The 55,763-nt window shown below is 64.4% G+C and carries 52 protein-coding genes (2 of these 52 only partly in view); 27 read left to right on the top strand and 25 right to left on the bottom strand.

Going from position 1 to position 55,763, the window contains the following annotated elements:
* The 4 genes from ACN8M7_RS06215 to ACN8M7_RS06200 all read left to right on the top strand — a co-directional run.
* Positions 1–1,955, top strand: the end of a protein-coding gene (locus ACN8M7_RS06215; RefSeq protein ID WP_490260133.1) for an RHS repeat-associated core domain-containing protein. 2,500 nt of this gene lie to the left of the window's left edge; only the last 1,955 of its 4,455 coding nucleotides appear in the window; its start codon lies off the left edge, out of view; its stop codon occupies positions 1,953–1,955.
* A 16-nt stretch (positions 1,956–1,971) separates the two neighbouring features.
* Entirely contained in the window at positions 1,972–2,442 is a 471-nt protein-coding gene (locus ACN8M7_RS06210; RefSeq protein ID WP_061238843.1) for an SMI1/KNR4 family protein, read from the top strand.
* Between the two features lie 247 nt (positions 2,443–2,689).
* A complete protein-coding gene (locus tag ACN8M7_RS06205) occupies positions 2,690–3,523 on the top strand; it encodes a prohibitin family protein (RefSeq protein ID WP_061238999.1) in 834 nt (277 codons plus the stop codon).
* A gap of 385 nt (positions 3,524–3,908) precedes the next feature.
* Positions 3,909–5,342 (top strand): hypothetical protein, encoded by a 1,434-nt coding sequence (locus tag ACN8M7_RS06200; protein WP_490260132.1) that lies wholly within the window; start codon positions 3,909–3,911, stop codon positions 5,340–5,342.
* A gap of 36 nt (positions 5,343–5,378) precedes the next feature.
* Here ACN8M7_RS06200 and ACN8M7_RS06195 read toward each other — a convergent pair whose 3' ends face one another.
* The 11 genes from ACN8M7_RS06195 to glyQ all read right to left on the bottom strand — a co-directional run bounded on the left by ACN8M7_RS06195 (position 5,379) and on the right by glyQ (position 17,123).
* Positions 5,379–6,530 carry a GGDEF domain-containing protein gene (locus ACN8M7_RS06195; RefSeq protein WP_490260131.1) on the bottom strand — a complete coding sequence of 384 codons (1,152 nt, stop codon included), beginning with the start codon at positions 6,528–6,530 and terminating at the stop codon, positions 5,379–5,381.
* Between the two features lie 68 nt (positions 6,531–6,598).
* On the bottom strand, positions 6,599–7,531 hold the full coding sequence (locus tag ACN8M7_RS06190; protein WP_490260130.1) for a phosphatidate cytidylyltransferase: 933 nt from the start codon (positions 7,529–7,531) through the stop codon (positions 6,599–6,601).
* Position 7,532: 1 nt separating this feature from the next.
* Positions 7,533–8,153: a lysophospholipid acyltransferase family protein gene (locus tag ACN8M7_RS06185; RefSeq protein WP_490260129.1), complete on the bottom strand. Its 621-nt coding sequence runs from the start codon at positions 8,151–8,153 to the stop codon at positions 7,533–7,535.
* Between the two features lie 9 nt (positions 8,154–8,162).
* The gene (locus tag ACN8M7_RS06180; protein ID WP_490260128.1) at positions 8,163–8,597 is read right to left on the bottom strand and encodes a hypothetical protein; all 435 of its coding nucleotides are present in this window, start codon (positions 8,595–8,597) and stop codon (positions 8,163–8,165) included.
* Complete coding sequence (locus ACN8M7_RS06175; RefSeq protein WP_490260127.1) at positions 8,587–10,083, bottom strand: phosphatase PAP2/dual specificity phosphatase family protein; 1,497 nt, start codon at positions 10,081–10,083, stop codon at positions 8,587–8,589. The genes ACN8M7_RS06180 and ACN8M7_RS06175 overlap by 11 nt, the downstream gene beginning before the upstream one ends.
* Positions 10,083–11,837 carry a bifunctional alpha/beta hydrolase/class I SAM-dependent methyltransferase gene (locus ACN8M7_RS06170; protein WP_490260126.1) on the bottom strand — a complete coding sequence of 585 codons (1,755 nt, stop codon included), beginning with the start codon at positions 11,835–11,837 and terminating at the stop codon, positions 10,083–10,085. Before ACN8M7_RS06170 ends, ACN8M7_RS06175 begins: the two co-directional genes overlap by 1 nt.
* 26 nt (positions 11,838–11,863) lie before the next feature.
* Positions 11,864–12,469 (bottom strand): CDP-alcohol phosphatidyltransferase family protein, encoded by a 606-nt coding sequence (locus ACN8M7_RS06165; protein WP_490260297.1) that lies wholly within the window; start codon positions 12,467–12,469, stop codon positions 11,864–11,866.
* Positions 12,470–12,711: 242 nt separating this feature from the next.
* Positions 12,712–13,479: a lysophospholipid acyltransferase family protein gene (locus ACN8M7_RS06160; RefSeq protein ID WP_061238852.1), complete on the bottom strand. Its 768-nt coding sequence runs from the start codon at positions 13,477–13,479 to the stop codon at positions 12,712–12,714.
* A 12-nt stretch (positions 13,480–13,491) separates the two neighbouring features.
* Positions 13,492–14,022, bottom strand: a complete 531-nt coding sequence (gmhB, locus tag ACN8M7_RS06155) for a D-glycero-beta-D-manno-heptose 1,7-bisphosphate 7-phosphatase (protein ID WP_061238853.1) — start codon at positions 14,020–14,022, stop codon at positions 13,492–13,494.
* 57 nt (positions 14,023–14,079) lie between these two features.
* A complete protein-coding gene (gene glyS / locus ACN8M7_RS06150) occupies positions 14,080–16,134 on the bottom strand; it encodes a glycine--tRNA ligase subunit beta (RefSeq protein WP_490260125.1) in 2,055 nt (684 codons plus the stop codon).
* Positions 16,131–17,123 (bottom strand): glycine--tRNA ligase subunit alpha, encoded by a 993-nt coding sequence (gene glyQ, locus ACN8M7_RS06145; RefSeq protein WP_061238855.1) that lies wholly within the window; start codon positions 17,121–17,123, stop codon positions 16,131–16,133. Before glyQ ends, glyS begins: the two co-directional genes overlap by 4 nt.
* 172 nt (positions 17,124–17,295) lie before the next feature.
* On the opposite strand from glyQ, the gene ACN8M7_RS06140 reads away from it, so the two are divergent.
* The 6 genes from ACN8M7_RS06140 to ACN8M7_RS06115 all read left to right on the top strand — a co-directional run bounded on the left by ACN8M7_RS06140 (position 17,296) and on the right by ACN8M7_RS06115 (position 23,790).
* A complete protein-coding gene (locus ACN8M7_RS06140) occupies positions 17,296–17,850 on the top strand; it encodes a DNA-3-methyladenine glycosylase I (RefSeq protein WP_061238856.1) in 555 nt (184 codons plus the stop codon).
* Positions 17,847–18,455 carry a pyridoxamine 5'-phosphate oxidase family protein gene (locus tag ACN8M7_RS06135; protein WP_490260124.1) on the top strand — a complete coding sequence of 203 codons (609 nt, stop codon included), beginning with the start codon at positions 17,847–17,849 and terminating at the stop codon, positions 18,453–18,455. Before ACN8M7_RS06140 ends, ACN8M7_RS06135 begins: the two co-directional genes overlap by 4 nt.
* A 55-nt stretch (positions 18,456–18,510) precedes the next feature.
* A complete protein-coding gene (locus ACN8M7_RS06130; protein ID WP_061238858.1) occupies positions 18,511–19,398 on the top strand; it encodes a lysophospholipid acyltransferase in 888 nt (295 codons plus the stop codon).
* Positions 19,399–19,524: 126 nt separating this feature from the next.
* The gene (locus tag ACN8M7_RS06125; RefSeq protein WP_061238859.1) at positions 19,525–19,791 is read left to right on the top strand and encodes a PilZ domain-containing protein; all 267 of its coding nucleotides are present in this window, start codon (positions 19,525–19,527) and stop codon (positions 19,789–19,791) included.
* A 107-nt stretch (positions 19,792–19,898) separates the two neighbouring features.
* Entirely contained in the window at positions 19,899–22,535 is a 2,637-nt protein-coding gene (gene mprF, locus ACN8M7_RS06120; protein WP_490260123.1) for a bifunctional lysylphosphatidylglycerol flippase/synthetase MprF, read from the top strand.
* A 1-nt stretch (position 22,536) separates the two neighbouring features.
* Positions 22,537–23,790, top strand: coding sequence for a virulence factor family protein (locus tag ACN8M7_RS06115; RefSeq protein WP_490260122.1), 1,254 nt, complete (start codon positions 22,537–22,539; stop codon positions 23,788–23,790).
* A gap of 234 nt (positions 23,791–24,024) precedes the next feature.
* On the opposite strand, the gene ehuA is transcribed toward ACN8M7_RS06115, so the two are convergent.
* The 4 genes from ehuA to ehuB all read right to left on the bottom strand — a co-directional run bounded on the left by ehuA (position 24,025) and on the right by ehuB (position 27,075).
* Positions 24,025–24,804, bottom strand: coding sequence for an ectoine/hydroxyectoine ABC transporter ATP-binding protein EhuA (gene ehuA, locus ACN8M7_RS06110; protein ID WP_061238862.1), 780 nt, complete (start codon positions 24,802–24,804; stop codon positions 24,025–24,027).
* A 41-nt stretch (positions 24,805–24,845) separates the two neighbouring features.
* On the bottom strand, positions 24,846–25,508 hold the full coding sequence (gene ehuD, locus ACN8M7_RS06105; protein ID WP_061238863.1) for an ectoine/hydroxyectoine ABC transporter permease subunit EhuD: 663 nt from the start codon (positions 25,506–25,508) through the stop codon (positions 24,846–24,848).
* Complete coding sequence (ehuC, locus tag ACN8M7_RS06100) at positions 25,505–26,164, bottom strand: ectoine/hydroxyectoine ABC transporter permease subunit EhuC (RefSeq protein ID WP_490260121.1); 660 nt, start codon at positions 26,162–26,164, stop codon at positions 25,505–25,507. The genes ehuD and ehuC overlap by 4 nt, the downstream gene beginning before the upstream one ends.
* A 65-nt stretch (positions 26,165–26,229) precedes the next feature.
* Positions 26,230–27,075 (bottom strand): ectoine/hydroxyectoine ABC transporter substrate-binding protein EhuB, encoded by an 846-nt coding sequence (ehuB, locus tag ACN8M7_RS06095; RefSeq protein ID WP_061238865.1) that lies wholly within the window; start codon positions 27,073–27,075, stop codon positions 26,230–26,232.
* A gap of 246 nt (positions 27,076–27,321) precedes the next feature.
* Here ehuB and ehuR point away from each other — a divergent pair, with 246 nt between their 5' ends.
* The 6 genes from ehuR (at position 27,322) to ACN8M7_RS06065 (ending at position 34,002) form a co-directional block, all read left to right on the top strand.
* Entirely contained in the window at positions 27,322–28,719 is a 1,398-nt protein-coding gene (gene ehuR, locus ACN8M7_RS06090; protein ID WP_490260120.1) for a MocR-like ectoine utilization transcription factor EhuR, read from the top strand.
* Positions 28,720–29,050: 331 nt separating this feature from the next.
* Positions 29,051–30,022, top strand: a complete 972-nt coding sequence (eutB, locus tag ACN8M7_RS06085) for a hydroxyectoine utilization dehydratase EutB (protein ID WP_061238867.1) — start codon at positions 29,051–29,053, stop codon at positions 30,020–30,022.
* A gap of 9 nt (positions 30,023–30,031) precedes the next feature.
* The gene (gene eutC, locus ACN8M7_RS06080; RefSeq protein ID WP_490260119.1) at positions 30,032–31,009 is read left to right on the top strand and encodes an ectoine utilization protein EutC; all 978 of its coding nucleotides are present in this window, start codon (positions 30,032–30,034) and stop codon (positions 31,007–31,009) included.
* Positions 31,010–31,108: 99 nt separating this feature from the next.
* Positions 31,109–32,299 (top strand): ectoine hydrolase DoeA, encoded by a 1,191-nt coding sequence (doeA, locus tag ACN8M7_RS06075; protein WP_490260118.1) that lies wholly within the window; start codon positions 31,109–31,111, stop codon positions 32,297–32,299.
* Between the two features lie 117 nt (positions 32,300–32,416).
* Entirely contained in the window at positions 32,417–33,418 is a 1,002-nt protein-coding gene (doeB, locus tag ACN8M7_RS06070) for a N(2)-acetyl-L-2,4-diaminobutanoate deacetylase DoeB (protein WP_490260117.1), read from the top strand.
* 107 nt (positions 33,419–33,525) lie between these two features.
* Positions 33,526–34,002, top strand: a complete 477-nt coding sequence (locus ACN8M7_RS06065; RefSeq protein ID WP_490260116.1) for an Lrp/AsnC family transcriptional regulator — start codon at positions 33,526–33,528, stop codon at positions 34,000–34,002.
* Here the strand turns inward: ACN8M7_RS06065 and choX (ACN8M7_RS06060) are convergent.
* Entirely contained in the window at positions 33,999–34,925 is a 927-nt protein-coding gene (choX, locus tag ACN8M7_RS06060) for a choline ABC transporter substrate-binding protein (RefSeq protein ID WP_490260115.1), read from the bottom strand. The genes ACN8M7_RS06065 and choX (ACN8M7_RS06060) overlap by 4 nt on opposite strands.
* 204 nt (positions 34,926–35,129) lie before the next feature.
* On the opposite strand from choX (ACN8M7_RS06060), the gene ACN8M7_RS06055 reads away from it, so the two are divergent.
* The 4 genes from ACN8M7_RS06055 (at position 35,130) to ACN8M7_RS06040 (ending at position 39,763) form a co-directional block, all read left to right on the top strand.
* Positions 35,130–35,696: a C40 family peptidase gene (locus tag ACN8M7_RS06055; protein WP_061238873.1), complete on the top strand. Its 567-nt coding sequence runs from the start codon at positions 35,130–35,132 to the stop codon at positions 35,694–35,696.
* 202 nt (positions 35,697–35,898) lie between these two features.
* Positions 35,899–36,549 (top strand): 7-cyano-7-deazaguanine/7-aminomethyl-7-deazaguanine transporter, encoded by a 651-nt coding sequence (locus tag ACN8M7_RS06050; protein WP_061238874.1) that lies wholly within the window; start codon positions 35,899–35,901, stop codon positions 36,547–36,549.
* Positions 36,550–36,829: 280 nt separating this feature from the next.
* Positions 36,830–38,296, top strand: coding sequence for an NAD-dependent succinate-semialdehyde dehydrogenase (locus tag ACN8M7_RS06045; protein WP_490260114.1), 1,467 nt, complete (start codon positions 36,830–36,832; stop codon positions 38,294–38,296).
* A 90-nt stretch (positions 38,297–38,386) separates the two neighbouring features.
* A complete protein-coding gene (locus tag ACN8M7_RS06040; RefSeq protein ID WP_490260113.1) occupies positions 38,387–39,763 on the top strand; it encodes an aspartate aminotransferase family protein in 1,377 nt (458 codons plus the stop codon).
* A gap of 244 nt (positions 39,764–40,007) precedes the next feature.
* Here ACN8M7_RS06040 and ACN8M7_RS06035 read toward each other — a convergent pair whose 3' ends face one another.
* Genes ACN8M7_RS06035 through def form a run of 5 tightly spaced genes read right to left on the bottom strand, consistent with a single transcriptional unit; the run spans position 40,008 to position 44,574 of the window.
* The gene (locus ACN8M7_RS06035) at positions 40,008–40,322 is read right to left on the bottom strand and encodes a tetratricopeptide repeat protein (RefSeq protein WP_490260112.1); all 315 of its coding nucleotides are present in this window, start codon (positions 40,320–40,322) and stop codon (positions 40,008–40,010) included.
* 50 nt (positions 40,323–40,372) lie between these two features.
* Positions 40,373–41,746 (bottom strand): Trk system potassium transporter TrkA, encoded by a 1,374-nt coding sequence (gene trkA / locus ACN8M7_RS06030; protein ID WP_061238878.1) that lies wholly within the window; start codon positions 41,744–41,746, stop codon positions 40,373–40,375.
* Positions 41,747–41,757: 11 nt separating this feature from the next.
* A complete protein-coding gene (gene rsmB, locus ACN8M7_RS06025; protein WP_490260111.1) occupies positions 41,758–43,071 on the bottom strand; it encodes a 16S rRNA (cytosine(967)-C(5))-methyltransferase RsmB in 1,314 nt (437 codons plus the stop codon).
* Positions 43,068–44,012 carry a methionyl-tRNA formyltransferase gene (fmt, locus tag ACN8M7_RS06020; protein ID WP_490260110.1) on the bottom strand — a complete coding sequence of 315 codons (945 nt, stop codon included), beginning with the start codon at positions 44,010–44,012 and terminating at the stop codon, positions 43,068–43,070. Before fmt ends, rsmB begins: the two co-directional genes overlap by 4 nt.
* A 55-nt stretch (positions 44,013–44,067) precedes the next feature.
* A complete protein-coding gene (def, locus tag ACN8M7_RS06015; protein WP_061238881.1) occupies positions 44,068–44,574 on the bottom strand; it encodes a peptide deformylase in 507 nt (168 codons plus the stop codon).
* A 153-nt stretch (positions 44,575–44,727) separates the two neighbouring features.
* Between def and ACN8M7_RS06010 the strand changes: the two genes are divergently transcribed.
* The 3 genes from ACN8M7_RS06010 to tsaC all read left to right on the top strand — a co-directional run bounded on the left by ACN8M7_RS06010 (position 44,728) and on the right by tsaC (position 47,587).
* On the top strand, positions 44,728–45,765 hold the full coding sequence (locus tag ACN8M7_RS06010; protein ID WP_061238882.1) for a LysM peptidoglycan-binding domain-containing protein: 1,038 nt from the start codon (positions 44,728–44,730) through the stop codon (positions 45,763–45,765).
* A gap of 81 nt (positions 45,766–45,846) precedes the next feature.
* Entirely contained in the window at positions 45,847–46,953 is a 1,107-nt protein-coding gene (gene dprA / locus ACN8M7_RS06005) for a DNA-processing protein DprA (protein ID WP_490260109.1), read from the top strand.
* 76 nt (positions 46,954–47,029) lie between these two features.
* The gene (tsaC, locus tag ACN8M7_RS06000) at positions 47,030–47,587 is read left to right on the top strand and encodes an L-threonylcarbamoyladenylate synthase type 1 TsaC (RefSeq protein ID WP_490260108.1); all 558 of its coding nucleotides are present in this window, start codon (positions 47,030–47,032) and stop codon (positions 47,585–47,587) included.
* 96 nt (positions 47,588–47,683) lie between these two features.
* Here tsaC and ACN8M7_RS05995 read toward each other — a convergent pair whose 3' ends face one another.
* Positions 47,684–48,661, bottom strand: coding sequence for an NADPH:quinone reductase (locus ACN8M7_RS05995; protein ID WP_490260107.1), 978 nt, complete (start codon positions 48,659–48,661; stop codon positions 47,684–47,686).
* 147 nt (positions 48,662–48,808) lie between these two features.
* Here ACN8M7_RS05995 and hemF point away from each other — a divergent pair, with 147 nt between their 5' ends.
* The 3 genes from hemF (at position 48,809) to ACN8M7_RS05980 (ending at position 51,063) form a co-directional block, all read left to right on the top strand.
* Positions 48,809–49,723, top strand: a complete 915-nt coding sequence (gene hemF / locus ACN8M7_RS05990) for an oxygen-dependent coproporphyrinogen oxidase (protein WP_490260106.1) — start codon at positions 48,809–48,811, stop codon at positions 49,721–49,723.
* Between the two features lie 162 nt (positions 49,724–49,885).
* On the top strand, positions 49,886–50,707 hold the full coding sequence (gene aroE / locus ACN8M7_RS05985; protein ID WP_061238886.1) for a shikimate dehydrogenase: 822 nt from the start codon (positions 49,886–49,888) through the stop codon (positions 50,705–50,707).
* A gap of 5 nt (positions 50,708–50,712) precedes the next feature.
* Entirely contained in the window at positions 50,713–51,063 is a 351-nt protein-coding gene (locus ACN8M7_RS05980) for a DOPA 4,5-dioxygenase family protein (protein WP_490260105.1), read from the top strand.
* Positions 51,064–51,085: 22 nt separating this feature from the next.
* Here ACN8M7_RS05980 and ACN8M7_RS05975 read toward each other — a convergent pair whose 3' ends face one another.
* The 3 genes from ACN8M7_RS05975 to betC are packed head-to-tail and all read right to left on the bottom strand — an operon-like array spanning position 51,086 to position 55,195.
* Complete coding sequence (locus ACN8M7_RS05975; RefSeq protein ID WP_490260104.1) at positions 51,086–52,657, bottom strand: SulP family inorganic anion transporter; 1,572 nt, start codon at positions 52,655–52,657, stop codon at positions 51,086–51,088.
* Positions 52,658–52,716: 59 nt separating this feature from the next.
* On the bottom strand, positions 52,717–53,637 hold the full coding sequence (gene choX / locus ACN8M7_RS05970; RefSeq protein ID WP_061238889.1) for a choline ABC transporter substrate-binding protein: 921 nt from the start codon (positions 53,635–53,637) through the stop codon (positions 52,717–52,719).
* Between the two features lie 49 nt (positions 53,638–53,686).
* Positions 53,687–55,195: a choline-sulfatase gene (gene betC / locus ACN8M7_RS05965; protein ID WP_490260103.1), complete on the bottom strand. Its 1,509-nt coding sequence runs from the start codon at positions 55,193–55,195 to the stop codon at positions 53,687–53,689.
* Between the two features lie 113 nt (positions 55,196–55,308).
* Here betC and ACN8M7_RS05960 point away from each other — a divergent pair, with 113 nt between their 5' ends.
* Positions 55,309–55,763 carry the 5' portion of a choline sulfate utilization transcriptional regulator gene (locus ACN8M7_RS05960; RefSeq protein WP_490260102.1) on the top strand. Its footprint extends 466 nt past the window's final position, so only the first 455 of its 921 coding nucleotides appear in the window; it begins with the start codon at positions 55,309–55,311; the stop codon falls past the right edge of the window.

Below are 55,763 nucleotides of genomic sequence, written 5' to 3'. Positions count from 1 at the left end.
CATTGAGCAACGAGAACGACGAGCGCTACCGCTTCACCTGGGACGTGCTCGACCGTCTCAGTGCCCAGCACGACCTCGACGACAGCGCCCGGCATTACCGTTACGACGCGCAAGGCAACCTGATCGCCCTGGCCTATACCCCGGCCCCACACGGTACCGGCCTGGGCAGCGTCCCGGAGGCGCCGCCGGCAGCGATCGTCCATCGCTTCGAGCGCGATACCGTGGGCCGGATGATTGCCAAGCACACCGATGACGGTCGCACCGAATACGCCTACGACCCACTCGACCGTCTTACCGCCATTGACTTCACCGCGGCTGACGGCCAGGTGCAGTCGCTGGCCTTCGCCTACGACGCCCTTGGCCAGCTGCTCAGCGAGCAGAGTGCTGCTGGCGCGCTGCAGCATGCCTACGACGAACTCGGCAACCTGCTGGAAACGCAACTACCCGACCAGCGCCGTATCCGCCGCCTGTATTACGGCAGCGGCCACCTGCAACTGCTCAGCCTCGACGATCAACTGGTCAGCCGCTTCGAGCGTGATCGCCTGCACCGCGAGGTGCTGCGCACCCAGGGCCAGCTCGTCACCCGTAGCCAGTACGACCGCAGCGGTCGCCTCATCGCCCGCCAGCGCAGGCGTCAGGACACGCCCGTGCAACTGCCGGCCGAAGCCGAACGGCGCTACGCCTTTGATCCCAGCGACAACCTGATCGGCCGCCTCGACCGCGACCCGACCAACCAGCGCGAACAAAAGCAGCAGCTGCACTACGATGCCAGCGGGCGCATCATCGCCAGCCAGGACCTGATTCGCGGCAATCTGGAAACCTACAGCTACGACGCCGCCGCCAACCTGCTCCACCCGGTCGGCGGTGACGCGGCCAGCAGCGGCTGGGTGCGCCACAACAAACTGCTCACCTACCAGGACAAGCGCTACCGCTATGACGCCTTTGGCCGTCTGGTGGAAAAACGCAGCGGCCGTCACCAGGTGCAACGGCTGAGCTACGACGCCGAACACCGCGTGCGGGAAGTGACCAACAACGACGGCAGCCGCGTGGTGATGCACTACGACCCGCTCGGCCGGCGTATCGGCAAAAGCCACTACGATGCCCGTGGTGCCCTGCTCGGTCAGACCGATTTCACCTGGGACGGTCTGCGCCTGCTCAGCGAGACCCGCAACGGCCGGCATAGCCTCTACCTCTACGACGAAGGCAGCTACGACCCGCTGGCGCGTGTCGATGGCCAGGGCGAACACGCGCGCCTGCGCTACTACCACACCGATCCGAACGGGTTACCGCAGCAGCTCACCGAAGACGACGGCCAGTGCATCTGGCAGGCCCGCTACCAGGTTTGGGGCAACACCCTGGCCGAAACGCAGGAAAGCTTCTTTGTCGAAGAGCAGAACCTGCGCTTCCAGGGCCAGTACCTGGACCGCGAGACGGGGCTGCACTACAACACTTTCAGGTTTTACGATCCGGATATCGGGCGGTTTATCAGCCCGGACCCGATTGGGTTGGCGGGTGGGGTCAACCTGTTCCAGTACGCGCCGGAGCCGTTTGGGTGGGTGGATCCGTGGGGGTGGGCTTTAACTGGAGTCGATTTCACTGGAAGTAGTGATCTATTCCCTACAACAGGATCGCAAAAGAATATTGTTGTTATCAAAATGCAGGGAAGCCGGGGACGCGACTTTACTCAAGCATTTAAAGAAGCTGGTATCGCTAAGAAGACGGCAGCAGGTTATACCTGGCACCATGTTGATGACTTCAATCCGAAAACCGGTACTACTACAATGCAACTGGTCAAGACGTCTGCACACGAGGCAACGTTCCCTCATGCAGGTTCAGTATCGCAATATGAAAAGCATTTTAAAGTAAAGTACGAAACATCTGAATCGATTTTGGCGTCCTCGAAAAAAGGGTGGCTCGCCAATAAAATACCAAGATCAAAAGCTGGCCGATGTTAATAAGCAGGAGTTAATGATGGAAGAAAATATCTTCTCAAATACTGAGTCCGCCATTGGTTCGCTTGATTTAGACAACCTGGAAAGATTGATCAGGAAAAAATTACCTGCCTCCTTTAGAGATCACTATCTTAAATACAATGGAGGCATACCAGAACGCACCTATTGGTTCAGCGAAACAGACGCTGAGCCAATAGAGGTTTCTGTCTTTAAACCTATTTCGAGCGCTCAGTCGAGTTTACAATCAACTTATCAGTCAATGCTAAGCAAGCAGGTTATACCTGCACGATTACTCCCTTTTGCAAACGACTGGGGAGGGAATTATTTCTGTTTGGACTTGGATAGCGGGGCGATCAGCTATTTTACCGTTGATAACTTTTACGACGAACTTAGTGCTGAGGGCAATCAACAAAAATCGGAAACGGTAATTTGCCCCGATTTTTCAAGCTTCGTTCAAGGGTTGATCGGCGAGGAAGATGTCGACGAATAAAGAAGGAGAAGGGACAAAAAGGGGGCGGATTTGTTTTTTGGCCGCCAGTGAAGTGGGCTAATAAATAAATCTATCCCTTCTTTCCGGTAATGCCCGTGAAAAGGGGGCAAATTTATTTTCGGTCACGGCAGGTGCGGACTAATAAATAAGTACCATTTTTAAAATATTAAATAAGGAACAAAGTGTGAAAGAAACCGATGCCCTCAGTACGCGCATCTCTACCCTGTGGCGCCCTGTCCTTGCGTTGATGGTGGTCCTGCTGCTGATCATCAGCGTGATGAACAGCTGGTACACCATTGATGAAAAGGAGCGGGGCGTCGTGCTGCGTAACGGGGCCTTCGTCGATATTGCCGAGCCGGGGTTGGGCTTCAAGGTGCCGTGGATCGACAGCGTCAAGATCATTTCCGTACAGAACCAGACCACGACCTACAAGAATGTGCAGGCTTACAGTCGCGACCAGCAGACCGCGAGCATGTCGATTTCGGTGTCCTGGCATGTATCGCCTGACGATGTCGAGCAGGTCTACAAGCAGTTCGGCAGTGAGGATGCGCTCGTCACGCGGCTGATCAGCCGTCAGGTGGGGACTCAGGCTGAGCGCATTTTCGGCGGCTATACCGCCGTGCGTGCGGTGCAGGAGCGTGGCCAGCTCGGGCTCGATTATGCCAAGGCCTTTACCGATGCCATCTCCGGCCCGGTGGTGATCGACAGCGTGCAACTTGAGAACATCGACTTCTCCGACGCCTACGAACGTTCCATCGAGGAGCGCATGAAGGCCGAGGTGGCGGTAAAGACCCGCGAGCAGGATCTGGCCCGTGAGCGCGTCAATGCCGAAATTGCCGTGACCCAGGCCCAAGCTGCAGCGGACTCCTCCCTCGCCCGTGCCCGCGCAGAGGCTGAAGCGACGCGACTGCGTGGTGAGGCGGAGGCTGACGCGATCAAGGCTCGTGCCGATGCCCTCAAGGCCAACCAGGCGTTGGTCGAGCTAACCAAGGCCGAACGCTGGGACGGCAAGCTGCCGAGCACAGTCTTGCCCAACAGCGCCGTGCCCTTTATCGACGCTCGTACTGGTAGTCGCGACTAGGCCACGACCCTTTTGGGTCTTCGCGCAGGGTTCCTATGGCAAAAGGCTTACACGCCGAAGCGCAACGGTCCTCTCCCGTCGCCTGTGTGGGCTGGTTAATCTACTCACACCTACTGGGAACTGGATGTCCCGAGTCAAGGAAGACAGACCGCGCCAGGATGGCAAACGACAGGATGTCGGAAGGTCTTAAAAAACCCGCTTCGGCGGGTTTTTTGTTGCCTGCGTAAACGTGATCGGCCTGATCGGTGTAGTTGCCGGCACGGATATTGGCTGTTGCCCTCGATCATCTTGCAGCACTCTATTCAAACTGAGAGCAAAGCTGTCGAATCGGTCCACCTTAGGCCTTTAGAATTCGCATTCGCTCGTTTATTCAAGGATCTAGCGCATGGACGCTCGTTACAACGGTATCCGTTTCCCTGTAGCACTGAGTATTTCGCTGACGGTTCTGGCATTGGCCGGTTGCACCTCCACAGCGAAGGTGCCGGCAGTTCACCCGGGGCTTGCGGTGTTCGAAAAGGCTGTCGACTTGCCTGCAAATCCGCACTCTATTGTGCGCGAGGGCGATCAGGTGACCTATGTGGTCATGCGTCCAGAGATGCAATCACTGTATGCCCGCTTCGAGGCCTCCTGCGTTCAAGGCGTTGCCAGCATGTATTTCCCGACCACGCAGGGAATGCTGGCTTTCGCTGAACCATCGGCAGCTGATAATGGCCTGCCTGCCCCTCAACTCCAGCAGTTCCTGAACAGTGCTCAGTTGCGGGATGTCTGTACGCAAAGGCCATCACCGGATTGGCGTGCGTTGGAGCAAACGCAGAACAGCGATTGGCTGGCACTGGATCGCAATAGCCTGCAGCGTGAAGGCGACCTGCTTTATGTCTGGGCCGAGCAGAATCCTTTGCGCTACAGGGTCGAACAAGAGGGCGTGATGCTGAGAGGGCGCAGCCAGGAGCGTCTGGCATTGAACTGTCAGCAGAACACCCTGATGCAAATGAGTCAGTTCTACGTTGATTCACGGGGTGAGCTCGCTGGCGGTCAGATCAAACGGCAGATAGCCATGCAGCCCCTCGTCGACGCGTCCGACTATCAGCAGCGGGTGTTCAAGGCGGCCTGCCAGCCGGTCGTGGAACTGAGCAAGTTGCCGGTCGTTGCATCACGTGCACCGTTGCCGCCTGTGCTCGATACTCCGGTTGCTGCCGACACAGTTATCTCGGCCATCGTGGACCTGAAACTACCTGCTCCCGAGCGCACACTGCGCAAGCTGAGTTATCGCTACGATGCGCAGGTGATGAATCGAGTGAATCTCAGCGGCTTGCAGCAGGACGTGTTTTTCTCCGTTGACGCAGCATCTGGACAGGTCCTGCAGCAGATTCAGGACCCCACGGTAGATCCAGCATCGATTCACCTGACCTTCCTTGGTCTGTTTGACCTGGCTGCTCGTGCGATCGACACCAAAACCGGAAAGGAAGAGGTCAAAGGGGCATCGCCGATCGGCCTGAGTTTCAGCGGAGACTGGCAGAGCATGCCGTCCAATACCGAGGTCAGCTATACCCGGACTTTCAGCAGAGCCCCTTCGACCGCTGGCGAGGCAACCCGCCACTCCAATACCGTCACCTGCCGGATTGGTGCCGAACGGCCCGCTAGCAGCCTGCATCCAGCGTTGCTTGGCGCGGTAAAACACTTCAACTGCACAAGGCTCAAGACCAAGCATGTCAGTTGGACCGAAGATTACTGGTACTTGAGTGACTATCGACTGTTTGTAAAAGCCAGTGAGAATAATCTGCTGAGCCGTATGCAATGGCGTATCGAGTCGGTCGAGTGACGGCAGGGATCACCCGGTAAATCCATAAGGTGCACGTCAGTCCACGGTGGCCAGTACCTGCGTATTACGCCCGGCATGCTTGGCACGATAGAGGGCGGCGTCGGCCTTGAGCAGCATCCCGGTGATGTCCTCGCCGGCTGGACTGGTGCTGCCGTAAATACCGGCGCTGAAGCTCAAGGCGATGCTCTTGCCGTCGATCTGCGCCGGCTGCTGGGTCAGCGACTGGCGCAACTGATCGACCAGCTCCAGCGCGCCGCTGGCATCGGTGCCGGGCAGGACCAGCAGAAACTCCTCGCCACCATAGCGGCCGATGCTGTCGTTACGCCGCAGACGCTGCTGCAGATGGTCCGCGCAGTGCCTGAGCACGTCATCGCCGACCAGGTGGCCGTGGCTGTCGTTGATCTGCTTGAAGTGATCCAGATCGAGCATGGCGATGGACAGCGGTGTGTGCTGGCGGCGGGCGCGTTCCAGCTCGTCGCTGAGTTGTTCGAGTATCGCCAGGCGATTGGGCATCTGGGTAAGCGTGTCGCGCAGGGCGGTCTGCCGCAGCTCGGATTCGATGCGCTCGCGCGACAGCAGCACCAGGCCAAAGGAGAACATGATGATGGTGGCGGCACCGAGGGCGACCGATACCGTCTGCTTGAGGTTGCTGACGTCGTAGTGCATCTCCGCCGGCGCGCCGCTGAGGATGACCACCACGCGAATGCCCAGGCCGAACAGGCTGATGCCTGCACCGATCATCAGGATGCGATGGGCACGCCCGCCGAGCACGGCATGGATGCGGCTCAGGTGCAGGATCACCAGGCATTGGCTGAACAGCAGCACGCAGGCCACCAGTTGGCGGGGCTCCTCGGTGTCGATCAGCAGGCTGAGCAGCACGCCCAGTGCCAGCGGGAACGCGAAGGCCAGCCGCCAGGGCGGGCGACGGCCATGGATCAGCGGCAGGCTGACCGTGTAGAGCGCCAGTGCGGTAGACAGCAAGGTGTTGGCCAGCACGTAGGTCAGCCACATCGAGGCCTGCCCGAACAGGGTGAAGCCGATGTAGGCCAACGCGTGGGAAAACATGCCCAGGCCGGTGGTGAGCATGCCGTCGCGATGACGCAGTTGCCCGACCAGGATCAGGCAACTGCCCATGATCACCGCAACGAGGGCCACGGCGCCGAACAGCGTCTGCGTATGAGCGACCATGGCTATCCCTCTGCCTGGCAGGTTTTCCTAACTCTAGTGCAATCCGCTGCCCCGATGTTGCTGCGGAGTCAGGCCCACCAGTAACGCACCATATGAAAGAACACGGGCGCGGCGAAGCATACGGAGTCGAGGCGGTCGAGCATACCGCCATGACCTTCGATCATATGGCCCCAGTCCTTCACCCCGCGATCACGCTTGATCGCCGACATCACCAGGCCGCCAGCGAAGCCGAGGATGCACACCAGCAGCGCGAACAGCGCCGCCTGCCAGAAGGCGAACGGGGTGATCCAGCACAGCGAGGCGCCGATCAGCGTGGCCAGGGCCACGCCACCGACGAAGCCTTCCACAGTCTTCGAAGGCGACAGGTTGGGGGCGATCTTGTGCTTGCCGGCCAGCTTGCCGCAGACGTACTGCAGCACGTCGGAGAGCTGCACGACGATGATCAGCCAGGCGATCAGCAGCAGGTTGCGCCCTTCATAGCCGGGGATGTCCAGGGTCAGCAAGGCCGGTACCGAGGAGATGCAGTACACCGCGATCATCAGGCCCCACTGCACCTTGGCTGCGCGTTCCAGGTAGCGCGTGGTGTCGCCGCCCAGCGAGGCGAGGATCGGCAGCAGCAGGAACAGATAGACCGGAATGAAGATGGCGAACAGGCCGTACCAGCCGAAGGCGATCAGCAGGTACTGCATCGGCAGGGCGAAGTAGAAGGCTGCGACCAGCGCCGGGTAGTCGCTGCGCCGGGTTGGCGTCAGCGTCATGAACTCGCGCAGGGCATAGAAGGAGACGAAGTAGAACAGTACGACGACGCCGGTATTGCCGAACAGGAAGGCGATGCCGATGACCAGCACCATCACCCACCAGGCGTTGATCCGGGCGTTGAGGTTGTCGACCACAGGGTTGGGCCGGTCGCTACTGCGCCACTTGAGGACAAAGCCGATCAGGCTGGCGAGCAACAGTAGGGCACCGATACCGGCGAACAGCAGCAGGGTGTTGTGATCCATCTCAGGCCTCCTCGGGTGCCAGTGCCAGCAGGGCGTTACGTGCGCGTTGCAGAAAGGCGTCCTTCGCCTCGCCTTCGATGGGCTCCAGTGCAGCACCAAAGCTCAAGGTGCACAGCAGGGGCAGCGGCAGCGCCCTGCCCTTGGGCATGACCCGGTTAAGGTTGGCGATCCACACAGGCACCAGCTCCACCTCCGGGCGCGCTTGGGCCAAGTGGTAGAGGCCGCTCTTGAACGGCAACAGCTTTTCGTCGCCGAGGTTACGGGTGCCCTCGGGGAAGATGATCAGTGAGTCGCCGCCATCCAGTGCATCGAGCATCGCCTGCAGCGGGTTGGCGCCTTCCTTGCGCTCGCGGTCGACCAGCACGCCGTTGAACACGTTATTGATCAGGAAGCTGCGCACGCCCGGCTTCTGCCAGTAGTCGGCGCCGGCTACCGGGCGGGTGCGCTTGCGCAGCTCCGGCGGCAGTGACGCCCAGAGCAGGACGAAATCGCCGTGGCTGCTGTGGTTGGCGTAATACAGACGTTGAGTGGGTTGAGCGGTGCTGCCCAGCCAGAGGGCGCGCGCGCCCGTCAGCAGGCGGGCTGCCGAGGTGATGGCGAAAGCGGTCAATGCAGCGAGCATGGCGACTCCTTAAGCGAGAGCGATGAATATCCCGAGTACGACGATGACGATCTGTAGCAGCAGGCACAGGGCCTGTTTACGCAGCAGGCGCAGTGCTCCGTGACAGCGGACGTGCCATGTGCGGCCGCCCTGCTGCGCATTTTGCAGGCCCAGATTCTGCAGGGCCTGATCCAGCGCATGAGTCTGGCTGTCGAGCTGTTCGCCGGCCTCGGCCAGGCGCTGGAACAGTTCGGCATCCAGGGCGACGCGCAGCGCCCAGTATTTCTCGGCCAGGCCGGTGATCAGCAGTGCGCCGCAGATCAGCGCTAACGCCGGACTAGCGGGTGCACCCAGCCAGGGCGCCAGGCCGAAGAGTACGGCGACCAGGCTCAGCGCGGCGGAGCAATGATCGAGGCTGCGCCCACGGCGCAGCAGTGCCGCGACCAGCAACAGGTCAGCCTGCATGCGCGACCTCCAGCGGGACGTTGGCATCGATCAGGCTTTGCAGCGCGGCCAAATGTTGTGGGCCGAGTACGACCTTTGGCCGTGCCTGGCGGATCAGCTCGACGGCAGCATTCACATCCTTGCAGCGACCGCTATGCAGCAACCAGGCCGCCACGGCAGTGGCACTGCGCGAATAGCCGAGGGCGCAGCACACCAGCAATGGTCCGTGATGACGCAGGCGTTCGATGGCTGCGGCAGCGCGTTGGCAGGTCAGCACGTCCGGTGCCACCAGATCCAGCGACGGCAGGCTGCAGTAGTGCGCGGGTTTACGTTGCAGCGGCAGTTCGGCGCAGAGGTCGACCAGGGCGGTAAAGCCTTCGAGATCCTTCGAGGCAGGGAGCCGACCCAGGTAGATGCCCTCCACCACCTGACTGGGCGCTGGCTGGCGATAGGTCCACAGCCGCGAGTTGATCCAGGCGCCGAGCAGATAGGGTGCGAGCAATACCGTAGCGGCCGGACTGAGGCGGCCATTGGCTTGCTTCTGAAAGCCGCCAGCGCCGAATAGCAGGTAGTTGAGCGCGACCATGGCCAGGGCAACGGCCGGCCAGAACAGCCACAGCCAGGCGCCTCCCAGGTTGACTGCCAGCGCCGTGCATGCGAAGGCGCCAAGGCTGTAACGCAGCGCCAGGCGCCAACGGCGTGGATCGCGGCTCAGGTGCATCTGCCGCAGCGGCGTATCGCCCTGCAGGGCACCTCTAAAAACCACCTGCGTTGCCATCGCTGCGTTAAAAACAGGCTCAGAATGCTCATTTACAGCACGTAAACTGCGCTTCTTCGCCTGTTTTTGCGGGGCCGCCATCGGTATTGCGCTGACTGCCTCGCCTACGTTTTTTGAGACGCCCTGCAGTGGCAGCAGCCACAGGCAAAGGAAGCCGGCCAGCGCCCCTGTGGGCAGGTCGATGAAATGGTGCTGCCAGGTGGTCAGCACGGAAACGCCGATCAGCACCATCCACCCGTGCAGCAGGCCACGCCAGAGCAGCCCACGGGTGTGATTGGCAAACATCGCCCAGATGATCACCAGCAGCGTGATGTGCAGCGAAGGCGCCTGGTTGAAGGGCTTGTCGAAGCCCATCAGCACGTCGAACATCAGGCCGAAGGTGCCGTCCAGCGCCGGGCGCTCGAAGGTGAAACGCAGCGGCCAGAGCAGGAAGCAGAGGATGCAGATCACTTGTGCGGCAAGCAGGCGCAGGGCGTGGCGATCCATCTCGCGGCGGCAGGCCGGCAGCAGGAAAGACAATCCATAGAGCAGGTCGATCGACCAGTAGGGCACGATGGTCCAGGGCCAGAGTGGTATCTGCGACTCCCAGGCAAAGACCAGGCTGCCAACGTCATCACGCTGCCCGCTGAACCAGTTGGCGAAGCCGTAGCTGGCGAAGAACAGCGGGCCGAGCAGCAATAGCCAGAGTACGCCGCGCTTCCATAATCCGGGTTCGCGCGTGCAGTCCATCACTTAATCCGCTGTGCCAGGGATACGCTGAAGATGCCCCACTGGTCGATGCGCTGCGCCACCTTGCGGAAACCAGCGGCTGCCACCAGTTGATCCATCTCGGCCTGGCTGCGCCGGCGCATGACCCAGGCCTGGCCGTCGCGGTGGCTGGTCAGGGCGCGGGCGATCAGCTCCAGCTGCGGGTGCCAGGGCTGGCCGGTGTAGACCAGATAACCGCCCTCCTCGACCGCTGCTGCCAGGCCGGCCAGCGAGTCGCCGACCATCTGGTTGCTGCCGAACAGTTCGTACAGGCCGGAGACCACCGCCAGGGTCGGTTTTGGCTCGAGTGCGGCGAGGTCGTCACGGTCGAAGGCATCGCCTTTGACGAAGCGGGCGATGTCGCCCAGGCCCTTGTGTTGGATCAGGGCATTGCCGTCACGCACGTTGATGTCGCTGTAGTCGCGCAGCAGGATCGCGTCCGGGCGTTGTTCCTGACCTTCCAGCGCTTCGAGGATGTAGCGGCCGTGGCCGGCGGCGATATCGACGATGCGTACGGCTTCGCCTGCTTCGCGCAGCTTGCTCATGGCCAGGCGCAACAGCTCCTCGGCATGCAGCTTGCGCTGGCGGATGCCACGCCAGCCGATGGAATCCAGGTAGTTCTGGTCGATCAGTCGGCCCAGTGGACCTTTGCCGGTCGGCTGGTTGCGGTAGACGTAATCGAGGGTGCTGCCGGAATCGAAGCCGGTCTCGAAGCCCAGCTTGACCCCGGCCGACAGGGTGCTGCCCAGGCGCATGCCGGCGCGAGTGGCGCGCCAGTAGAGATCGCGCAGCGAGTTTTTCGGCAGCGGCGCGGCCAGCTCCTCAGCTTCGGCGCAGGTGGCGCCCAGGCGGTCGGCGTCGAGCAGCGAGGGGCGCGTCACGGGCTCCTCGAAGTTGCGCAGGATGAAGCGTCGCGCGCGGCTCAGGGCATGGCCACGGTCGCGTTCGCCGAGGGTGTCGTGGAAGAAGCCCGGTAACAGGTGCTTTTCCTTGCGCAGGCTGCCGAGGCGCTCGAAGAAGTCTTCCTGCGGTTTGCGATGGACGACGAAGTCGGCGCCGGAGATCAGCAGTTGCGTCGGCACCTGGATCGCCTGAGCGTCGGCGACGATGCGGTCTGCGGCTTCATACAGGCCCAGCAGCATGGTCACCGAGATGGGCCGGGCGATCAGCGCGTCGTTCTCGAAGGAGGCAATACGCTGCGGGTCGTGGCTAAGCAAGCCGGCTTTCACGTAACTGTTGACGAAGAAGTTGCCGCGCCAGGCGTGCAGCAGCTTCAAACCAGGGCGGGCGAAGGGTACGTAGAGCTTGACCTTGAATGCCGGCGAGGCGAGCACCAGGCAGCGCACCTTGGGTGCGTAGTCATGGGCCCAGGTGGCGATGATTACCGCGCCGACGCTTTGCGCCACCACGGCCAGGTTCTCTTCGACGATGCCGTGCTGGCTGCCGATGTGCTCGATGAAGGTCTGTACGTCGCGCACGCTGGTGGCGAAGCTCGGGCTGTCGCCACGGGCGCCGGGCGAGAGGCCATGGCCGCGGGCGTCCCAGGCGAAGAAGTCGCAGTGCGGCAGGTCCAGCTCGTCTACCAGGTGGGCCATGCGCCCGCCATGTTCGTGGCCGCGGTGGAACAGCAGCACGGCCTGACGTGGGCCGTCGCCAGGCGCAGTCGCTGGCCAATGGCGATAGCTCAGCTCGACGCCGTCATGGGTGCTGAAGGTCTGAAACTGTACGGGGCGCATGGAATCTCCTTATTCCGGGGAAGGGCTCAGGCCGTTTCGGCCAATCCCTGGCGAACGCGGTTATAGAGCGTATAGAGCAGCAGGGCGAGGATCAGGGCCAGCAGCAGGTTGATCCACAAGGTGGGTAGCAGGCCGCTGGCGACGCCGGCACCGAGCACGCCAAAGCAGAAGGCGCGGTCGCTCTTGCCCATTGGCCCGTCGTAGCGGCGTGACGCGCCAACCATGGGGCCAAGCACGCCGGCGTATTCGCTGATCACCGCCAGCAGCACGACGATCACCACTAACAGCGGTGAGACGCCCGGCAGCAACGCGAAGGGCAGATACAGGGCGCTGTCGGCGATGACGTCGCAGAGTTCGTTGAGGTAGGCGCCAAGCTTCGATTGCTGGCCGAACTCACGGGCGAGCATGCCGTCGACGGCATTCAGAGCCATGCGCAGCAGCATCCACACGGGGATCAGGGCGAACAGCCAGGTGATATGGCTGAAGCCTGCGAGCAGGGCACCGAGCAGTACGGAGACCAGGGCCGCGGCCAGGGTCACCTGATTGGCGGTGACGCCGCGCGCATAAAGACGCTCGACGCCAGGGCGCAGCAGGTTCTGGAAGGCCGGTTTGAGCTGGTAGATCGATGGCATGGCAGCGAAGTCCTTTTCTTGTCCCATCTTCGGTCATTGCCGCGGGCGAGACTGTGAACCCATCGAGGTAGACGCAGATTCAGCGCTGGCGCAGCAATGGCTTGTGCGCCAGCCCTACCTCTGAGGCACAACTTATACCCTGGACGGTGATTTTCCTAGCGCGGCGAATTGGCCAGCAAAATCAGTCAGATACAAGCGCTAGTGGCCCTTTGGTTATATTTGACGCACAGCTTATCCACAGATCAGGCGGTTTCCGCGAGGCGGCTCAGCTGCGGTTCTTCACCGCGTAGCTCGGTCTGCTGCTGGCACACCCACTGAAAGGCACGTTCGTTGAGTTCGGCGATGGCACGCGGGCCTTCGCCTTCGGCGTACATCGGTGCGCCGATGATCACCTGAACCGTTCCCGAGCGCTTCGACCAGCCGGCCTTGGGCCAGAATTCGCCGGCGTTGTGGGCGATGGGCAGCACCGGCAAGCCGGCGTTGACCGCGAGCGCCGCGCCGCCGCGGGAGAACTTGCCGATCTGGCCTGGCGGAATTCGCGTGCCCTCGGGGAAAACCAGCACCCAGGCGCCCTGCTTGAGGCGCTCATCGCCCTGCTTGGCCAGTTGCTTGAGCGCTGCCTTGGGGTTGCTGCGGTCGATGGCGATGGGCTTGAGCAGGGCCATGCCCCAGCCGAAGAACGGCACGCGCAGCAGCTCGCGCTTGACCACCTGCGACAGTGGCTCGAAGAAACCGCAGAGGAAGAAGGTTTCCCAGGTGCTCTGGTGATTGGCGAGGATCACGCAGGGGCGCTCAGGGATGTTCTCCATACCGCGCACTTCATAGCGGATGCCGACGATTACCTTGGCCAGCCACACCCCGCAATTGCACCAGGCCTGGACGACGAAGCGGTAGCGCTGGCGGAACGGCAGCAAGGGCGCGACCACCAGGCTGATCAGGCACCAGAAGAACGAGCTGGACGACAGCAGCAGGTAGAAAAGCGTGATTCTGAGGGCCTGCAGGATCGCCATGTACTTCGCACCTTATGAGAGCAGTTGATCGGCGACGGCCGCCAGATCATCGAATACCAGGGTTCCTGGCGGCAGAGGCTTGGCCAGGGTGCGTTCGCCCTTGCCGGTTTTCACCAGCACGGGCTGACAATCGACGGCCAGCGCCGCCTGCAGGTCACCACTGGTATCGCCAACGAACCAGGTTCCTGGAAGATCCGTGGCGTAGTGCGCAGCGATCTGTTTGAGCATGCCCGGTTTCGGTTTGCGGCAGTCGCAGCCGTCGTCCGGACCATGCGGGCAGTGCACGATCAGGCCGACTTCACCGCCCTGCTCGGCCACCAGCTCGCGCAGACGCGCATGCATCGACTCCAGGGTCGCCAGGTCGTAATAACCCCGGGCGATGCCGGACTGATTGGTGGCCACGGCCACCGTCCAGCCGGCTTTCGACAGGCGCGCGATGGCTGCGATCGACGAAGCAATCGGCAGCCATTCGTCGAGCGTCTTGATATAGGCGTCGGAGTCTTGGTTGATGACGCCGTCGCGGTCGAGGATCAGTAGTTTCATGCAGCCATTTCACATTCTGCCGAAGGAGCGAGCCGTGCCCGCTCCTTCAGGGGGACGTCAGCCCAGTACCGAGATGTCCGCCACGCCGAGGAACAGCCCACGCAGGCGGGCCAGCAGGGCGTAACGGTTGGCGCGCACGCGCGCGTCTTCGGCGTTGACTAGCACCGCCTCGAAGAAGGCGTCGACCGGCTCACGCAGACTGGCCAGCTTGGCCAGTGCCTCGTTGTACTGACGCGCAGCGGCCAGCGGTTGTACGGCCTGGTCGGCCTGCTGGATGGCGGCGTGCAGGGCGAACTCGCTGGGATTGTCGAAGTAGTGCGCCTCGACCTGAGCGGCGACGCCACCTTCGGCCTTGCTCAGCAGGTTCGACACACGCTTGTTGGCGGCAGCCAGGGCTTCAGCCTGCGGCAGCGTGCGGAAGGCCTGCACGGCCTGCACGCGCTGGTCGAAGTCCAGTGGCGAGGTCGGGTTGACTGCGCGCACCGACTGGTACACGGCCACTTCGACGCCTTCGTCCTCGTAGCGCGCACGCAGACGATCGAAGATGAACTCCAGCACCTGGGCGGCCAGGCCGTCGGTCTTGACCTTGCCGGCGTACTGGGCGACGGCGAAGTCGACCGCAGCGGCCAGATCCAGATCCAGGCCCTTCTCGATCAGGATGCGCAGCACGCCGAGGGCGGCGCGACGCAGGGCGTAGGGGTCCTTCGAGCCGGTCGGCAGCATGCCGATACCGAAGATGCCAACCAGGGTGTCGAGCTTGTCGGCCACGGCCACGGCAGCGCCGGTCAGGGTGCTCGGCAGTTCGGCACCGGCACCGCGCGGCATGTACTGCTCGTTCAGGGCCAGGGCGACATCTTCCGGCTCACCGTCGTTGAGCGCGTAGTAGTAACCGGCGATGCCCTGCATCTCGGGGAATTCGCCGACCATCTCGGTGGCCAGGTCGCACTTGCACAGCAGACCGGCACGGGCCGCGCGCTGGGCATCGCCGCCGACTTCGCGGGCGATGAAACCGGCCAGCGCCGAGACGCGCTGGGCCTTGTCGAATACCGAGCCGAGCTGGGCCTGGAACACCACGTTGGCCAGGCGCTGGTTGAAGCCTTCGAGTTTCTGCTTCTTGTCCTGCTTGAAGAAGAACTCGGCATCGGTCAGGCGCGGACGCACGACTTTCTCGTTACCCGAGACGATCTGCGCCGGGTCCTTGGACTCGACGTTGGCCACGGTGATGAAGCGCGGCAGCAGCTTGCCGCTCGCATCGAGCAGGCAGAAGTACTTCTGGTTGTCCTGCATGGTGGTGATCAGCGCTTCCTGCGGTACTTCGAGGAAGCGCTCCTCGAACGAGCAGACCAGCGGCACCGGCCATTCCACCAGCGCGGTCACTTCGTCCAGCAGCGCCGGCGGCACGATGGCCGTGCCCTGCTCGGCGGCGGCCAGTTCGTCGACGCGGCGGCTGATGATCTCGCGGCGCTCGGCGAAGTCGGCCAGCACATAGGCGCTGCGCAGGTCTTCGGCGTAGCTCGTCGGGCTGCTGATGCGCACGTCGCGGTTGGCGTGGAAGCGATGGCCACGGGAGACGCGACCGGCCTTCTGGGTGAGGATCTCGCAATCGACCACGGCATCGCCGAACAGCATCACCAGCCACTGGGTCGGGCGCACGAACTCGTCGCGACGGGCGGCCCAGCGCATGCGTTTGGGGATCGGCAGGTCGTTCAGCGAGTCGGCGACGATGGTCGGCAGCAGGTTCACCGCCGGTTGGCCGGGGATGTGCTGGGCGAAGCGCAGTTTCGGCCCGCTGCGGTCGATATCGGCGATGTCCACGCCGCACTTGCGGGCGAAGCCGAGGGCGGCCTGGGTCGGGTTACCGTCGGCGTCGAAGGCCGCCTGGATGGGCGGGCCGTCGAGGTTCATGCTGCGGTCGGCCTGCTGCGCTTCGAGCTGCTCGACCAGCACCGCCAGACGGCGCGGCGCGGCATAGGCGCGGGCGCTGGCATAGTTCAGGCCGGCGGCCTTGAGGCCTTTCTCGACCCCCGCGAGGAAGGCGTCGCCGAGGGTTTTCAGCGCTTTCGGTGGCAGCTCTTCGGTGCCCAGCTCGACCAGGAAATCTTGTGCACTCATGCTTGCGCCTCCGCGTTGTTGCCTTGCCCTTCGTCTTGCAGCAGACCCGACTCCTTGAGCTTGCTCAGCACTTCATCACGCAGCTCGGGCGTGGCCATCGGGAAGCCGAGGCGGGCACGCGCCTTGAGGTAGCTCTGCGCCACATCGCGGGCCAGCGTGCGCACACGCAGGATGTACTGCTGGCGGGCGGTCACCGAGATGGCGCGGCGCGCATCGAGCAGGTTGAAGGTGTGCGAGGCCTTGAGCACCATTTCGTAGGTCGGCAGCGGCAGGTCGAGGGCGATCAGGCGGTTGGCCTCGCTCTCGTAGAAGTCGAACAGCTCGAACAGCTTCTCGACGTTGGCGTGCTCGAAGTTGTAGGTGGACTGCTCCACCTCGTTCTGGTGGAACACGTCGCCGTAGGTCACGGTGCCGAACGGGCCGTCGGTCCAGATCAGGTCGTAGACCGAGTCGACGCCCTGCAGGTACATGGCCAGGCGTTCCAGACCGTAGGTGATCTCGCCGGTGACCGGGTAGCACTCGATGCCACCGGCCTGCTGGAAGTAGGTGAACTGGGTGACTTCCATGCCGTTGAGCCAGATTTCCCAGCCCAGGCCCCAGGCGCCGAGGGTCGGCGATTCCCAGTTGTCTTCGACGAAGCGGATGTCATGGACTTCCGGGTCGAGGCCGATGGCCTTCAGCGAGCCCAGGTAAAGCTCCTGGAAGTTCTCCGGGTTGGGCTTGAGGACCACCTGGAACTGGTAATAGTGCTGCAGGCGGTTGGGGTTCTCGCCGTAGCGGCCATCGGTCGGGCGACGCGAAGGCTGCACGTAGGCGGCATTCCAGGTCTCCGGGCCAACGGCGCGCAGGAAGGTGGCGGTGTGGAAGGTGCCGGCGCCCACTTCCATGTCGTAGGGTTGCAGCACTACGCAGCCCTGCTCGGCCCAGTAGTTCTGCAGGGCCAGGATCAGGTCCTGGAAGGTGCGCACGGCAGGCTTGTTCTGGCTCACGAAAAAATCACCTGTGGAGGCTTGCGAGGGAAAGCCGGGGAGTATATCGAAACTCGGCGCAGGCCGCAGGGTACGGCATATCGGCATCACCCAGGATGTAGCTGAGCTGTATTTATATCCAGTTATTTTGCCGCTATAGTCATCGCTTCGACCCTGACCGAGGCCCACAGCCATGCCCCGCTGCTTCTGGTGTACCGACGATCCGCTCTACCAGGCTTATCACGACGAGGAGTGGGGAGTGCCGCAGCGCGATGCCGGTCATCTGTTCGAGATGCTGCTGCTCGAAGGCGCGCAGGCCGGGCTGTCGTGGATCACCGTGCTGAAGAAGCGCGAACGTTATCGCCAGGTGCTGCACGGGTTCGATCCCGAGCGTCTGGCGCGCCTGCGCGATGAAGAGATCGAGGTGCTGATGCAGGACCCCGGGATCATCCGCAATCGCCTCAAGCTCAAGGCCGTACGCCAGAACGCCCAGGCCTGGCTGAAGCTGGAGGATCCGGTGACCTGGCTCTGGTCGTTCGTTGGCGGCGTGCCGAAGATCAACCACTTCAGTGATCGCAGCCTGATGCCGGCGGTAACGCCCGAGGCCGAGGCGATGAGCAAGGCGCTGAAGAAGGCCGGCTTCACCTTCGTCGGCCCGACCATCTGCTATGCCTTCATGCAGGCCACGGGTATGGTGATGGACCACACCACCGACTGCGACCGCTATGCGCAACTGAGGGCGCCATGACCACCATCACCACACTGGATCAATTGCTGGCACTGTACGGCGAAAGCCACGAACGCTCGCGGCGCAAGGAGCTGCCCCGACTGATCGCACCCTACCGTGCGCTGATCGAGGCGTCGCCCTTCGTGGTCCTGGCCAGCGTTGGTCCCGATGGTCTGGATTGCTCGCCGCGTGGCGATGCGCCTGGTTTCGTGCACATCCTCGACGATCAGACCCTGCTGCTGCCAGATCGCCCCGGCAACAACCGCATCGACAGCCTGCGCAACATCGTGCAGAACCCGCAGGTGGCGTTGTTGTTCCTGATTCCGGGTGTCGGCGAGAGCCTGCGGGTCAACGGCCGTGCCGAGATATCCCTGGATCCCGAGCTGCTGGAGCTGGGTCGTGCCCAGGGCAAGTTGCCGCGCAGCGCGCTGCGTATTCATATCGACAGCTGCTACTTCCAGTGCTCCAAGGCGGCGCTGCGTTCGGGCTTGTGGGAGGCCGCCCGCCAGGTCGAGCGCGCCAGCCTGCCCAGTGCCGGCGATATCTTCCGCTGCATCTATGAGGAGTTCGACGTCGAGGCCTATGAACGTGACCTGCAGCAAAGGCTTCGGACCGGCCTGTACTGACTGCATTGCCCCCCATCGCTACAATTGACGTTTTTCTGAGCGGTTGGAGTCTGTCGTGGAAAAACTCAAGGGCGCCCTGGTGGTCGGCTTTTTGCGCCTGTTCGCGCTGCTGCCCTGGCGTGCCGTGCAGGCCGCAGGCAACGCCATCGGCTGGCTGATGTGGAAGCTGCCGAACAGCTCGCGCGACGTGGCGCGCATCAACCTGGCCAAGTGCTTCCCCGAGCTCAGCGAGGCCGAGCGCGAGCGCCTGCTTGGGCAAAGCCTCAAGGACATCGGCAAGACGCTGACCGAAAGCGCCTGTGCCTGGATCTGGCCGGCGCACAAATCGCTCGAACTGGTGCGCGAAGTGGAAGGCCTGGAGGTACTGCAACAGGCGCTGGCCTCGGGCAAGGGAGTGGTCGGCATCACCAGCCATCTGGGCAACTGGGAGGTGCTCAATCACTTCTATGGTCGTCAGTGCAAACCGATCGTTTTCTATCGCCCGCCGAAGCTCAAGGCAGTCGACGAGCTGCTACAGCAGCAGCGCGTGCAGATGGGCAACCGTGTAGCGCCGTCGACCAAGGAAGGCATCCTGCGCATCATCAAGGAAGTGCGCTCGGGCGGTTCCGTGGGTATTCCGGCCGACCCGGAACCGAGCCGTTCGGCGGGGGTGTTCGTGCCCTTCCTCGGCACCACTGCGCTGACCAGCAAGTTCGTGCCGGGCATGCTGGCGGGTGGCAAGGCAGTCGGGGTGTTCCTGCATGCTGTGCGCCTGGACGACGGCAGCGGCTACAAGGTGATTCTCGAGGCCGCGCCGCAGGGCATGTACAGCGAGGACGTGGAAGAGGGCGTGGCGGCAATGAGTGAGGTGATCGCGCGTTATGTGCGTACCTACCCGAGCCAGTACATGTGGAGCATGAAGCGCTTCAAGAAACGCCCCGATGGCGAGGCGAAGTGGTACTGACGTACTGCTTGCGAGCGCGATGCTGAACGAAGGCGCCTTGATGGCGCCTTTTTTCCGTCGACTATTGGGAATTGATTCGGTTTTGCGCTATTAAAGGCTGCATTGTCAGCCCAGCCCGGAGCCTCCATGTCGAACCAGCGTCAGCAGGTGCGTACCCCGATGAAGTGCCGGATCAAGATCAGCCACCCCAGTTTCGGTGAGTTGCTGGCACAGACCCGTGACCTGTCCGACAGTGGCGTCTACGTGAAGCACCCGGATATGGCGGGCCTGTCGGTCGGCACCGAGGTGACCGGCCAGGTGCAGGATCTGCCCTTCCCCGCGCCGGTATTGAAGATGGAAGTGGTGCGTGTGGATGCCGAAGGGGCGGGCCTGCGTTTTCTCGGCGAGGCCTGAGCGGCTGCATGCCGCTCGAATGTTTCAGATCAATGGAACATTCTGTTACATCTACACTCTGATCAAAACCTCACTCCGAGGGTGCGTCCATCAGAGGCGTTTTCGACATGAGTCGAGCGGTACCCGATCTTCCCATCCAGGGCGCTGACGCGCCTGATCTTCTACCCCCTTCACAACCCGGCTGGCTGCAACGCAACCGTCACCTGATCGGCCTCGGTCTGTCGCTGCTGCTGTTCGGCGTGGCGCTGCTCGCCTGCTGGCATCTGGTGCGCGAGATCAACCCGGATCAGGTGCGTGATTCGCTGGCCGCCGTGCCGCCGCAGGCGCTGCTCGGCGCTTTGCTGGCAACCGTGCTGGGCTTTGTGGTGATGCTCGCCTACGAGTGGTCGGCCAGCCGTTATGCCAACGTCCATCTGCCGCCACCGATCCTGGCGTTGGGCGGTTTCTGCGCCTTCGCCATCGGCAATGCCATCGGCCTGTCGGCGCTGTCCGGCGGTTCGGTACGTTATCGCCTGTATGGGCGCAGCGGCCTGGGTGCGGGCGATGTGGCGCGCATGAGCCTGTTCGCCAGCCTGTCGCTTGGCGTCAGTCTGCCGATTCTCGCGGCGCTGGCGGCGCTGTTCGACCTGGAGGACGCCGCCGCTGCGCTACGCCTGCCTCAGCCGTTGTTGGCGGTGCTAGCCGTCGCCGTGCTGGTCGGGGCGTTGACCCTGGTGCTGCTGGTGAGCCGCAAACGTCTGGCCGAGCGCCCTGCTCCCGGCTGCTGGCAGGTGGATTTCGGGCGTTTCAGCCTGCGTCTACCGGGCGCGCGGATGAGCCTGACGCAGTTGCTGATCAGCAGTCTCGACGTATTGATCGCCGCCAGCGTGCTGTACCTGCTGCTGCCCGACGCGCCGCCTTTTTCCTCGTTCGTGCTGATCTACATGCTGGCGCTGGCGGCCGGGGTGCTCAGCCATGTGCCGGGCGGCGTCGGGGTGTTCGAGGCGGTGCTGCTGGCGGCCTTTTCCTCGCGCATCGACCCGGCCGGGCTGGTTGCGGCCATGCTGCTCTATCGCCTGCTCTACGTGGTGCTGCCACTGGTAAGCGCCGGGCTGCTGTTGCTCGCTGCCGAGGCGCGCCGTCTGTGGTTCCCGCGCCAGGTGGCACGTGTTGCCAGTGGCATGGCGGTGCCTGTGCTGGCGTTGCTGGTGTTCTGTGCCGGCACACTGCTGTTGTTTTCCGGGGTGACGCCGACCATGGACGAGCATTTGGAAGCGCTGGGCTTTCTCATGCCGCCGCAATTGATCGCCGCCTCGCACCTGGCCGCCAGCCTGGTGGGCACGCTCTGCCTGCTGCTGGCGCAAGGCTTGCGTCGGCGCCTGTCGGCGGCCTGGGCCCTGACTCTGGTGCTGCTCTGTCTGGGCGTGGTGCTGTCGCTGCTCAAGGGTTTCGACTGGCCGGAGGCGCTCGCCCTGGCGGTCATTGCCGGCTTGCTGGCGCTGTTTCGCCGAGAGTTCTACCGCCGCAGCCGACTGATGGAGGTGCCTGCGTCCGGCCTGGGTCTGGCGGCCACGGTTGGCGTGATCGCCGCCTCGGTCTGGCTGCTGCTGTTCGCTTATCAGGATGTCGCCTACAGCCATCAGCTGTGGTGGCAGTTCGAACTCGATGCCAATGCACCGCGCGGCCTGCGTGCGGCGCTGGGCAGTGCGCTGGTGTTGCTGGCGGTCGGTCTGACCTGGCTGCTGCGCGCCACGCCGCCGAGCATCAGCCTGCCGGACGAAACCGCGCTGCTACGTGCTCGCGCCATCGTTCAGGCCTCACGGCAGCCGGAGGGTAGCCTGGCCCTGAGTGGCGACAAGGCGCTGCTGTTCCACCCCGATGGCGATGCGTTTCTGATGTACGCCCGTCGTGGGCGCAGCCTGGTGGCGCTGTTCGATCCGATCGGGCCGAGCGCCGCGCGTGCCGAGTTGATCTGGCAGTTCCGCGACCTGTGCGACCGCCACCATGCGCGGCCGGTGTTCTACCAGGTGCGTGCGGAGAACCTGCCGGGCTACGTCGATATCGGCCTGACCGCACTGAAACTGGGCGAAGAGGCGCTGGTGGACCTGAAGACCTTCGACCTGGCCAGCAACGGCAAGGAAATGAAGGCCCTGCGCTACACCTGGAACCGTGGCCAGCGCGATGGCCTGAGCCTGGAATTTCACGCTCCTGGCCAGGTGCCTCTGGACGAACTGCAGAGCATTTCCAGCGCCTGGCTGCAGGGCAAGAACGTGCGCGAGAAGGGCTTTTCCCTGGGCCGTTTCAGCCCCGAGTACCTGGCGCATTTCCGCGTCGTGGTGGTGCGTTTCGAGGGCCGCGCCGTGGCCTTCGCCAACCTGCTCGAATGCGAGACGCGCGCGGTGGCCAGCCTCGATCTGATGCGCGTGCTGCCGGATGCGCCGAAGTCGACCATGGAGTTCCTCATGCTCGGCCTGATCCAGCAGTTCCAGAGCGAGGGCTATGCGCGTTTCAGCCTCGGCATGGTGCCGCTGGCCGGCCTGCAGACGCGCAAGGGCGCGCCGCTGCCGCTGCGCCTGGGCGCACTGGTGTTCGATCGCGGTGAGAGTTTCTACAACTTCCAGGGGCTGCGCCGCTTCAAGGACAAGTTCCTGCCGCAGTGGGAGCCGCGTTACCTGGCCGTGCCGGCCGGGCTCGACCCCTGGATGGCATTGGCCGATACCGCGACGTTGATCGCGGGCGGCCTGGGTGGACTGGTGAGGCGTTGAGATGAGCAAGACGATTAGGACGCTGGGCGGATTGCTGCTGGTGGTGGCCCTGGCGGCTGGCGCTGCGGGTTGGTGGTGGTCGACGCGCGGGGAGACCCGCATCGAGACGCTGCAGATACAAGGCGCGTCGGCGCAACTGCTCAGTCAGGGCGAGGCGCGCCAGCGCGTGTTGGTGATCGCGCCGGCTGGCCAGGCGCTGGACGAAACCAGGTTACGGCGGCTTGCCGAGGCAGGCGATCTGCGTTTGCTGCAATTGCCCTTCGTCGCGGGCGACTGCAAGGCGCAACAGCAGTTGCTCAGCCAGGCCAGCGAACGCCTGGGCGGCGCGCCGACCCTGGTGGCGGGTGTCGGCCCGGCGGCGGCGATGGCCTGGCGCTGGCTGGCGGCGCAGCACGATGATCAGGCTCAGGCACTTTCGGTCGGCTTCGATCTGGCCAAGCCCGATTGCGCCGACCCCTTGCCGGATAAGGCCGAGCATGGCCACTGGATCGCCTTGTGGAACGACAATCCGGGTGATGACAACGCGCGCTTCCTGCGTGAGCAGAGCAACGGCGAGTCGCGCATCGGCACGCTGGGTACGCCGCTGCCCACGCTGCTGGCCGATCAGCTGCAGCAGCTGCTCGCCGGCCAGGGCGCGGCGATGCCGGTGATCGAACATCCCTCGGTGCAACCGGCCGATACCCTGACCCTGTTCTATTCCGGGGACGGCGGCTGGCGCGACCTGGACCGCGCCTCCGCCGAGTACATGGCCGCTGCCGGTTACCCGGTGGTGGGTATCGATACCCTGCGTTACTACTGGCAGCACAAGAGTCCGGAGCAGAGCGCCGCCGACCTGTCGCGGTTGATGCAGCAGTACCGCGACAAGTGGCATGTGAAGCGCTTCGTGCTGGCCGGCTACTCCTTCGGCGCCGACGTGCTGCCGGCGATCTACAACCGCCTGCCGGCCAGTGATCAGCAGCAGGTCGACGCCATGTTGCTGCTGGCCTTCGCCCGCAGTGGCAGTTTCGAGATCGCCGTCAGCGGCTGGCTCGGCAAGGACGGTGCGGAAGCGGCCACCGGCCCCGAACTGCGCAAGGTGCCGGCGGCCAAGGTGTATTGCATCTACGGCAGCGAAGAAGCGGCCGACAGTGGCTGCACCGAAGCCGGTGCCCCGGGCGAGCGCCTGATGATCAAGGGCGGCCACCACTTCGACGGCGACTACGCAGCCCTGGCGCAGAAGATGCTGGCGGCGATCAAGGCGCGGCAGCAGCGTTAGTCTCGCTGACGCATGCCAATGGATTGCCGTGATTCTGTAGGAGCGGATTCATCCGCGAAAAATCGCGGCTAAAGCCGCTCCTACGAAACGTCAGAGAAAATTGCTGCGGCGGGCGCTTTTGTGGGAGAGGCTGTCGGCTCCGGCATCCTGCTTCGCTCTACCTCCTGCATCCATGTGGTCGTAGTGGCGGCTGTCCCGTCGCCGCTGCAGCGCCTGCCACATGCGCCGGGCGTCTCAGTGGGCTTCGTTCACTGCACTGAGAAAGGCCTGCGTTCGCTCCTGCTGCGGGTTGCCGAATAGTTGATCCGGCGTGCCCTGCTCGTGGATGCAGCCCTGGTGGAAGAAGCACACGCGATCGGCGAATTCGCGGGCGAAGCCCATCTGGTGGGTGACCATCAGCATGGTCAGGTTGTGCTCGCTGCCCAGGCGGCGAATCACGTTGAGCACTTCGCCGCACAGCTCCGGGTCGAGCGCCGAGGTCACCTCGTCGAACAGCATCACCTTCGGCCGCATCGCCAGTGCGCGGGCGATGGCCACGCGCTGCTGCTGGCCACCGGAGAGCTGCGAGGGGTAGTGACGCAGTTTTTCGCCGAGGCCGACCATCGCCAGCAGCTCCTCGCCACGCTCGCTGGCTTCCTTCCTGCTCATGCCGAGCACCTGCATCGGCGCCTCGATCACGTTCTGCAGCGCGCACATGTGCGGGAACAGGTTGAAACTCTGGAACACCATGCCGATCTTGCCGCGCACCTTGCGCTGGTGGCTGGCGCTGGCCGGCACCAGGCGCCCATCGCGCCCGGGCATGTGGGTGAGCGGCTCGTCATCGACGGCGATCACCCCTTCATCGATGCTCTCCAGGGTCATCAGCGCACGCAGCAGGGTCGACTTGCCCGAGCCGCTGGGGCCGATGATCGCCACCTTCTCGCCGGGGGCGACGTCGAGGTTGAGTTTGTTGAGCACGGTAAGGTTGCCGTAACGCTTGGTCACGTCACTAAAGCGGACGATGGGCTGGGTCATGGAGGAACTCCCTGCGGCGTCTGTAGAGTTTAGAAAGGCAGTCATCGGGCAGTGACCTCCAGGCGATCTTCCATGCGCCGCACGCACCAGGCCAGGGCCAGGCTCAGCAGCAGGAAGAAAATACCGACCATGGTGATGGGCTCGAGGTAGCGGAAGCTCTCCGAGCCGATGTTCTTGGCTTGCTGCATGATCTCCACCACGGTGATCGCCGACAGCACCGGGGTGTCCTTGAGCATGGCCACCAGGTAATTGCCCAGCGCCGGCAGGATCGGCCGCAGCGCCTGCGGCAGGATGATCTGCCGGTACGCCGACAGTGGCGACATGTTCAGCGCCGTCACCGCCTCCCACTGGCCGCGCGGCACTGCATCGAGGCCGGCGCGGTACACCTCGGCGGTGTAGCAGGCGTAGTGCAGGGCGATGCCGAGAATGCCCGCCTGCAGCGCAGTGAGGTTGAGGCCGTAGTTGGGGAATACGTAGAACAGGAAATACACCTGGATCAGCAGCGGGGTGCTGCGGATGAACTCGATCAGCCCGGCCACCGGCCAGGACAGCCACAGGAGCCTGCTGCGCCGGGCGATGGCCAGCAGCAGGCCAACGACGATGGCGATGGCGAAGCCGGCGAAGGTGATCAGTAGGGTATTGAGCGAGGCCTTGAGAAGATCCGGGAGGATGCTCAGGGCGAAGTTCCAGTCGAAGAAGTTCATTGCAGGCCTCCGCGCATCCGGCCACGGCTCAGGCGCCTTTCCAGCAGGCGCATGCCGAGGTTGATCACCTGGGCCATGAGGAAATACAGCAGCAGGGCCAGGGCGAAGATCTCCAGGGTCATGAAGGTCGCCTGGTCCAGCTGACGGGCGCGGAAGGCCAGGTCAGACAGGGTGATCAGCGACACCAGCGATGTGTTCTTCAGCAGCTCGATCAGCAGGTTGGTACCCGGTGGAATCGCCGCCAGCAGCGCCTGCGGTAGGATGATGCGCAGGAAGCGTTTGGACGGGCGCATGTTCAGCGCGGTACAGGCCTCGTACTGACCCTTGGCCACCGAGCGGATGGCGCCGCGCATCACCTCCGCGCCATAGGCGCCGATGTGCAGGCCGAGGCCGACGACGGCCACGGTGAAGGCGCTCATCTCGACGTTGAACGGCGGCATCGGCAGCACGAAATACAGCCAGAACAGCTGCACCAGCAGCGAAGTGCCGCGGAATATCTCGATGTAGGTGATCGCCAGCCAGCGCAGCGGGCCAATCGGCGACAGCCGGCCGAGGGCGGCGATGACTGCGCTGACGATGGCCAGCAGCGAGCCCCAGAAGGTGACTTGCACGGTGACCCAGGCGCCTTGCAGCAGCAGGGGAAGAAGATCGGTCATGAATGTCTACCGCTCTATGCACGGAAAGGCGCCACGCACCAGGGGTGCGCGGCGTGATCCGTTCATTACTGGCCGCAGAGTTCGGCGGCGGTCTTGTCGGTGATGTTGGACTGGTCGAAGCCGAAGGGCTTGACCGTGGCCAGGTGCTCTTCGCTACCGATCCATTTCTTCAGCTCGGCATTGACCGCGTCGCGCAGGTCCTTGTCTTCCGGGCGGAAGGCCAGCGCACCGTAGCCGGTGTGGGATGGGTCGTCCTTGAATTCGGCGATGGCTTCGACGCCGTCGCCGCCCTTGTCGGCCAGGCCCTTCATGGTCAGCTGGGTGCCGACTGCGGCATCGGCACGGCCGGCGCGCACAGCCTGTAGCTGCGCGGTGGTGTCCGGTACCTGGAGTATCTGCTCATCGGTGATGCCGGCGCTGCGGGCATAACCCAGGTTCACCGTGCCGGACATGATCGCCACCTTGGCCCCGCTCTTGGCGATGTCGTCGTAGCTGTGCAGGTCTTTCGGGTTGCCGGTTTTCACCAGCAGGGTATCGGGCAGCTGGTAGTGCGGGTCGGTGAACAGTACCTGCTTGCAACGCTCTGGGGTGATGTACATGCCGGCGGCGATCAGGTCGAAGCGGCTGGCACGCAGCCCGGGGATCAGTGAACCCCACTCGGTGAGCACCGGGTTGATCTTCTCGACGCCCATGCGCTCGAAGATCTTCCTGACGATTTCCGGCGATTCGCCAGTGACGCTGCCGTCGAGGGCGGTGTAGGCGAAGGGGGTTTCGTTGGCGTAGCCGATGCGCACGCTGCTGCTGTCCTTGACCTTGTCCAGGGTCGAGGCCTGGGCGCCGGCAGCGAGGCCGGTGAGCAGGGCGCAGGCCAGCGCGAGGCGGCCGAAGCGGGAGGGAATAACGCTACTCATCTTGGTGTTCTCCTGTTTTTTTGTAGTCCGCCAACGGCGGCGTGCTGTGTTAGGAGGCAGGTAAATCAAGAGCGTTGGTGCGCAGCAGGTCTGCGCCGGGTGGTGTTGTTCTGAGTTGCCGAGGCACTGTTTCCACCCTTGGCCCGAGCATACAAAGGCTTTTTTCGCTACGGCATTGCACTAGGACAATTGAATCGCAATGCCTCACGCGGGATGCTGGCGTGCAGTCGCCACAGGGAACCATCGATGCATAACTGGAAGAAGGCCCTGGCCAACGCTCGCCCGGGCGAATCGAAATACAAGCTGCTGGTCCAGGCGGTCGCCGCCGACATCGAACAGGGTACCCTGATCGATGGCCAACGGTTGCCTCCGCAGCGTCAGGTCTCTGACGCCCTGGGCATCAGCGTGCAGACCGTGACCAACGCCTACAAGGAGCTGGAGCGCCAGGGCCGCGTGCGTTGCGAAGTGGGCCGTGGCAGCTTCGTCTCGCGGCGTACCAGCGAGCGTGTGGCCACCAGCATGCTCGATCGCAGCGAGCAGGCGCTGATGGACTTTTCCAACGCGCGCATCCTGCACACCGACGCCCACGACCGCCTATGGCGACAGACCTGCCTGGAGCTGGCGCAGGAGCCGGATCAGCCGTGGATTCACGCCTTCCGCCCGATTGCCGGCATGCAGCATCAGCGCGAGTCCGCAGTGCGCTGGTTGGCGCGCCTGGGCATGGACGTGGGTATCGAGGACGTGCTGCTGACCAGCGGCGCGGCCCACGGCATCTTCCTCGCCCTGGCGACGCTGGCCGGCCCGGATGACGTGGTGCTCTGCGAAGGTCTGACCGACCACGGCGCCATTGGCAGCTCGCAGGTGCTCGGTTTCACCCTCAAGGGCCTGGAGATGGATCGCTACGGGCTGAACCCCGAGCACTTCGAGGACATGTGCGGCAATGAACGGATCACCGCGCTGGTCTGCACGCCCAATCTGAACAACCCCACCAGCGCGCTGATGCCCGACGAGCGCCGCCGCGAGATTGCCGAGATCGCCCGCCGCTATGGCGTGTACATCATCGAGGACGACGTCTACGGCCCGCTGCTGGCCGGTCAGCAGAGCACACGGCCGCTCAGTCATTACGCGCCGGAACTGTCGTTCTACTGCACCAGCATGACCAAGTCGGTGCTCACCGGCCTGCGCATCGGCTACCTGGTGATGCCCAAGCGCCTGGCGCTGCGCACCGAGAGCATCCTGCGGGTCAACAGCTGGATGGCGCCGTCGCTGCTGGGTGAAATCGCCACGCGCTGGATCGACTCCGGCGAGGCCGAGGAGCTGGTACAGCTGCAGCGCCAGTTGCTGGCCAACCGGCAGGCTTTGGTGGAGCAGGAGCTGGGCGAGCACCTGATCGGCAACCATCCCTATTCGCTCAACAGCTGGCTGCGCGTGCCCGAAGGCTGGGAAACCGACGGTCTGCTGCGCGAGCTGCGTCGGCGTAACGTGGCACTGACCCTGCCCGATCCTTTCGTCCCGCCCGGCATGCCCAGGCCGCGTGCGGTGCGGCTGTGCGTCGGCGCCGAATGCAGCGAGGCGAAGATGTGCCAGGGCGTGCAGATCGTCCGCGACGTGTTTGGGCAGTACCCGAAGGTGCATGATTTCTAAGTGGCTGTAGGGTGGACGTCGCTTTCCACGTCCACCGCAACGGTGGATCGATGGTTCGGTTGATCGATAAAGCGTGATCCACCCCACGGACTCGACGGCGAGCGGATTAAGCCCCCTCTCCCGCTTGCGGGAGAGGGCTCTTGTAGCCGGATGAAATCCGGGAGTGGTTTGCACCGGTGCTTGCGCGTTGCATCGGTGCGCACAGCGCACCCTACGCAAACGCACCGATGTCCACCTCTTGAAGCCCACCAGTAAAAAATCGTCCTAGTACATTCGGTCACTCAATTTCCCGCTCATACACTCGGTCGCACACCTTCACGGAATGTGCGCCATGTCTTCCATCCACTTCGATGATCTGCTTCAGGCCCGCCAGCGTATCGCCGGTCTGGTGCGTCAGACACCGCTGGAGCATTCGCCGAGTCTGAGCCGTCTGGCTGGCGTGCCGGTGTGGCTGAAGCTGGAGTCGCAGCAGGCCACCGGCAGTTTCAAGCTACGTGGTGCGAGCAATGCGGTGGCGCAGCTGGATGCCGAGCACAAGCGCTGCGGCGTGGTCACCGCGTCCACCGGTAATCACGGCCGCGCCCTGGCCTTCGCCGCCGCGCAGCTGGGCGTGAAGGCCATCGTCTGCCTCTCCGAACTGGTGCCGCAGAACAAGGTGCGTGCGATTCGTGAACTGGGCGCCGAGGTGGTGATCAGCGGCCGCAGTCAGGACGACGCTCAGCTCGAAGCGCTGCGTATCGCCCGCGAGCAGGGCGCCGCATTCATCCCGCCGTTCGACCACCCGCACGTGATCGCCGGCCAGGGCAGCCTGGGCCTGGAAATTCTCGAGCAGTGCCCGGACGTTTGCGAAGTACTGGTGCCGCTGTCCGGCGGCGGTCTGTTCGCCGGCGTGGCGCTGGCGATCAAGGCGGCCAGCCCGGCCATTCGCACCCACGGCATCAGCATGCAGCTGGGCGCCGCCATGCACGCCAGTTTACAGGCCGGCGAGCCGGTCGAGGTGGAGGAACTGCCGACCCTGGCCGATTCACTCGGCGGCGGCATCGGCCTGGACAACCGCTACACCTACGCCATCACCCGCGAGCTGTGTGACCAGGTTCATCTGCTCGACGAGGCGTCCATCGCCCGTGGCATCCGCCACGCCTACCGCGAGGAGCGGCTGGTAATCGAGGGCGCCGCCGCTGTCGGTATCGCCGCTCTGCTCGATGGCCTGATCGAGCCGCGCGGCCCGGTGGTGGTGGTGATCAGCGGCCGCAATATCGATATCGACCAGCACCTGCGCGTGCTCAATGGCGCTGACGCCTGAGGAACTCCCATGGCCAAGACCCTGATTCTCAACCAGGCCGACCTGCGCGATTGCGTCGGCCTCGACACTGACAGCCTTGCCGTGGTGGAAAACGCCTTCCGCCTGCTCGCCACCGCTGCCGTGGCGATGCCGCCGATCCTGCGTCTGGACGTGCCCGAGCATAACGGCGAGGTGGACGTGAAGACTGCCTACCTGCCTGGCGTGGCGCACTTCGCGATCAAGGTCAGCCCGGGTTTCTTCGACAATCCCAAGCTTGGCCTGCCCAGCCTCAACGGCCTGATGATGCTGTTCTCGGCGCAGACCGGCCTGGCCGACGCGCTGCTGCTGGACAACGGCTACCTCACCGCCGTGCGCACCGCCGCCGCGGGTGCCATCGCTGCCAAGTGGCTGGCCCGCGAAGACGCCAGGGTGGTCGCCGTCCTCGGTGCCGGCGAGCAGGCGCGCCTGCAGTTGCAGGCCCTGCGCCTGGTGCGCGATGTAAGCGAGGTGCGTATCTGGGCGCGCGACCCGGCCAAGGCCCAGACCATGGCCGCCGAACTCGACGATGCGCGCGCGGTGGATAGCGTCGACGCGGCGCTGGACGGCGCCGCTATCGTCATCACCACCACACCGAGCCGCGAGCCGCTGCTCCAGCTGCAGCACCTGCGCCCTGGCCTGCACATCACTGCCATGGGTTCGGATGCCGAGCACAAGAACGAGATCGCCCCGGCGGTGCTGGCGCGGGTCGACGCCTATGTCGCCGACCGCCTGAGTCAGACCCGCGTGCTGGGTGAGCTGCATCACGCCATTGCCGCCGGCCTGGTGGCTGCCGACGCCGACTTCGCCGAACTCGGCCAGATCATTGCCGGCCAGCGTCCGGGGCGTACCGCGCCCGAGCAGATCACCCTGTGCGACCTGACCGGCACTGGCGCCCAGGACACCGCCATCGCCAGCCTTGCCTATCAGCGTGCGCGGCAGGCCGGTAAAGGCCTCAACTTCGATTCATGAACCTGTGGGAGGGGCCGGGCGGCGCTTCGCTTCAGCCGTGACTGGCTTCATCGCGGCCACGGCCCCTTCCACAGCCGAAAAAACCACGGGGATTCATCCATGTCCGAAATCGTCGTCAACCTCCCCTTTAGCCGGGAGGAATATGCCCAGCGCCTGGCCAAGACGCGTAGCGCCATGCAGGCCAAGGGCATCGAACTGCTGATCGTTAGCGATCCGTCCAACATGGCCTGGCTCACCGGCTATGACGGCTGGTCGTTCTACGTGCACCAGTGCGTGCTGCTGGCGCTCGATGGCGAGCCGGTCTGGTATGGCCGTGGCCAGGACGCCAACGGCGCCAAGCGCACGGTGTTCATGCAGCAGAGCAACATCGTCGGCTACCCCGATCATTACGTGCAGTCCACCGAGCGCCACCCGATGGACTACCTGTCCAAGGAGGTCATTGTCGCGCGTGGTTGGGACACGCTCACCATCGGTGTCGAGCTGGACAACTACTACTTCAGCGCCGCCGCCTATGGCTCGCTGCAGCGCAACCTGCCCAACGCACGCTTCGTCGATGCCACCGCGCTGGTCAACTGGCAGCGGGCGATCAAGTCGCCGACCGAGATCGGCTACATGCGCATCGCGGCGAAGATCGTCGAGAAGATGCACGCGGCGATCTTCGACAAGATCGAGCCGGGCCTGCGCAAGAACGAGCTGGTCGCCGAGATCTACCGTACTGGCATCCTCGGTGCCGACGGCCACGGTGGCGACTACCCGGCCATCGTGCCGCTGTTGCCCACCGGCGCCGATGCCAGTGCGCCGCACCTGACCTGGGACGACTCGCCGATGCAGAGCGGCGCCGGTACCTTCTTCGAGATCGCCGGCTGCTACAAGCGCTACCACTGCCCGCTGTCGCGCACCATCTACCTGGGCAAGCCGCCGCAGCATTTCCTCGACGGCGAGAAGGCCGTGGTCGAAGGCATCGCCGCCGGCCTGGAAGCGGCCAAGCCGGGCAATACCACCGGCGATATCGCCCGCGCCTTCTTCAAGGTGCTGGAGAAGTTCGGCATCCACAAGGACAGCCGCTGCGGCTATCCCATCGGGGTCAGTTATCCGCCGGACTGGGGCGAGCGCACCATGAGCCTGCGCCCCAGTGACGAGAGCGTGCTGCAACCGGGGATGACCTTCCACTTCATGCCCGGCTTGTGGCTGGACGACTGGGGGCTGGAAATCACCGAGTCGATCCTGATCACCGACGGCGGCGTGGAAACCTTCTGCGACGTGCCGCGCAAGCTGTTCGTGAAGGATTGATCCTCGGCTGCCGCTCCACCTGTAGGAGCGGCTGGGCGGCGATCCGCTTTAGCCGCGAAGTTTTCCAGTCGCGGCTAAAGCCCCTCCCACAATGAGTTTCATATTGAAGGCCCGAGCATGACCCAACTGCGCGACAACCCCATCAGCCCCACGGTCGATTTCGAGCGTGACGGTGTGCAACACGGATTCCTCAAGCTGCCCTATTCCCGCGACGATTCGGCCTGGGGTGCGGTGATGATTCCGCTGACCGTGGTGAAGAATGGCAACGGCCCCACCGCGCTGCTCACCGGGGGCAATCATGGCGACGAGTACGAAGGCCCGCTGGCCCTGAGCAAGCTGGCCCAGCGCCTGCGCGCCGAGGACGTCACTGGCCGGGTGATCATCGTGCCGTTCATGAACACCCCGGCGGTGCAGGCCGGCAGCCGTACCTCACCGATCGACCAGGGCAACCTCAATCGCAGCTTCCCCGGCAAACCGGACGGCACGGTGACGCAGAAGATCGCCGACTACTTCCAGCGCACCCTGCTGCCACTGGCCGATGTGGTGCTGGACATTCACTCCGGTGGCAAGACCCTGGATTTTCTGCCCTTCGCCGCCTGCCACATGCTGCCGGACAAGAGCCAGGACGCCGCCTGCGCCGCCGGCATGCGTGCCTTCGCGGCGCCCTACTGCATGCGCATGCTGGAGCTGGACGCGGTGGGTATGTACGACACCGCCGCCGAGGAGCAGGGCAAGGTATTCGTCACCACCGAACTGGGTGGCGGCGGCAGCAGCACGGCGAAGAGCCTGGCCATCGCCGAGCGCGGCGTGCGCAACCTGCTGATCCATTTCGGCCTGCTGCAGGGCGAGATCGAAGCCGGCGAGTCGGTGATGCTCGACATGCCCGACGGCGACTGCTTCGTCGCCAGCGAGGACGACGGCCTGCTGGAGATGTGCCGCGACCTTGGCGATACGGTGGAAAAAGGCGAGGTGATCGCCCGTGTGCACAGCGCGCGCCGCACCGGCGAGCCGGCCAGAGAGTACCGCGCCAAACGCAGCGGCTTGCTCGCTGCACGACATTTTCCGGGGCTGGTGAAAGGGGGTGATACCCTCGCGGTCATCGCCGAGGTGGTGGACTAGAAACAGTCGCGGCTAAAGCCCCTCCCATAGTCTGAGTGTCTCGTGGGAGGGGCTTTAGCCGCGATCTGGCCTCTACATCTTTAAACCCTTAGCCAATCGAGAAATCCATGCACAAGCTCGACCGCTATGACCTGAAGATCCTGCGCATCCTTTCCGAGGACGGGCGGATCACCAAGTCGGCCCTGGCCGAGGCGATCAACCTGTCGGTGACGCCGGCCTGGGAGCGTGTGCGCAAGCTGGAGGCGGCCGGGCTGATCAAGGGCTACCGCGCGCAGATCGACTGGGCTGCACTGTTCAGGAGCCAGCAGGTGCTGGTGGAAATCACCCTGGCCCGCCACACCGCGCAGGACATGCGCCGCTTTGAACAGCGCATGAGCGAGGCCCCCGAGGTGGGTTTCTGCTACGCCACCGGCGGCGGCGTCGATTACATCGCGATGATCCGCGCCCGCGATGTCGATCACTACCAGCGCTTCATCGATCAACTGCTGCTGGAAGATCTGGGCATCGAGCGCTACTTCACCTACATCGTCACCAAGACCATCAAGGCGAGCGCCTCGGGCGCGCCCGCCGAGCTTGACGACTAGAGCTTGGCCTTCACCGCCGCCAGCCCATCACCGCCATCACGGGTTCTCACGCCCTCCAGCCAGCCATCGAGCACCTGCGGGTTGGCCTTGATCCAGTTCTTGATTGCCGTGGCGTTGGCGACCTTGCGGTTGAGCACGTCGTCCATGATGGTGTTCTCCATCGCCTGGGTGAATTTCAGGTTGCTCAGCAGCTTGCCCACGTTCGGGCATTCAGCCACGTAGCCCTTGCGCGTCAGGGTGTTGACCGAGCCGGTGCTGCCGAAGAATTTCTCGCCGCCCTTGAGGTACTGCATGTCGAACTGCACGTTCATCGGGTGCGGCGTCCAGCCGAGGAACACCACGAACTCGTCGCGCTTCACCGCGCGGCCGACTTGCACCAGCATCGCTTGTTCGCTGGACTCCACCAGCTTCCAGTCGCCGAGGTTGAATTCGTTGCCCTCGATCATCTGGCGGATGTAGTCGTTGGCCGGCGAGCCGGAGCCGATGCCGTAGATCTTCTTGCCGAACTTGTCGGCGTATTTATTGAGGTCGTTGAAATCCTTCACCCCGGCTTCGTACGCGTAGGTCGGTACGGCGAGGGTGTATTCGGTGCCGCCCAGGTTCTCCACCACCTTGTCGATCTGCCCGCTGGCCACGTAGCGGTCATAGTCGTGCTGACCGGCCGGCATCCAGTTGCCGAGAAACACGTCCACCTGCCCTTTCTGCAGCCCGGCGAAGATGATCGGCACAGCCAGGGTGCGGGTCTGCGGTTTGTAGCCGAGGCCGTCGAGCAGCAGGCTGGCGATACCGTTGGTCACGGCGATATCGCTCCAGCCGGGGTCGGCCAGGGTCACCGTGGTGCAGCTGGCGCTGTCGGTCTGCGCCTGGGCGCCGACGCTGACGGCCAACAGCGAGGCCGCGAGCAGAGTGGTTTTCAGGTTCATGCGCGAGTCCTTTGCGGTTTAGGCAGTTCCTGACCTTAGCGGCCGAGGCAGGCAGGCTCAAGCCTGGGGGGCGTAAATGGGCGCGACTGGTCGGCAACATGCGGGCTTTATCGGCAAACCGTTCGTCGACTACTTCCGGTTGAAAATGAACCAAAGGCTTTTTCAGGCGGTCCGTCACCGGGACGGGAAGGAGGCTCGTTTCCGATGCAATGCCTTGATTCGGAAGGGCTTCCGCACAAAGGCCAATCACCAGGGTCACTGGGTTTGAATAAATTTTTCATGTCATTTTGCCTGGGAGGCGCTCTTTTACTGGGAATTTGTACCCAAGCCTCCGCCACCTTTCGTATCCATACCATTCCTGCCACCGCGCCAACGGCCGCGCCCAAACCGGCCAGTGAAGTGATCGACCGCGCCCTCGGCGCGCTGGGCACCCCGTACCGCTGGGGCGGCACCAGTCTGCGTCACGGCTTCGATTGCAGCGGTCTGGTGCAATACGCCTTCAAGACCCAGAACGACCTCGAACTGCCGCGCACCTCGCGCGCGCTGTCGCGCCTGGATGCGCCCTCGGTGAAACGCAGTGACCTGCAGCCGGGTGACCTGCTGTTCTTCCGCATTCGCAGCCGCTCGGTGGATCACGTCGCCATCTACATCGGCGAGGGACGCTTCGTCCACGCGCCGCGTCGCGGCAGCAACGTGCGCATCGACTTCCTCAACAACTCGTACTGGCAGCGCCATTTTCAACTGGCCAAGCGGGTGGTGCCGCAGGCCTGAGCCTGCGAGCACGGCCTCGACGGTAATTCGGTTCGGGCAGGTGTCATTCCTGCGAAGGTGCAACCTTTCATCCGGGCGGCCTGGCCTCAGGTGGGAAAACCTATCCTGCGGGTCAACAACGCGCTAGAATGCGCGCCGCTTGCGGCCATGTCGGCTGCGGCAGTGGGTTCCCTCACCCCACTCTACGAAAAAGGACATCGACATGACCCTGATTCCTGCGTCGGTCAGTCGGCCCGTGCTGGCCGGCCTGATCGCCTTCCATATCCTCATCATCATCGCCAGCAACTACCTGGTGCAGCTGCCGATCACCCTGTTCGGCTGGCATACCACCTGGGGTGCGTTCAGCTTCCCGTTCATCTTCCTGGCCACCGATCTGACCGTGCGCCTGATCGGTAAGCATGCCGCACGCGTGGTGATCGCGCGGGTGATGCTGCCGGCGCTGGTGGCTTCCTACGTGGTCTCCGTGCTGTTCCATGAAGGCGCGTTCGGCGGCCTGGCGGCGCTAGGCGAATTCAATCTGTTCGTCTTCCGCATCGCCCTGGCCAGCTTCCTCGCCTACGCCTTTGGCCAATTGCTCGATATCCAGGTGTTCGACCGCCTGCGCAGGATGCGCCAGTGGTGGGTTGCGCCGACGGCCTCGACCATTTTCGGCAACCTGCTCGATACCTTCCTGTTCTTCTCGGTGGCCTTCTGGCACAGCGACGATCCGTTCATGGCCGCCAACTGGGTGGAGATCGCCACGGTGGATTACGTGATCAAGCTGGCCATCAGCCTGATCCTTTTCGTGCCGCTGTACGGCATGCTGCTCAGTGCCATCGTACGGGCTTTGCCGCCGCGTACTGCCACGGCGTGAAGCACCCTCGCCGCTGAAGCGCCTCCCACAGCGGCCTGTGGCAAGTGTGTGGGAGGGGCTTTCGGCTCGGGCATCCTGCTTCGCTCTACCTCCTGCATCCATGCAGTCGTAGCCGCGACTGCCTGAGTGCCGCCGCCTAGGCGCGACAGGCGCCTCAGAAATCCGCTGTTCACCCTGATCCTTCAGAAAAAACTGCGGTAGCACCTGCCCGGCTTGGAAAAAACGCCAAGCCGCCCTTCCCTAGCATGTCTCCCATGCCCATCGGCCCGGAGACATCGCCATGCCCCTCGACCATCCCCTGCTGTTCAAATCGCTGTGCTATGTCGACGGCCACTGGCTGCACAGTGACGATGGCGCCAGCATCGCCGTGCACAACCCTGCCGACCAGAGTGTGATCGGCCACGTGCCGATGCTCGGTCAGGCGCAGATCCTCGCCGCGGTGGACGCCGCCCAGCGTGCTTTCGCCGACTGGCGCGAGCAGAGCCTGGAAGCCCGCGCGAGTCTGCTGCGCCGCTGGGCCGAGCTGATCCTGCAGCATCAGGAAGACCTGGCGCGCATCCTCAGTCAGGAGCAGGGCAAGCCGCTGGCCGAGGCGCGGGGCGAGATCCGCTACGCCGCCAGCTTCATCCCCTGGTTCGCCGAGGAGGCGCGCCGGCTCTACGGTCAGACTATCCCCAGTCATATCCCCGGTGCCCAGCTCGGAACGGTGAAGGAGCCGGTCGGCGTTTGCGCCCTGCTCACTCCGTGGAATTTTCCCAGCGCGATGATCACCCGCAAGGCCGCCGCGGCCTTGGCCGCCGGTTGCACCGTGGTGGTCAAACCGGCGCACGAGACGCCCTACTCCGCTTTTGCCCTGGCGCAACTGGCCGAGGAAGCCGGAATGCCAGCTGGCGTGTTCAACGTGGTGCTGGGCGAGCCGCAGATGGCCATGGAAACCCTGGTCAAGGACGTGCGAGTGCGCTCGGTGAGCTTCACCGGCTCGACCCGCGTCGGCAAGCTGGTGCTGCAGGCCGCCGCCAGCGATGTGAAGAAGGTGGCGCTGGAGCTGGGCGGCAATGCACCGCTGATCGTCTGCGCCGATGCCGATCTGGATCACGCCGTGCAGGTGGCGCTGGATGCCAAGTTCCAGACCTCCGGCCAGGACTGCTGCGCGGCCAACCGTATTCTGGTCGAGCGCCCCGTCTACGAGGATTTCCTGCAGCGTTTCGTCAAGGCCGTGCGCGGCCTGCGTGTCGGCCCCGGCCAGGATGAGCGCAACCAGATCGGCCCGCTGATGCACCAGGCGGCGCTGGACTCGACTGCCGCCCGGGTCACGGACGCCATCGAGCAGGGCGCGCGCCTGCTGGTCGGCGGCGAGCCCCATGCGCTGGGTGGCTGGTTCTGGCAGCCGACGTTGCTGGCCGATGTCACCGAGGCCATGCGCATCTACCGCGAAGAAAACTTCGCGCCCATTGCCGGCGTGCGTGCCTTCGACACCCTGGACGAAGCCGTGGCCATGGCCAACGACACCGAATACGGCCTGGCCGCCTACATCTGTTCCAACCGCGTGGATGTCGTCCACCCACTGATCCGTCGCCTCGACCATGCCATGGTCGCGGTCAACGGCAGCAAATTCACCGGCCATCCGATCCCCTTCGGTGGCATGAAAGCCTCCGGCCTCGGCCGCGAGGGCGGCACGGACGGCTTCGAGCCCTTCGTCGAAACCAAGTACTTCTGCATTCATCATCAGGGCCAACGTTACCCCTGAGGATCCGGAGTGCAGGCGGGAGGGGCAGTCCCTGCCTCGAGCGTGTGAATTACCTTTAACGCTACCTCAGCGAATTAGATGGAGATCGCCATGACCGACTACCAGAACCTGTTCGAGCAGGACCGTGCCCACTTCATGCACCCGTCCACCCACGCTCACGACCACGCCAGCGGCGCGCTCAAGGGCCGCATCATCACTGGCGCCTCGGGTATCCGTATTCGCGATCACGAAGGCCGCGAGCTGCTCGATGCCTTCGCCGGCCTGTACTGCGTGAACATCGGCTACGGACGCACCGAGGTGGCCGAGGCCATCTACAAGCAGGCCAAGGAGCTGGCCTACTACCACACCTATGTCGGCCACTCGACCGAGGCCATCATCGAGCTGTCGGCGCGCATCATCGACTGGGCGCCCAAGGGCATGAAGAAGGTCTACTACGGCCTGTCCGGCTCGGACGCCAACGAAACCCAGATCAAGCTGGTGCGTTACTACAACAACGTGCTCGGTCGCCCGGCGAAGAAGAAGATCATCTCGCGCCAGCGCGGTTATCACGGCTCGGGGATCATGACCGGCAGCCTCACCGGCCTGGCCAGCTTCCACCAGCACTTCGACCTGCCGGCAGCGGACATCAAGCACGTCGCCTGCCCGCACTTCTACAAGGCGCCGGCCGGCATGGACGAAGCCGCCTTCGTGCGCCATTGCGCCGAGGATCTGGAGCGTCTGATCCTGGCCGAAGGGCCGGACACCGTGGCGGCCTTCATTGGCGAGCCTGTGATGGGCACCGGCGGCATCATCGTCCCGCCCAAAGGCTACTGGCAGGCGATCCAGGCCGTGCTGGCCAAGTACGACATCCTGCTGATCGCCGACGAAGTGGTCTGCGCTTTCGGCCGTCTGGGCACGCCGATGGGCAGCCAGATGTTCGGCATGCAACCAGATCTGATCACCACCGCCAAAGGCCTGACCAGCGCCTATGCGCCGTTGTCGGCGGTGATCGTCGGCGAGAAGGTGTGGAACGTGATCGAAGAAGCATCGAGCCGCGACGGCGCCATGGGCCACGGCTGGACCTATTCCGGTCACCCGATCTGCGCCGCTGCCGCGCTGGCCAACCTGGATATCCTGGAGAAGGAAAATATCGCCGCCAACGCCGCCGATGTCGGCGCCTACCTCAACCAGCAACTGCGCCAGACTTTCGAAGGCCATCCGCTGGTGGGTGAAGTCCGTGGTATCGGTATGCTCGGCGCGCTGGAGTTCATGGCCGACCGCGAGGCGCGCACGCCCTTCGACGCATCGCTCAAGGTCGGCCCGCGCGTGTCGGCGGCGTGCCTGGAGCGCGGCATGATCGCCCGCGCCATGCCGCACGGCGACATCCTCGGCTTCGCCCCGCCGCTGGTGCTGACCAAGGCTGAAGCCGACGAAGTGGTGAGTATCGCCAAGGCGGCGGTGGATGCGGTGGCGAGCGAGGTGCTCTGAGCCGCTGCAGCCCGCAGGAGCGGTTGGGCGGTATTGCGCTTCAGCCGCAAGCTCCCTGCGCCCGCACATTTGGCGACGTTAAGAACGCGTCGCTGAAGTGCTTGGCGCAGAGAGCGCTACAGCACGCGTGGGAGGGGCTTCAGCCGCGACCGCCTGGACCCTGTCCCCGGATTGCATCCGGGCTACGTCGGTGTGCGTCGATAGCTCGCGGCGGAGCGCCGACGTCCATGGTGGGCTTTGTCGATCAGCGCTGCTTGTCCAGCTTGCGCAGGAACACGCTCATTTCCTTCTCGGCCTGCTTGTCGCCCTTGGCCTGGGCCGCAGCGATGCCCTGCTGCCAGGCCTGGCGTGCGCCGTTATGGTCGCCGCTTGCCTGCAGTGCCTTGCCCAGCAACTTCCAGGCAGCGGAATAGGCCGGGTCGAACTCGACGCAGCGTTGCAGGTGTTCGGCCGCCTGGGCGGCGTCGCCGCCATCGAGATGGGCCTTGCCCAGGCCGAAGCGCAGCAGGGCGTTGTCCATGCCCTTGGCCAGCATCTTTTCCAGTGCTTCTGTGCTCATGAACTTTTTCCGCTGATGTCGCCCGGACGCAATCCGCGCTTCGGTTTTGTTCAGAAGAACGTCAGGCCGGCCTGGAACAGGCGCTCGACGTCGCGAATGTACTTCTTGTCGACCAGGAACAGGATCACGTGGTCGCCGGACTCGATCACTGTGTCGTCATGGGCGATCAGCACCTGTTCGTCGCGGATGATGGCGCCGATGGTGGTGCTCGGCGGCAGGGCGATGTCTTCGATGGCGCGGCCGATGACCTTGCTCGATTTGGCGTCACCGTGGGCGATCACCTCCAGTGCTTCCGCCGCGCCACGGCGCAGGCTGTGCACGCTCTCGATATCGCCACGGCGCACATGGGTCAGCAGGGTGCCGATGGTGGCCAGCTGCGGGCTGATGGCGATGTCGATCTCGCCGCCCTGCACCAGGTCGACATAGGCCGGGTTGTTGATGATGGTCATCACTTTGCGCGCACCGAGGCGCTTGGCCAGCAGCGAGGACATGATGTTGGCCTCGTCGTCGTTGGTCAGGGCGAGGAAGATGTCGGCATCGTTGATGTTCTCCTCCACCAGCAGGTCGCGATCCGAGGCGCTGCCTTGCAGCACGATGGCGCTGTCGAGGTTTTCCGAGAGGTAGCGGCAGCGCGCCGGGTTCATCTCGATGATCTTCACCTGGTAGCGGCTTTCGATGGCCTCGGCCAGGCGCTCGCCAATATTGCCGCCACCGGCGATCACCACGCGCTTGTAGCTGTCCTCGAGGCGGCGCATCTCGCTCATCACCGCGCGGATGTGCGCCTTGGCGGCGATGAAGAACACTTCGTCATCGGCCTCGATGACGGTATCACCCTTGGGCATGATCGGCCGGTTGCGGCGGAAGATGGCCGCCACGCGGGTGTCGACGTTGGGCATGTGTTGGCGCAGCTGGCGCAGTTGCTGGCCGACCAGCGGGCCGCCGTAGTAGGCCTTGACCGCCACCAGCTGGGCCTTGCCCTCGGCGAAGTCGATCACCTGCAAGGCGCCGGGGTATTCGATCAGGCGCTTGATGTAGTTGGTCACCACCTGCTCGGGGCTGATCAGTACGTCGACCGGAATCGCCTCGTTGTCGAACAGCGCTTCGCGGGTCAGATAGGCGGCCTCGCGCACCCGGGCGATCTTGGTCGGCGTATGGAACAGGGTGTAGGCCACCTGGCAGGCGATCATGTTGACTTCGTCGCTGTTGGTCACCGCCACCAGCATGTCGGCGTCATCGGCGCCGGCCTGGCGCAGTACGGTGGGAAATGAGCCCTTGCCCTGCACGGTGCGGATATCCAGGCGGTCGCCGAGGTCGCGCAGGCGGTCGCCGTCGGTGTCGACCACGGTGATGTCGTTGGCCTCGCTGGCGAGGTGTTCGGCCAGGGTGCCGCCCACCTGGCCGGCGCCGAGAATGATGATTTTCACTGATCGCTCCGTTAGCTGTGGCTGGTCACAGCGGTCTTTATCAGCTTGGCATAGTAGAAGCCGTCGTGGCCGTCCAGCTGCGGCAGCAACTGGCGGCCATGGGCGGGCTGCAGGCCGAACTCGCCGGCGATGGCGACTTCCTGAGCATCTGCGGTGCGGGCCAGAAACGCGGCGATGGTTTCGCTGTTTTCCGTCGGCAGCACCGAACAGGTGGCGTAGAGCAGGATGCCGCCCGGTGCCAGGGTTGGCCATAGGGCGTCGAGCAGCTCGCCCTGCAGCTGGGCCAGGGCGGGAATATCCTCGGGCTGGCGGGTCAGCTTGATGTCCGGATGACGGCGGATCACCCCAGTGGCCGAGCAGGGCGCGTCGAGCAGAATACGCTGAAACGGCTTACCGTCCCACCAGGCGGCGGTGTCGCGGCCGTCGGCGGCGATTAGCGTGGCCTGCAGGTGCAGGCGCTCGAGGTTCTCGCGCACGCGTGTCAGGCGCTTGGCCTCCAGATCGACAGCGACCACCTCGGCCAGCCCAGGCTCGACTTCCAGCAGGTGGCAGGTCTTGCCGCCAGGGGCGGCGCAGGCATCCAGCACGCGTTGGCCGGGCGCCAGTTCGAGCAGGTCGGCGGCCAGCTGCGCGGCTTCGTCCTGCACGCTGACGCGGCCCTCCTTGAAGCCCGGCAGGCTGGTTACGTCGCAGGGCTGCAGCAGGCGCACGCCATCGCGGCTGAAGGTGCAGGGTTCGGCACCGATCCCGGCATCGCGCAGTTCTGTTAGATAGTCGTCGCGGCTGCCGTGACGGCGATTGACCCGCAGGATCAGCGGCGGGTGGGCGTTGTTGGCGGCGCAGATGGCCTGCCAATGCTCGGGCCAGTGCGTCTTGAGTGCCTTCTGCAGCCAGCGCGGATGGGCGGTATGCAGCACCGGGTCGCGATCCAGTTCGGCGAACAGGGCTTCATGCTCGCGCTGGGCGCGGCGCAGTACGGCGTTGAGCAGGCCCTTGGCCCAGGGCTTCTTCAGCGCACCGGCGCAGCCAACCGTCTCGCCGATGGCGGCGTGTTCGGGGATGCGGCTGTGCAGCAACTGGTAGAGGCCGATCAGCAGCAGCGCTTCGACGTCTTTGTCGGCAGCCTTGAAGGGCTTTTCCAGCAGCTTCTCAGCCAGCAGTTGCAGGCGCGGCTGCCAGCGTGCGGCGCCGAAGGCCAGATCCTGCGCCAGGGCGCGGTCGTGGTGCTCGACCTTGTCCAGCTGCGGCGGCAGGCTGCTGCCCAGCGAGGCTTTGCCCGAGAGCACGGCGGTCAGGGCGCGGGCGGCGGCCAGGCGTGGGTTCATTGGCCGACTACCAGGCCGGGGGTGAACTGCTCGCGGCGGCTGTTGTACAGATCACTGAAGGCCAGCGGCTTGCCGCCAGGCAACTGCAGGCGAGTCAGGCGCAGCGCACCCTCGCCACAGGCCACGGTCAGGCCATGTTTGTCGGCGGCAAGAATGCTGCCCGGAGCGCCCTTGCCCTCCCCGATCTCGGCGGCATGGACTTTCAGCGCATCGCCGCTGAGCGTGGTGTGGCAGATCGGCCAGGGGTGGAAGGCGCGTATCAGGCGCTCCAGTTCGACGGCAGGGCGGCTGAAGTCCAGAAGCGCTTCTTCCTTGTTCAGCTTGTGCGCGTAGTTGGCCAGCGCATCGTCCTGTACTTGGCCTTTCAGCGTACCCGCGGCCAGGCTGTCGATGGCCTGCAGCACGGCCTGCGGGCCAAGCTGGGCGAGGCGGTCGTGCAGGCTGCCGCCGGTGTCGCTGGCGCTGATCGGGGTGGTCACCTTGAGCAGCATCGGTCCGGTATCGAGACCGGCTTCCATCTGCATCACGGTGACGCCACTCTCGGCGTCGCCAGCCTGCACCGCACGCTGGATCGGCGCGGCGCCACGCCAGCGCGGCAGCAAGGATGCGTGGCTGTTGATACAGCCCAGGCGTGGGATGTCGAGCACCACCTGCGGCAGGATCAGGCCGTAGGCCACCACCACCATCAGGTCCGGCTTGAGCGCGGCCAGCTCGGCCTGTGCCTCTTCCTTGCGCAGGCTGGCCGGTTGGTAGACCGGGATGCCGTGCGCGGTGGCGAGCTGCTTGACCGGGCTGGGCATCAGCTTCTGGCCGCGACCTGCCGGGCGATCCGGCTGGGTGTAGACGGCGATGATCTCGTGCTGGCTGGCCAGCAAGGCCTTGAGGTGCTCGGCGGCGAATTCCGGGGTGCCGGCAAAGACGATACGCAATGAATCAGGCATGGGGGCTCGCTAAAATAAAAAAAGGCTTGCCGTAGCAAGCCTTCTGGCATCGGGTTCAAGCGCGCTGACGATGCTGTTTTTCCAGCTTCTTCTTGATGCGGTCGCGCTTGAGGCTGGACAGGTAGTCGACGAACAGCTTGCCGTTGAGGTGATCGCACTCGTGCTGGATGCACACAGCCAGCAGGCCTTCGGCGATCAGCTCGTAAGGCTGGCCATCACGGTCCAGTGCCTTGATCTTGACCTTCTGCGGGCGGTCGACGTTCTCATAGAAGCCGGGCACCGACAGGCAGCCTTCCTGGTACTGGTCCATCTCCTCGGTCAATGACTCGAACTCGGGGTTGATGAAAACCCGCGGCTCGGACTTGTCCTCGGACAGGTCCATGACCACCACGCGCTTGTGCACGTTGACCTGCGTCGCGGCCAGGCCGATACCGGGAGCGTCATACATGGTCTCGAACATGTCGTCGACCAATTGACGGATGGAGTCGTCCACGACGTCCACCGGTTTGGCGATGGTACGCAGGCGTGGATCAGGAAACTCGAGGATATTCAGGATCGCCATATGCGTTTGTGATGCACTTGTAGAATAAAGTCAAAATCCGCTGCTAAGATGATGAACAGCATTGAAAAACGGCTTCACGCCGCGTAATCAGCGGGTTTGGCACGCGGCGCTAGGGCGCTTTACGTGAAGGCACATAATAAAGGGATTCACCGTATGAGGAAATCACTACTCGCCCTGCTCCTGGCAGCTGGCGGAATGGTCCTGACCTGCATGGCTCAGGCCGCAGTGCAACTCAAGGACGGTCATCCGGACCGTTATACCGTGGTCAAGGGCGATACCCTCTGGGATATCTCCGGCAAATTCCTCAGCCAGCCGTGGAAGTGGCCGGAAATCTGGCACGCTAACCCGCAGGTCGCCAATCCGCACCTGATCTACCCCGGTGATATCCTCAACCTGGTCTACATCGACGGCCAGCCGCGCCTGATGCTCAACCGCGGCGAGTCGCGCGGTACCATCAAGCTGTCGCCGCAGGTGCGCAGCACGCCGATGGCCGAGGCAATCCCGACCATCCCGCTGGAGGCGATCAACAGCTTCCTGCTGAGCAACCGCATCGTCGATTCCCCGGAAGAGTTCAACGACAAGCCCTATGTCGTCGCGGGCAATGCCGAGCGCGTAGTCAGTGGTGCCGGCGATCGCATCTATGCTCGCGGCAAGTTTGATGAAGAGCATCCGGTCTACGGCATCTTCCGTCAGGGCAAAACTTACGTTGATCCAGAATCAAAAGAATTTCTGGGTATCAACGCCGACGACATCGGTACCGGCGAGATCGTTGCCGAGGAAGGCGATATCGGTACGCTGATTCTGAGCCGCTCGACGCAAGAAGTACGTCTGGGTGACCGCCTGTTCCCCACCGAGGAGCGTGCGATCAACTCCACTTTCATGCCCAGCGAGCCGGCTACTGAGATCAAGGGTGTGATTCTCGACGTACCGCGTGGCGTGAACCAGATCGGTCAGTTCGACGTGGTTACCCTGAACAAGGGGGCGCGTGACGGCCTGGAAATCGGCAACGTGCTGGCGGTTTACAGGACTGGCGAAACCGTCCGTGATCGCGTCACCGGTGAAAACGTGAAGATCCCGGATGAGCGTTCCGGCCTGCTCATGGTGTTCCGCACCTACGACAAGCTCAGCTACGGCCTGGTATTGCAGGCCAGCCGCCAGCTTGCGGTGATGGACAAGGTCCGCAACCCGTAACACCCGACGAGCCCCGCGAATGCGGGGCTCGTGCTTTCTGGCCGCCAGGATGGCGGCGTGGTTCATCAGGGAAGAGTCGCCATGTCTGCATCCTCCTCGTTTTCCCCCGCCGAGCTTGAAGCCCGCCTGCGCCTGCATCTGCTGCCGGAGCTGGGGCCGCGGCGTTTTCGCAAACTCCTGAGTGCTTTCGACAGTGCTTCGGCCGCGCTCAGTGCGCCGGCCAGTGCCTGGCGTGCCCTGGGCCTGCCGGCCGCTTGTGCCGAGCATCGGCGCAGTGCGGAAATCCGCGACAGGGCGCGTGCCACGCTGCAGTGGCTGGACGCGCCAGATCAGCATGTGTTGATGTGGGACGATCCGGCTTACCCGGCTTTGCTCGCCGAGTTGGCGGACGCGCCGCCGCTGCTGTTCGTCGCCGGTGAGCCACGCGTACTGGAGGCGCCGCAACTGGCGATGGTCGGCAGCCGGCGCGCCTCTCAGCCCGGCCTGGATAACGCGCGTGCCTTTGCCCGTAGCCTCGCTGCCGGAGGTTTCGTCATCACCAGCGGGCTGGCATTGGGTATCGATGGCGCTGCGCATCAGGGGGCGCTGGAAGGCAACGGTAAAACCGTGGCCGTGCTGGGCACCGGCTTGCAGTGCCTGTATCCGCGTCGCCATGTGGGGCTGGCGGCGCAGATCATCGAGCAAGGCGGCGCACTGGTCTCCGAGCTGCCGCTGGATTGTCCGCCGCAGGCGAGCAACTTTCCCCGGCGCAACCGGATCATCAGCGGTCTGTCTCTTGGTGTGCTGGTGGTCGAGGCCAGCCCCTCGAGTGGCTCGCTGATCACCGCAAGGCTGGCCGCAGAACAGGGGCGTGAGGTCTATGCCATTCCGGGTTCCATCCACCACCCGGGCGCGCGTGGCTGCCACCAGCTGATTCGAGATGGCGCCACGCTGGTGGAAAGCATCGAGCATATTCTCGAAGCCTTGCGTGGCTGGCAGGCGCCGGCTGCCCCTCCTGCGCCGATGCCGGTCGCTGAGGCTTCGCACCCACTGTTGGCCCTGCTGCATGCTGCGCCGCACAGCACCGAGGCATTGGTGCAGAGCAGCGGCTGGCCACTGGCAGAGGTTCTGGCGGCGCTGACCGAGCTGGAGCTCGATGGCCTGGTGTGCAACGAGGCCGGCTACTGGCTGGCACGCAGCCGAACCTGAACAGCTGCCCTGGGCCGTGGCAGGTCCCGACTGGCTTGGATAGACTGCCGCCCATCGATTCATTGGGAGACAGGCGATGGCCGGCAACTGGCAGATACAGCAAACGGCGCGTGTGGTGCGTGAGGGCGGCGTGATTGCCTATCCGACCGAGGCAGTCTGGGGGCTGGGTTGCGATCCGTGGAACGAAGAAGCGGTTGATCGCCTGCTCGCGCTCAAGGAGCGGCCCGTGCACAAAGGCCTGATCCTGGTGGCCGATGACATTGAGCAGTTCGACTTCCTGCTCGATGACCTGCCGGACGTCTGGCAGGAACGCCTGGCCGGCAGCTGGCCGGGCCCGAACACCTGGCTGGTGCCACACCAGAATCGCCTCCCCGAGTGGGTCACTGGCATGCATGACTCCGTCGCCCTGCGCGTCAGCGATCATCCGCTGGTGCGCGCGCTATGCCGCTACACCGGGCCGCTGATCTCCACCTCGGCCAACCCGGCGGGGCGCCCGTCGGCGCGTTCGCGGCTGCGCGTCGAGCAGTACTTTCCAGGGGAGTTGGACAAGGTGCTCGGTGGCTCATTGGGCGGACGCAAGAACCCCAGTCTGATTCGCGATCTGCGCACGGGTGATGTGATTCGCCCGTCCTGAAGAGCCAGAGAACTCGCGGCTAAAGCGCCTCCCTCCAGCTGACCCGACTGTGGGAGGGGCTTTAGCCGCGACTGTCTTAGTACTCTGAGTGCCTGTTCACGGCAGCAGGATGGTCGAGCCGGTGGTCTGCCGTGCGCTCAGTGCATCCTGGGCGGCGGCGGCATCTTTCAGCGCGTAGCGATTGCTGATTTCCACCTGCAGCTTGCCGCTGGCGATCATGCCGAACAGCTCATCGGCCATGGCCTGCAGGCGCGGGGCGCTGGTGGCGTAGCCGGCCAGGGTCGGGCGGGTGACGTACAGCGATCCCTTTTGCGCCAGGATGCCCAGGTTGACCCCGGTCACGGCGCCTGAGGCGTTGCCGAAGCTGACCAGCAGGCCGCGTGGCGCCACACAGTCCAGCGAAGTCTCCCAGGTGTCCTTGCCGACGCCGTCATAGACCACCGGACACTTGGCGCCGTCGGTCAGCTCCAGCACACGCTGCACGACGTTCTCATGGCTGTAGTCGATGGTTGCCCAGGCGCCCTGTTCCTTGGCGCGCGCCGCCTTTTCAGCCGAACTGACGGTACCGATCAGCTTGACGCCCAGCGCCTTGGCCCACTGGCAGGCGAAGGAGCCGACACCGCCAGCGGCGGCGTGAAACAGGATGGTTTCGCCGCCCTGGAGCTCGTAGGTCTGGCGCAGCAGGTATTGCACGGTCAGGCCCTTGAGCATCACTGCGGCGGCCTGCTCGAAACTGATGCTCTCCGGCAGCTTCACCAGCTTGTCGGCGGGCAGCACGTGCAGCTCGCTGTATGCGCCAAGCGGGCCGGTGGCGTAGGCCACGCGATCACCCACTTCGAGGCCTTCGACCTCGCTGCCGAGCGCCTCGACCACGCCAGCACCTTCTGTGCCCAGGCTCGAAGGCAGCGCGGGTGGTTGATACAGGCCGCTGCGGAAATAGGTGTCGATGAAGTTCAGGCCGATGGCCCGGTTGGCCACCCGAACCTCGCGCGGGCCCGGCGCTGCGGGCTGGTAGTCATGGTATTGCAGCACGTCGCTGTCGCCGTGCTGGCTGAACTGAATGCGCTTGGCCATCTCGGATTCCTTGTCTGATCGGCGCCGCTGCAAGCGGCGAAAGAGCCTATCCAATCGTCCCGATTGACCGACGTCAACTGCGGATGTACCAGGGTGAATGCTATGCTGCCCGCCGATTTCGACCTGCTCTCTGTTCAAGGTGCCGCCGTGACTGACCGTACCGAGGCCGTGAAGGCCTACCTGCTCGACCTGCAAGACCGCATCTGCTCTGCCCTGCAAACCGAAGACGGCCAGGCCGTGTTCATCGAGGATGCCTGGCAGCGTCCGGCCGGCGGCGGTGGCCGCACGCGGGTGATCGAGAACGGCGCGCTGATCGAGAAAGGCGGGGTCAACTTCTCCCACGTGTTCGGCGACAGCCTGCCGCCTTCGGCCAGCGCCCACCGTCCGGAACTGGCCGGACGCGGCTTCCAGGCCCTCGGCGTGTCGCTGGTGATCCACCCGGAAAACCCTCATGTGCCCACCTCGCACGCCAACGTGCGCTTCTTCAGCGCCGAGAAAGAAGGCGAGGAACCGGTGTGGTGGTTCGGTGGCGGCTTCGACCTGACGCCCTACTACGCCAACGAGGAAGACTGCGTGTTCTGGCACCAGGTCGCGCATGACGCCTGTGCGCCGTTCGGTGCCGAGGTGTACGCGAAGTACAAGGCCTGGTGCGACCGCTATTTCCACCTCAAGCACCGTGGCGAGCCGCGCGGTATCGGCGGGCTGTTCTTCGATGACCTCAACGAGTGGGATTTCGACACCTGCTTCGCCTTCATCCGCGCCATCGGCGATGCCTACATCCAGGCTTACCTGCCCATCGTGCAGCGCCGCAAGCTGACCCCCTTCGGTGAGCGCGAGCGCGAGTTCCAGGCGTTCCGGCGTGGCCGCTATGTGGAGTTCAACCTGGTGTTCGACCGCGGCACCCTGTTCGGGCTGCAATCGGGTGGGCGCACCGAGTCGATTCTCATGTCGCTGCCGCCGCACGTGCGCTGGGGCTACGACTGGAAGCCTGAGCCGGGTAGCGAGGAAGCGCGCCTGACCGAGTACTTCCTGACCGATCGCGACTGGCTTTCGGTCACGTAATGATCCTGTAGCCCGGATGCAATCCGGGGTAATTTAGCGACCGCTCCCGGATTTCATCCGGGCTACGAATTGGCGCCATTTCCCTGTAGGAGCCCGCTTGCGGGCGATATGGCCGCAGAGCGAATCGCCAGCAAGCTGGCGCCTACACAAACAGGATTTCCCATGGATCGTTACTGCGTCTTCGGCAACCCCATCAGCCACAGCAAATCACCGCTGATTCATCGCTTGTTCGCCGAGCAGACCGGCCAGCAGCTCGATTACCAGGCGCGCCTGGCGCCACTGGACGATTTCACCGGCAATGCCGGCGCGTTCTTCGTCGACGGCCTGGGTGGCAACGTCACCGTACCGTTCAAGGAAGAGGCCTTCCGCCTGGCCGATGAACTGACCGAGCGCGCTCGCCGCGCCGGCGCAGTGAATACCTTGAAGAAGCAGGCCGACGGTCGCCTGCTCGGCGACAACACCGATGGCGCCGGCCTGACCCGCGACCTGCAGGACAACGCCGGCTTCAGCCTGGCCGGCAAGCGCGTGCTGCTGCTCGGTGCCGGTGGCGCCGTGCGCGGCGTGCTCGAACCCTTCCTGGCGCAGAAACCAGCCGTGCTGGTGATCGCCAACCGTACCCTGGCCAAGGCCGAACAACTGGTGCGCGAATTCGCCGATCTCGGCCCGCTGGTTGCGGCCGGTTTCGACTGGATCGATGCGCCGGTGGACCTGATCGTCAACGGCACTTCGGCCAGCCTCGGCGGTGAGCTGCCGCCGATCGCGCCGGGGCTGATCCAGCCGGGTCACACGGTCTGCTACGACATGATGTACGCCAAGGAACCGACCGCCTTCAACCGCTGGGCCGCCGAACAAGGTGCGGCGCGTTGCCTCGACGGCCTGGGCATGCTGGTCGAACAAGCGGCCGAGGCGTTCGAGTTGTGGCGAGGCGTGCGCCCTGACACGGCGCCGGTGCTGGCCGAGCTACGCCGTCAGCTGGCGGGCTAGCGCGCATGGGTGAAGACGCGCTGCCGAGGATCAGGGGCTATCACGCCCACGTCTACTTCGACGCTGGCAGCCTCGACCAGGCACGGGCGTTGTGCGAAGAAGCCGCGCGGCGTTTCCCGTTGAAGATGGGGCGGATGCACGAGCGCCCGGTCGGTCCGCACCCGGACTGGAGTTGTCAGCTGGCCTTTCGTCCCGATCTGTTCGGCGAACTGGTGCCCTGGCTGATGCAGCACCGCGACGGACTCAACGTGCTGGTGCACCCGCTCACCGATGATGAGCTGCGCGATCATCGCGACTGGCCGCTGTGGCTTGGTCAGGTGCGTCCGCTGGATCTGAGCGTGCTCGCAGACGAGTAATGGCGGGAGCGAGCTGCCTGGCTCAATCCTCGAACTGTACCGGACAGTGCTCGGCGCCTTCGAGTTTGAGGATTTCCTCCACCACCTGCGGGCGTGCCTGGCGCAGCACCAGGCTGCGCTGCTGCCCCTGCAGGCGGCGCGCCTCCTGATGCAGCATTTCCACCCCGGCGTAGTCGATGAAGTTGATGTGCCGCGCGTCGATCACCAGGCGTTGCCCGCGGCTGCGCTGCAGCAGCTGCTGGATGTACTGGCAGGCGCCGAAGAAGATCGAGCCGTCGATGCGCAGCACCTCGTCGTCGCCGTCGTGCCACAGGCGCACACGCGGCTGCGAGGTGCGCTTGAGGTAGAAGAACAGCGAGGCCAGCACGCCGGCGTAGATCGCCGTCTGCAGTTCCAGCACCAGGGTCGCGGCGAAGGTCAGCAGCATCACCGCGAACTCAGAGCGGCTGACCCGGCGCAACGCGCGGATCGCCGGCAGATCCACCAGGCCCCAGCAGATCAGCAGGATGCCGGCCGCCATCACCGGCAGCGGGATATGTGTCAGCAGCGCCGCGCCGAACACCGCGAACAGCGCCACCAGCAGCGCCGAGAACACCCCGGCCAGCGGCGTACGGGCGCCAGCCTGCAGGTTCAGCGCCGAGCGGGTGAAGGAGCCGGCCGACAGCGAGCCGGAGAACCACGGGCCGATGATGTTGGACAGCCCTTGGGCGCGAACTTCCTGGTTGGCATCGAGGAATTGGTGTGATTTGACCGCCAGTGCGCGGGCGATGGACAGGCTGGTGACCAGCCCGAGCATGCCGCAGGCCACTGCCGCCGGCAGCAGGCGCAGCACATCGTCGAGATCGAAACTGAGCATCGTCAGCGGCGGCAGGCCGCCGGCGAAGGGCGCCACCAGGGCGATTTCATCGGCGAAACGCGCAGGCAACAACCAGGCCAGCAGGCTGCCACTGACCAGGCCGATCAGCAGCGCGGGCAGTTTCGGCCACAGGCGGCGCACGGCCAGGCTGAGCAGCAGGGTGAAGGCCGCCAATGCCACGCTGGGCCAGTGCGCCTGCGGCAGGTGCTGGCCGATCTGCAGCAGGCTGGTCAATGCCGTGGGTTGGCTGTCGACCTCGACGCCGAGCAGATTGGGCATCTGCCCGATGGCGATGACCAATGCCGCGCCGAGGGTGAAGCCGAGCACCACCGATTGCGAGACGAAGTTCACCAACGCGCCGAAGCGCAGCAAACCGAGCAGCCACTGGAACAGCCCGGCGAGAAAGGTCAGCAGCAGGATCAGGGCGATGAATTCGTCGCTGCCCATGCGTGCCATGGGGCTGACGCTGGTGAACAGGACGATGGAAATGGCCGCGGTCGGTCCGCAGATCAGGTGCCAGGACGAGCCCCACAGGCAGGCGATGATCACCGGCACTATGGCGGCGTACAGGCCATACTCGGCCGGCAGGCCGGCAATCAGCGCGTAGGCCAGTGACTGTGGCAGGGCCAGGATGGCGCCGGTCAGGCCCACCAGCAGGTCATTGCCGAAGGTCTTGCGACTGGTGCCGGGCAACCAGCGTAGAAACGGCAGCAGGGTCTGTTGGTCAGGTAGGCGCATTGGTTAGGGTCGAGGGTGGGCCGCAGGCGACTCCACCCTACTCATTTGCAGCGGTTAATTCAAAGCCGCGCCTTCACTGCGGCCAGGCCGTCGCCGCCGTCACGGGTGGTCACGCCCTGCAACCAGCCATCGAGCACCTGCGGGTTGGCCTTGAGCCAGGCCTTGATCGCCGCGTCATTGCTGGCCTGCTTGCTCAGTACCTGATCCATGATGCTGTTCTCCATATCCTGGGTGAAGCGCAGCTGGCTCAGCAGCTTGCCGACATTCGGGCACTGCGCGGCATAGCCCTTGCGCGCCAGGGTGTTGACCTGGCCGCTGTCGCCGAAATACTTCTCGCCGCCCTTGAGGTACTTCATGTCGTACTGCACGTTCATCGGGTGCGGCGTCCAGCCGAGGAACACCACGAACTGATCGCGCTTCACTGCGCGGCCGACCTGTACCAGCATCGCCTGTTCGCTGGACTCCACCAGCTTCCAGTCGCCAAGGCCGAATTCGTCGGCGGCTATCATCTGCTTGATCGACTCGTTGGCCGGCGAGCCGGAGGCGATGCCGTAGAGCTTCTTGCCGAACTTGTCGGCGTGCTTGTCGAGGTCGGCGAAGGTCTTCACCCCGGCCTCATAGGCGTAGGTGGGTACCGCCAGGGTGTATTCGGTGCCTTCCAGGTTCTGCGCGACCTTGTCCACCTCGCCACTGGCGACGAACTTGTCGTAGTTGCTCTGCTGCGCCGGCATCCAGTTACCGAGGAACACGTCGACCTGGCCCTTCTGCAGCCCGGCGAAGATGATCGGTACGGCCAGGGTCTGGCTTTGCGCCTTGTAGCCCAGGCCGTCGAGCAGGAAGCTGGCGATGCCGTTGGTCACGGCGATATCGCTCCAGCCCGGATCACCCAGCTTGACCGTGTCGCAGGCGGCATCTTCGGCCCAGGCGTTGCCAGCACTGGTGAGCGTGGCGGCGATCAGTAGCACGCTGAATCGGTTCATGGCGTCTCTCCTTTTTTCTTCTGTTTTAGGGGCGGCAGTCGGTAACGGTTCACACCTGCGGGAAGCGCGCGCGGCGCTCCAGGTCGTCGAGGTCGATGTGGTTGCGCATGTATTGCTCGCTGGCGTCGACCCAGGGCTGGTGATCCCAGCTGGTCAGCTTGCCCTGGCTCAGGGCGTCGGCCACCAGGCGTCGGCGGCGCTGGCTGGCCAGGGTGGCCGCGTGAATGGCCGGGATGTCCCAGCGCTCGCGAACCTCGGCGATGAAGCCGGCGAGGATGCCCTTGTGCTCGCTGCAGTCGGCCAGGTTCTGGCGCTCCTGCGGATCACTGTCGAGATTGAACAGCAGCAGCGGGTCGCGTTCGGAGTAGACGAACTTCCACGGCCCACGGCGGATCATCATCAGCGGGCTGTCGGTACCTTCGGCCATGTATTCGCCGAGTACCTCGTCGTGCCCGCCCTCGCCCTTGAGGTGCGGCAGCAGCGATTGCCCCTCCAGCGCCAGGCCGGCATCGACCTGGCCGCCAGCCAGTTCCACCAGCGTCGGCAGCAGGTCGAGGGTCGACACCGACTGACTGACACGCTGCGCGGTGAAGCGCTTGGGCGCGTGTACCAGCAGCGGCACACGGGCGGACATCTCGAACCAGTGCATCTTGTACCAAAGGCCGCGCTCGCCAAGCATGTCGCCATGGTCGCCAGAGAAGACGATCAGGGTGTCGTCTGCCAGGCCGCATTCTTCCAGGGTCCTCAGCAACTTGCCGATGTTGTCGTCGATGTAGCTGCAGGCACCGAAGTAGGCGCGGCGGGCGTCGCGGATCTTGTCCTCGGGCAGCGGTTTGTCCCACAGGTCGATGACCTTGAGCAGGCGCTGCGAGTGCGGGTCCTGCTCGGCCTGTTCGATGTGCTGGCGCGGCAGGGGGATGTCCACGCCCTCGTAGCGATCCCAGTATTCGCGGGGGATGGTGTAGGGGTCGTGTGGGTGGGTCATCGACACGGTCAGGCAGAACGGTTGTTCGGGCGTCAGGCGCACGTGGTCGTAGAGGTATTGGCGGGCCTTGAATACCACCTCCTCGTCGAAATCCAGCTGGTTGCTGCGCACGCAGGGGCCGGCCTGCAGCACCGAGGACATGTTGTGGTACCAGCTGGCGCGCACGTCCGGCTCGTCCCAGTTCACCGCCCAGCCGTAGTCGGCCGGGTAGATGTCGCTGGTCAGGCGCTCCTCGTAGCCGTGCAGCTGGTCGGGGCCGCAGAAGTGCATCTTGCCCGACAGCGCGGTGCGGTAGCCGAGACGGCGCAGGTAGTGGGCGTAGGTCGGCACATCGGCGGGGAAGTCGGCGGCATTGTCGTAGGCGCCGATCTTCGACGGCAGCCGGCCGCTGACCAGGGTGAAGCGCGACGGCGCGCAGAGCGGGCTGTTGCAGTAGGCCGAGTCGAACACCACGGCCTGTTCGGCCAGCTTCATCAGGTTGGGCATCTGCACCGGCGAGGCGGCATCGTGCAGCGGCAGGATCGGTGCGGCCATCTGGTCGGCCATGATGAAGAGGATGTTCGGGCGCTTCATGGTGGCGGGTATTCCATATTGTTGGTTTATGCGACAGTGCGGGCACCATGATTCCGGTAGAACGGTGGCGGGGTAAACCCGGCTGAAATACATGCCTTGGATAAGCAGAGCTTATGTTTAATGCTATCGATGGGCTGTCGCTCGACGCGTTGCGGGTGTTCGAGTCGGCGGCGCGCCAGCTGAGTTTCACCGCTGCCGCCAGCGAGCTGGGCAGCAGCCAGCCGGCCATCAGCCAGCAGATCAAGCGCCTGGAGCAGCAACTGGCCACGCGCCTGTTCGATCGCGTCTACCGCGGCATCGTCCTGACCGAGGCCGGCGAGCTGTTGCTGGCCCACGTGCAGGAAGGACTGACCAGCCTCGATGCCGGACTCGTCGCCGTCACCGCCCGGCAGCAGCACGAGGTGTTGCAGGTGGCCACCGATTTTGCCTTCGCCGCCTACTGGCTGATGCCGCGCCTGCAGCGCTTCAATCGGCTGTACCCGGAGGTGGATGTCAGCCTGATCACCAGTGAGCGCGAGCCGGGCACCGTGTCCAGCGACATCGACGTGGCGATCCGTTTCGGTGATGG

This window comes from Pseudomonas spartinae (assembly GCF_965197125.1).
In the GTDB taxonomy this organism is placed as follows: Bacteria; Pseudomonadota; Gammaproteobacteria; order Pseudomonadales; family Pseudomonadaceae; genus Aquipseudomonas; species Aquipseudomonas composti_A.
The sequence above is the reverse complement of the archived record's forward strand: the minus strand, read 5'-3'. Positions and strand labels throughout refer to the sequence as shown.

What these genes read in the sequence shown, in the direction of transcription:
- ehuR (WP_490260120.1), top strand. Translation starts at nt 27,322, where the DNA reads ATGCATAACTGGAAGAAGGCCCTGGCCAACGCTCGCCCGGGCGAATCG.
- ehuB (WP_061238865.1), bottom strand. Translation starts at nt 27,075, where the DNA reads ATGAGTAGCGTTATTCCCTCCCGCTTCGGCCGCCTCGCGCTGGCCTGC.
- ACN8M7_RS06065 (WP_490260116.1), top strand. Translation starts at nt 33,526, where the DNA reads ATGCACAAGCTCGACCGCTATGACCTGAAGATCCTGCGCATCCTTTCC.
- tsaC (WP_490260108.1), top strand. Translation starts at nt 47,030, where the DNA reads ATGGCCGGCAACTGGCAGATACAGCAAACGGCGCGTGTGGTGCGTGAG.
- ehuD (WP_061238863.1), bottom strand. Translation starts at nt 25,508, where the DNA reads ATGAACTTCTTCGACTGGAACTTCGCCCTGAGCATCCTCCCGGATCTT.
- ACN8M7_RS06195 (WP_490260131.1), bottom strand. Translation starts at nt 6,530, where the DNA reads ATGGTCGCTCATACGCAGACGCTGTTCGGCGCCGTGGCCCTCGTTGCG.
- ACN8M7_RS06040 (WP_490260113.1), top strand. Translation starts at nt 38,387, where the DNA reads ATGACCGACTACCAGAACCTGTTCGAGCAGGACCGTGCCCACTTCATG.
- aroE (WP_061238886.1), top strand. Translation starts at nt 49,886, where the DNA reads ATGGATCGTTACTGCGTCTTCGGCAACCCCATCAGCCACAGCAAATCA.
- ACN8M7_RS06200 (WP_490260132.1), top strand. Translation starts at nt 3,909, where the DNA reads ATGGACGCTCGTTACAACGGTATCCGTTTCCCTGTAGCACTGAGTATT.
- gmhB (WP_061238853.1), bottom strand. Translation starts at nt 14,022, where the DNA reads ATGAAACTACTGATCCTCGACCGCGACGGCGTCATCAACCAAGACTCC.
- ACN8M7_RS06140 (WP_061238856.1), top strand. Translation starts at nt 17,296, where the DNA reads ATGCCCCGCTGCTTCTGGTGTACCGACGATCCGCTCTACCAGGCTTAT.
- ACN8M7_RS06045 (WP_490260114.1), top strand. Translation starts at nt 36,830, where the DNA reads ATGCCCCTCGACCATCCCCTGCTGTTCAAATCGCTGTGCTATGTCGAC.
- ACN8M7_RS05975 (WP_490260104.1), bottom strand. Translation starts at nt 52,657, where the DNA reads ATGCGCCTACCTGACCAACAGACCCTGCTGCCGTTTCTACGCTGGTTG.
- dprA (WP_490260109.1), top strand. Translation starts at nt 45,847, where the DNA reads ATGTCTGCATCCTCCTCGTTTTCCCCCGCCGAGCTTGAAGCCCGCCTG.
- ACN8M7_RS06115 (WP_490260122.1), top strand. Translation starts at nt 22,537, where the DNA reads ATGAGCAAGACGATTAGGACGCTGGGCGGATTGCTGCTGGTGGTGGCC.
- glyS (WP_490260125.1), bottom strand. Translation starts at nt 16,134, where the DNA reads ATGAGTGCACAAGATTTCCTGGTCGAGCTGGGCACCGAAGAGCTGCCA.
- ACN8M7_RS06125 (WP_061238859.1), top strand. Translation starts at nt 19,525, where the DNA reads ATGTCGAACCAGCGTCAGCAGGTGCGTACCCCGATGAAGTGCCGGATC.
- doeB (WP_490260117.1), top strand. Translation starts at nt 32,417, where the DNA reads ATGACCCAACTGCGCGACAACCCCATCAGCCCCACGGTCGATTTCGAG.
- rsmB (WP_490260111.1), bottom strand. Translation starts at nt 43,071, where the DNA reads ATGAACCCACGCCTGGCCGCCGCCCGCGCCCTGACCGCCGTGCTCTCG.
- choX (WP_061238889.1), bottom strand. Translation starts at nt 53,637, where the DNA reads ATGAACCGATTCAGCGTGCTACTGATCGCCGCCACGCTCACCAGTGCT.
- doeA (WP_490260118.1), top strand. Translation starts at nt 31,109, where the DNA reads ATGTCCGAAATCGTCGTCAACCTCCCCTTTAGCCGGGAGGAATATGCC.
- eutC (WP_490260119.1), top strand. Translation starts at nt 30,032, where the DNA reads ATGGCCAAGACCCTGATTCTCAACCAGGCCGACCTGCGCGATTGCGTC.
- fmt (WP_490260110.1), bottom strand. Translation starts at nt 44,012, where the DNA reads ATGCCTGATTCATTGCGTATCGTCTTTGCCGGCACCCCGGAATTCGCC.
- ACN8M7_RS06180 (WP_490260128.1), bottom strand. Translation starts at nt 8,597, where the DNA reads ATGCAGGCTGACCTGTTGCTGGTCGCGGCACTGCTGCGCCGTGGGCGC.
- ACN8M7_RS06175 (WP_490260127.1), bottom strand. Translation starts at nt 10,083, where the DNA reads ATGGACTGCACGCGCGAACCCGGATTATGGAAGCGCGGCGTACTCTGG.
- ACN8M7_RS06135 (WP_490260124.1), top strand. Translation starts at nt 17,847, where the DNA reads ATGACCACCATCACCACACTGGATCAATTGCTGGCACTGTACGGCGAA.
- ACN8M7_RS06210 (WP_061238843.1), top strand. Translation starts at nt 1,972, where the DNA reads ATGGAAGAAAATATCTTCTCAAATACTGAGTCCGCCATTGGTTCGCTT.
- ehuC (WP_490260121.1), bottom strand. Translation starts at nt 26,164, where the DNA reads ATGACCGATCTTCTTCCCCTGCTGCTGCAAGGCGCCTGGGTCACCGTG.
- choX (WP_490260115.1), bottom strand. Translation starts at nt 34,925, where the DNA reads ATGAACCTGAAAACCACTCTGCTCGCGGCCTCGCTGTTGGCCGTCAGC.
- def (WP_061238881.1), bottom strand. Translation starts at nt 44,574, where the DNA reads ATGGCGATCCTGAATATCCTCGAGTTTCCTGATCCACGCCTGCGTACC.
- ehuA (WP_061238862.1), bottom strand. Translation starts at nt 24,804, where the DNA reads ATGACCCAGCCCATCGTCCGCTTTAGTGACGTGACCAAGCGTTACGGC.
- ACN8M7_RS06010 (WP_061238882.1), top strand. Translation starts at nt 44,728, where the DNA reads ATGAGGAAATCACTACTCGCCCTGCTCCTGGCAGCTGGCGGAATGGTC.
- ACN8M7_RS05980 (WP_490260105.1), top strand. Translation starts at nt 50,713, where the DNA reads ATGGGTGAAGACGCGCTGCCGAGGATCAGGGGCTATCACGCCCACGTC.
- ACN8M7_RS06035 (WP_490260112.1), bottom strand. Translation starts at nt 40,322, where the DNA reads ATGAGCACAGAAGCACTGGAAAAGATGCTGGCCAAGGGCATGGACAAC.
- betC (WP_490260103.1), bottom strand. Translation starts at nt 55,195, where the DNA reads ATGAAGCGCCCGAACATCCTCTTCATCATGGCCGACCAGATGGCCGCA.
- eutB (WP_061238867.1), top strand. Translation starts at nt 29,051, where the DNA reads ATGTCTTCCATCCACTTCGATGATCTGCTTCAGGCCCGCCAGCGTATC.
- ACN8M7_RS06170 (WP_490260126.1), bottom strand. Translation starts at nt 11,837, where the DNA reads ATGCGCCCCGTACAGTTTCAGACCTTCAGCACCCATGACGGCGTCGAG.
- ACN8M7_RS06205 (WP_061238999.1), top strand. Translation starts at nt 2,690, where the DNA reads ATGGTGGTCCTGCTGCTGATCATCAGCGTGATGAACAGCTGGTACACC.
- ACN8M7_RS06160 (WP_061238852.1), bottom strand. Translation starts at nt 13,479, where the DNA reads ATGGCGATCCTGCAGGCCCTCAGAATCACGCTTTTCTACCTGCTGCTG.
- ACN8M7_RS05995 (WP_490260107.1), bottom strand. Translation starts at nt 48,661, where the DNA reads ATGGCCAAGCGCATTCAGTTCAGCCAGCACGGCGACAGCGACGTGCTG.
- ACN8M7_RS06190 (WP_490260130.1), bottom strand. Translation starts at nt 7,531, where the DNA reads ATGGATCACAACACCCTGCTGCTGTTCGCCGGTATCGGTGCCCTACTG.
- ACN8M7_RS06055 (WP_061238873.1), top strand. Translation starts at nt 35,130, where the DNA reads ATGCAATGCCTTGATTCGGAAGGGCTTCCGCACAAAGGCCAATCACCA.
- ACN8M7_RS06050 (WP_061238874.1), top strand. Translation starts at nt 35,899, where the DNA reads ATGACCCTGATTCCTGCGTCGGTCAGTCGGCCCGTGCTGGCCGGCCTG.
- mprF (WP_490260123.1), top strand. Translation starts at nt 19,899, where the DNA reads ATGAGTCGAGCGGTACCCGATCTTCCCATCCAGGGCGCTGACGCGCCT.
- ACN8M7_RS06165 (WP_490260297.1), bottom strand. Translation starts at nt 12,469, where the DNA reads ATGCCATCGATCTACCAGCTCAAACCGGCCTTCCAGAACCTGCTGCGC.
- ACN8M7_RS06185 (WP_490260129.1), bottom strand. Translation starts at nt 8,153, where the DNA reads ATGCTCGCTGCATTGACCGCTTTCGCCATCACCTCGGCAGCCCGCCTG.